Raw genomic sequence first — 57392 nt, 5'->3', positions numbered from 1 at the left:
GGCTGGATGGTGATGTTCGGGTGCAGCTTCTGGAACGCGTCGATGATTTTCTTGGTGTTGGCGAGCCGGGTGTCATTTCCCCACCAGGTCATGGTCAGGGTGATCTTCTCGTTCGGGTCCAGCGTCGTGCTGGGCTTCGAGCCGGAACAGGCGGAGCCGGTCGCCAGGACGGCGGCGAAGGCGACGGCGGCGATGATGGTGCGGTGCAGTCCTCGGGTCATGGGGGTGTCTTTCGTTGGCGGGGACAAATGGTGACCGGGGCTACTTGCCGCCGGTGGTGGCGATTCCCCGCACGAGGAACCGCTGGCTGAACAGGAAAACCAGGAAGACCGGGAGGAGCGAGACCACGCTCATCGCGAACAGCGGCCCCCAGTTCGTTCCCGACGTCACGTCCATGAAGCCGCGCAGGGCGAGCGGGACGGTGTACTTGTCGGGCTTGGTGAGGAAGATCAGCTGGCTGAAGAAGTCGTTCCACACCCAGATGAAGGTGAATATCGAGGTGGTGGCGAGCGCCGGCACCATCAACGGGAGGATGACCCGCAGGAAGATCCGCGGGTGCCCACACCCGTCCAGTCGGGCGGCCTCGTCCAGCTGACGCGGGATGCCCCGGATGAACTGCACCATCAGGAAGATGAAGAACGCGTCGGTGCCGAGCATCTTGGGCAGGATCAGCGGGATGAACGTGTTCACCAAGCCCAGGTTCGAGTAGATGACGTACTGCGGCACGATCACCACGTGGATGGGCAGCATGATCGAGGCGAGCATGATGGCGAACCACAGCCGCTTTCCGGCGAAGTCGAGCCGGGCGAACGCGTACGCGGCGACCGAGCAGGAGACCAGGTTGCCGACGATGCAGCCGACCACCACCACGGCGGAGTTGAACAGGTACAGGCTGAACGGGCTGGACAGGGCGCTCCACCCGTCCGTGTAGTTGGAGAAGTCGAGGTGCGTGAGATCCAGGCCCGGCTTGCGGAAGATCTCGTCGGTCGGGCGCAGGGACGAAACGACCAGCCACAGCACCGGATAGAGCATCACCGCCGCGGCGGCGATGAGCACCACGTGCCGCAGCAGGCTGCGCAGGCGGTTAATCGTCATAGAACACCCAGTACTTGGCCAGGAAGAAGTTGACGGCGGTGAACACGGCGACGATGACCAGCAGCAGCCAGGCCAGCGCCGAGGCGTAGCCCATCTGCAGGTTCCCGAACCCCTGCAGATACAGGTAGAGCGTGTAGAACAGGGTGGAGTCGGCCGGCCCGCCGGTGCCGCCGGAGACGATGAACGCCTGCGTGAACGACTGAAACGCGTGGATGATCTGCAGCACGAAGTTGAAGAAGATCATCGGAGTGAGCAGCGGGACGATGATGCTCCAGAACCTGCGGACGCTGCCCGCGCCGTCCACCTTCGCCGCCTCCAGATACTCGGCGGGAATCTGCCGGAGCCCGGCGAGGAAAATGACCATCGGCGCGCCGAAGGTCCAGACGTTCAGCGTGACCAACGTGGACAGTGCGGTGCTGGGATTGGCCACCCAGCTCTGGCCCTGGATGCCGAAGAACTCGAGGGCGTAGTTGACCAGTCCGTCCGACCCGAAGACCTGCTTCCACAGGATGGCGATCGCTGGGCCGCCGCCGATGAGCGACGGCAGGTAGTACACCGATCGGTAGATGGCCAGCCCGCGGACGCCCTTGTCCAGCACTACGGCGAGGACGAGCGCCAGCGCGAGCTGGATCGGGACCGAGACGAAGACGTACTCGAACGTGACGGCGAGCGACTTCCACAGCCGGTCGTCGCCGAGTATCCGGGCGAAGTTGGCCGTCCCGGTGAACTCCGGCGGCTGCAGGAGGTTGAACCGGGTGAAGGAGAGATAGAGCGAGGCCACCATCGGGACGGCGGTGATCAGGAGCAGGCCGGCGAACCAGGGCAGCAGGAAGAGGTAGCCGGCCCGGTTGTCGCGGTGTTTGACCCGGCCGCGCCCCGGGCGTTTGGTCAGCGTGCGCAGCTCACCCAGCACGCTCATCGCGGATCATCCATCTGAGCCTCCGTATTCCACGACGGCGGCATCGTGCGATACCACACACGCGCCGCATTCGACGTCTGCTTGCATCGTGGTATCGCACGATACTACGATCTCAGGCATGGCGTCCATGGCAGAGGCGGGGATGGACCGGCACAACGCGGCCCCGCTGTCTATAGAGCGAGCGATCTCGCGCGGCGACCGGGTGCGGGACGCGCTGCAGGAGGCGATCCTCAACGGGTCCCTCCCGCAGGGCGCTGCGCTGGTCGAGCGCGACCTTTCCACCCGCCTCGGCGTATCCAAGACCCCGATCCGGGAAGCGCTCAAGCAGCTGCAGTCGAGCGGGCTCGTGGTGGCCAACGCGTACCAGGGCATGAGCGTGCGCACGCTGGACGCGGCGACCGTGCGCGAGGTGTCCACGGCGCGGATCGTGGTCGAACCGGAGGCGGTCCGGCTCGCCATCGCGCGGCGCAGGGCCGGCCCGCACCCAGCCGCCCGCCAGGCGCTGGCCGAGGCGGACGCGCTGCTGCACGCGGACCAGCCGGCCCAGCTCGGCCTGGCCAACCGGAAGTTCCACCGCGAGCTGTATGCCATCTGCGAGAACCACCTGCTCGTCGACTTCCTGGACAAGCTGCAGACGCTGAGCACCTTCATCGCGACCGCGGGCTGGCGCGCGGAGGCCACCTACGACGTCGAGGGGCGCGAGCACGCGGCCATCCTGGAGGCATTCGAGCGGGGCGAGGCCGACCGGGCCGCGGAGCTGCTGCGCGAGCACGTCACCCGCAACTCCGCCGGGCTGCTGCGCAACCTGGATGAGCGGCCGCGGCCATGACGACGATCACCGGAGTACGGCTCACCCCGGTCAACATCCCGCGCACGACCGGATTCGTCTGCGGTCACGTGGTGGTGGAGCTGCTCACCGGCTCGGCCGACCTGGTCGGCGTCGGCGAGATGTCCGACTTCCAGCACCTGCCCAAGTACCACGTGGACGTCGCCGGGCTCGAGCGGACCCTGACCGACCTGCTGCGCGGACTTGACGTACACGCCGCGAACGAGCTCGATCGCCGGTTGCAGGAGTCGTTCCCACAGGCCGGCAACCTGTACGACAAAGGCAGCGTGATCAAGTGCGGCGTGGACATCGCGCTGTGGGATCTGCGCGGCAAGCTGGCCGGCCGCAGCGTCAGCAGTCTGCTCGGCGGAGCGGTGCGGCCGTCGCTGCCGGTGGCGTACCCGATCTTCCGCCAGCGGTCGGCGGCGGACGTGGCCGCGAACCTGGAGGTGGTCGAGTCCCGGCTGGCGCAGGGTTTCTCGACGTTCCGGGTGTACGTGGGCGGCGTGCTCGACCTCGACGAGCAGTTTCTGCGCCGGGCGCGGGACCGGTTCGGCGACCGTATCCAGATCAAGTCGCTCGACTTCTCGAACCTGCTCGACGCCCGGGACGCCGCCCGCTTCATCGAGCGGACCCGGGACCTGGAGTACGAGCTGGTCGAGGCGCCCGCCCGGGAACGGGACGCCGCGGGCCTGGCCTTCGTGCGGGACCGCACGCTGATGCCGGTCAGCGAGCACGTCTACGACGGCGGCTGGGCGATCCGGCTGGCCGCCACCCGCGCGGTGGACGTGCTGAACATCGGTCTCTTCGCGCTCGGCGGGATCACGCCGGCCCGCCGGGTGATCGCGGTGGCCGAGGCGGCCGGCCTGCGCTGCCTGATCGGAACGACCCAGGAGCTGTCCATCGGCACCGCGGCCGCCGCGCACCTCGGCGTGGCCACCTCGGCGGTCTCGGTGGCGAGTGACCCGGTCGGACCGCTGCTCTACACCCGGGACATCGTGCGGGAGCCGGTGCGGTACCGCGACGGACAGCTGCTCGCGCCCGACGGCCCCGGACTGGGCGTCAGCATCGACCATGACCGCCTGGCCGCGGAACGCGCACCGCTGACCTGGCCGGCGGGAGAGGTGGCCTCGGTCGTGGATCGGGTGGGAGCACCCACCCGATGAACCCGCCGGTGGTACCCGGCAGGTTCGCCGGCAAGCGCGTACTCGTCACCGGGGGCACGAGGAACATCGGCCTGTCCATCGTCACCCGCTTCGCCGAGGAGGGCGCGCGCCTGGCCGTCAACGGCATCGTTCCCGGCGAGGCGGACGCGGTCGCCGGGCGGCTGACCGGCGAGGGACACGAGGCGCTCGCGGTGGAGGCGGACGTATCCGACGCCTCCGCCGTCACCGGCATGGTGGACCGGATCGTGGACGCCTTCGGCGGCATCGACGTGCTGGTCAACAACGCCGCCCTGCCGATGGCCGGCCGGGTGCCGTTCTTCGAGCTCACCATCGAGGACTGGGATCGCAGTTTCGCGGTGAACGCCCGCGGGGTCTTCCTGTGCAGCCGCGCCGCTGCCCGCGGCATGCTCGCCGGATCGTCCATTGTGAACATATCCTCGATCGGCGCCAGCAAAGCGCACCGCAACGCGCTCGCGTACGACGCGACCAAAGGCGCGGTGGAGGCGTTCACCCGGGCCGCGGCGCTGGAGCTGGCGCCGTACGGCATCCGGGTGAACGCGGTCGCACCGGGCGCGATCTCCAACGACCGCTACCAGGGCCTGCCCGGCGACGTGCAACGCACCGAGGCGATCCCGATCCCGCTCGGCCGGGTCGGCACCGGCGCGGAGGTCGCGGCCGCGGTCGCCTACCTCGCCTCGGCCGAGGCCGCATACGTCACCGGCCAGGTCCTGACCATCGACGGCGGCCTGATCGCACAGGCCCGCCAGGCATCCGCCGAGATAGACACCGCCAGCCCAGGCAAAGGGAGCCGATGAACCTGCGCGCTTTGCACGGCGTGACCGCCGTCCTCGTCACGCCGTACCGGGACGGAGCCACCGGCATCAACGAGGACGTCGCCGGCGCGATCGCGCGGCGGGCCGACGCCGCCGGCATCCACGTGCTGACCGCCCTGGGCAACACCGCGGAGATGCACCAGCTCGACCCGTCCGAGCGCCGGTGCATGCTGCGTGCGGTCGCCGCGGGCCGCAGCCGCGCCCTCCTGCTCGCCGGAGTGGCCGGAAGTATCGGCCAGCTGGTCACCGACGCGGAGTACGCCCGCGACCTCGGCTACGACGCCGCTATGCTGCACGAGCCGCCGGATCCGTTCGGGGACGGCGCCGGCATCGTGCGCTACTACGAGCAGGTCGCCGACCGATGCCCGCTGCCCGTCGTGCTGTACCTGCGCTCGGCCCGGGTCAAGGGCCACGACCTGCAGAAGCTGGCCCGGCACCCGAACATCGTCGCGGTGAAGTACGCCCGCGACGACTTCCACACCCTGTCCACCCTGGTCCATGACGAGTCGGCCGGTCCGTGCGTATGGATCAACGGCCTTGCCGAGTCGATGGTACCGATGCACGCCGGACTCGGCGTGCACGCGTTCACCTCCGGCCTCGCCAATGTGTACCCGGAGGCGGCACTCGCCATGCACACCGCGAGCATGGCGGGTGACCTGAACCGGCTCCGCGAGCTGCTCGGCCTCATCCGGCCGATCGAGGCGCTGCGCAACGAAGGGAACGCCCGCTTCAACGTGTCGGTACTCAAGGAAATGCTGCGGTGGAACGGCATCGAGGCCGGCGGCGTACGGCCGCCCAACTCGCAGCTCACCGAGCCCGCTCGCGCCCGGCTGCACGACCTCCTCCGCAACTGGGACGAGACGTTCGCCAGCCTCGCCACCCCCCACTGAAACGACAAGGTCAGGTGAGCCGAATGACGCAACCATCCGAGTTCGACCCCCGGGAGTTCGGCGCGAAGGGCGACGGCGTGGCACTGGACACCGCGGCGCTGCAGGCCACCATCGACGCCGCGGGCAAGGCCGGCGGCCGGGTGGTGGTGCCGGCCGGGACGTTCCTGACCGGGGCCCTGTTCCTCACGTCCGGCATGGAGTTCCATCTCGGTCCCGGCGCGGTGCTCGCGGCGGCCACCGCGGATGAGCACTACCCGACCGTGTTCTCGCGGGTGGCGGGCATCGAGATGGACGGGCCGGCAGCCCTGCTCAACGCCTTCGAGGCACACCATCTGCGGATCACCGGCCCGGGGTCGATCGACGGTCGGGGCCAGTTCTGGTGGGACCGGTACTGGGGCCCGGACGGCAAGGGCGGACTGCGTGCCGAGTACGACACGCGCAGGCTGCGGTGGGCCGCGGACTACGACGTCCGCCGGCCGCGGATCCTGCTTGTGCACGAGTCCACCGACGTGCTCATCGAGGGTCTCACCATCCGGCGCTCTCCATTCTGGACGGTGCACCTGTGCTACTCACGGGACGTTCGGGTGGACGGTGTGACCATTGTGGACAGCTACGGTCCGTCCACCGACGGCATCGACATCGACTCGTGCGAACGGGTCCTGGTGGAGAACTGCACCATCGCCTGCGGCGACGACAACATCGTGCTCAAGTCCGGGCGGGACGCGGACGGACTGCGGGTGGGCCGGGTCTGCGCGGACGTCGAGATACGCAACTGCCGGATCCTCGCCGGACTCGGCCTCGCCTTCGGCAGTGACCTCTCGGGCGGCATCCGCAACGTCCGCATCCACGACTGCGAGTTCGCCGGTACGGACTACGGCTTCCGGATCAAGTCCTCGCGCGCTCGCAGCGGCTTCGTGCGCGACGTCACCTTCACCGACATCACCATGCGCGACGTGGCCTTCCCGTTCAGCTGGGCACTCAACTGGTACCCCTGGTTCAACACCATCCAGCTTCCCGAGGACCACAACGGTGAGATTCCGCCTTCGTGGCGCGTGCTCGCCCAGCCCACTCCTCCGGACGCACCGTTGACCGCGGTCGAAGACATCGTGGTCAGGAACGTCCGCGCGGAGCTGACCCCGCGGTACGACGGTCCGTCCCGGGCCTTCGACCTTGACGGCTACCCCGAGAACCCGATGCGGAACATCCGGTTCGACCATGTCTCGGTCTCGGCCCGCGAGTTCGGCAAGATTGTCGCGGTCTCCGGCCTGCGGTTCGACGACGTGACGCTCTCCGTCGAGCGGGACGTCGACCCGGACAACGACCTGTACGACCACCGTACGCACCACCAGTGGAGGACGGGCCTGCCCGGATGACCCCGGCCCGTCGCCCGGGCGGGCGTTGTTCCGTTCGCGCGCCGACGAGCCGGACGTCCTGAGCCTGAATCCGTGGGTGGAGATCGGTCCCTCGTGACCAGAAGCGACGTGGAGATGTGACGAGAGTGCCCTGCCAGCTGGGATGATCGGGTTTGTCTCGTAGGCCGGGTGGCCGGCGGGGGTCGCACCCGCCGGCTCCCACAGATTCCGGACGTGACCGTCTCCGGTCATCCGGCTCGTGTCATCCTGATCGTCGAGCGTGGGGACCCATGCCCACTCCGCGCCGCCGGCACGCTCACCGGCACCACCCGCTACGCCAAAGCCCGAGGCGCCACCCTGCGCACCCACCTGATCAACATCCCAGCCCGGCTCGCCCGCCCCCAACGCCGCCCCACGCCCCGCACCCGAGCCTGGCTCACCCTCTGGAACGCCGTCTTCGCCACCTGAGGCAGACCACCCCCTTGCCGCACGCACCACCACGCACCACCCCAACCCGCCATCAATCCCTACAGCAGGAACCGAGCGCGCTGGACCGAGGGCCAGCAGCACCGCCACGCCCTCAACCCAACAACATCAACTCGACCCCGTCCGAACGCCCACGCCAGCGCCGACAGGGGTGCGGGTGGACCGTTGGGTCTCGACGAGTTGCTCGCTGGATACGAGATCGGCGGTGGAGCGCGGCAGTCTCTGGCGTTGCTGCCGGATCGGCCGCGGCGGCGGTGGTTCGCGAATCGACGCTGCCGGGTGGCGTGTCAGTTCTGGGTCACCTTGACCGTGTCGCCAGCCGTCCGGCGCCACTCCTCGGCGGTGACGCGGTCGACCCGGCGCACAGTTACCCGACCGTGGAACACGACCGGATACTGGCCCGGACGACGCGACCCGAGTACGCCGCTCAGCACAGCGGCGCCCAGAGCCAGCGGCAGGAAACCCGGCCCGCGGCTGGCGACGAGCAGCATGACGGCCAGGTTCGCGGCGGCCAGAACGATGGCCAGGCATGCAAGTGCGAACCCCCATGCCCGGACGCGCTCGTAGCGGCGGAAGACCGCCCCCTGGGCCGGCGTCAGGGGAATGGCCACCAGCCGACGGCCCCACGGCAGGGCGGCGTCGACCGGCGTCGGAACGGCGGACGGGTCACCGTCCACCACAGACCGTCCCGGCAGCGGAAGATCGACGACGCTCGCATCCCAGGAAACCTTCACGCAAACATGATGCGGCAGCCGCCCGCGCGACGCTGACCCCGGTGCAACCGCGCGGCTTCCGCTGGCGGCCACCGCGTCGGCGCCACCCAACATCGCCGCAGCAAACTGCCACCACGCCCTACTGGGCCCGACGTTGCCAGGGCCCTGCTACAGAGTAGGTGTTCACCCCGGACGCCGAGCGGGCCAAGCGAGGCGCCGATCTGGCGTTCGTGAATCTCGCTCACACTGACACCGTCGAGTTGCGGCCGTGGGGGCCGCCGGCGAGAGCGCGGACGGTGTGAAGGAACGGCTTGTTGGCCCACCGATGCCGGAAAACGATTTCGCTCTTCACTACGAAGATTTGGAGCCTTGACAGTGGGCGACGCGGCGTGGAAGATGAACTGAACGTTCGGTTCATATGCATGAATACATAGCGCCGTGGCGACCGAGGTGGACCGCCCCGAGTAGGAAGAAGCGCGAGTGTCGGAGGCTGACGAACAAGGTATCGGCGGGGTTGCACGGCGAACGAAGCCGCGGGAGTGGTGATGAGTTCATCTGTTTTGGCCCTGGTCGGTGCCGAGATCTTTGTTGGCGGGTCGATGAGCCGTGGTGACGTCGTCATCATTGACGGCCGGATCGACAGCTGCGGCGCGGGTATACCGCTACCGGTGGGGGCGGAGGCCATTGATGTCACCGGAATGACAATCCTCCCCGGGCTGATTGATGCGCACACACATCTGAGTTTGGGCGCGGCGGGTCACGGCCACAGTGAGGCGCGACTCGCGTACGAGTCTGTCCGAAGGGCCGAGGCCTTTCTCCGGTCAGGAGTTACTTCGGTTCGCGATGTCGGCGGGACCCACAACATCGACATCGAGCTGCGGAATGCAATTGCCGGTGGCATCGTGAATGGGCCGACGATGCAGTGTTCGGGGCAGGCAATCGTCACGACGGGCGGCCATGGTCACATGTTTCACCGGGTTGCCGACGGTGTCGATGAGGTGCTGAAGGCCACCCGCCAGCAACTCCAGGCGGGCGCCGATCTGATCAAGGTCATGTGCAGTGGCGGCGTCTTCGAGCCGTCGGAATCGGAGAAGTGGCTCCAGTTCACCGACGATGAACTCAGCGTGGCGATTGATGAGGCCAGGAAGCGCGCCCGCCCGGTGGCCGCTCACGCTCATCCCGCGGAGGCGATCAAGCGAGCGGTGCGCCTCGGTGTCTCGACCATCGAGCACGGTTCCTACGTGGACGACGAGGCTGCCGACCTGATGGCGGAGCGCGGCGTGCCGCTCATTCCGACGTTCGTTGTGTACAAGGTGCTTTCGGAGCATCCTGAGTTCCCCGGCCTCCACGCGAGGGCACGGCAGGTCTATGAGTCGAAGTTCGACCACTTTGTCAGGGCTATCGCCCGTGGAATGCCGTGGGGCGTAGGAAGCGACTACGCGGCGATGTTCTCTGAGCCGAGCAACCTCGTGGACGAGGTCGAGATCCTCGTCAAGGTGGCCGGACTCTCGTCCGGTGACGTGTTGACCGCAGCCACTGAAGGCAACGCGAAGCTCATGGGCGTCGACGACAGGACTGGCGCTATCGCGCCGGGCTACGTCGCGGATCTGATCGTGCTGGATGGAAACCCGGTTGAGGACATCACCGCCCTACGGAAGATTTCCGCCACCGTAAAGGGCGGCGTTGTGCACAAGTGGAAAGAGCTGACGGCCGAAAGTCGTTGATTTCGCCGGCCTGCGCGCGGCGACCTTGACATTGCGGGGATGACGTCGACCGCGTGTCGAACTGCGTCGGCCTTTGCCGTCGGACACCTCCCGGGCGAGGCGAGAGTTCAAACAGACGCGGTCTCGTGGATAGACGCGTGATTCACCGAATAGGGCGTACTCAAGGAGGTTGACATGGGCAAGCTGGACGGGAAGGTGGCCCTCGTTACCGGGGCGGCGCGCGGGCAGGGACGCGCGCACGCCACGACTCTCGCCAGGGAGGGCGCGGATGTCGTCGCCGTCGACATTGCTGCGCAGATCGCGACCGTCGACTACCCGATGGCTTCGCAGGACGATCTCGCTGAGACGGTCAAACTGGTCGAGGGCATCGGCCGCCGCGCGATCGGCATCCAGGCGGACGTCAGATCGCAGGCCCAGCTCGATGACGCGGTCGCGCGTGCCATCGCCGAACTCGGACACGTCGACATTCTGATCGCGAACGCCGGGATCCACAGCCTCGCGCCATTCTGGGAGATGTCGGAGGAGATGTGGGACGACATGATCGACGTCAATCTGACGGGCGTCTGGAAGTCGGCAAAGGCCGTGGCGCCCCACATGATCGAGCGCGGGAGCGGCTCGATCGTCATGACGGCGTCGGTCAAGGCGTTTGAGCCCGGGGCGAACTACGCGCACTACGTCGCGGCGAAGCGGGGCCTGGTTGGTCTGATGGGGACCGTTGCGCTCGAGCTGGCTCCCTACGGAATCCGGTGCAACGCCGTGTGCCCGGGCGCAATCGACACCGGAATGACGGACTGGCAGGGCATGTACGACATGATGGCCGGCCGAGCGGGGGGAACCCGTGAGGATCGGGAGCGGGGTGGCCGTCGTTTCCACGCCCTGAAGGGACACGGATTCATGCCGCCGGAGATGGTCGCGAATGCGGCGCTGTGGCTGGTCTCTGACGAAGCAAGCGCAATCACTGGCGTTTCGGTCCCGGTCGACGGGGGCCATCTGCTGCTTCCCGGCTTCAATCACAACCCGGTCGAATAGCAGGCGCGCGGGCGCCTGAGCGACGGGCGGGAAGCAGCGAGTCTGGCGGCTGCTTTTTTCGGGCGATATCGGATGGCTCGGAACGAGAAGAGGTTGTTGCGGGCTCCTGGATCGAGCGCCGTGCTTCGTCTGCCCATGCGGGGGTCGACTCAATAAGGATGGGAAATGTTCAAGTTAGGCGCGATCCGGCTCGGGGCCTCGGCAACATCGCCGAGACGCACGGCGAAGGCGGCTGGGGCGGCTTGTCTTGTCGCCCTGTGCTTCGTCATTGCGTCGTGCAAGAACGGTGCATCGGGATCCGATAGTGAAACGGTGCCCAGCGTTGCCAAGAATCAGACCCTGACTGTCGGGGTGGCTTCGCTTCTGCAACAGTACGTAGATCCCATCCTCGCGAACGAGGGTGGTGGCAACTACGCCATGAAATGGGCGATCGGCGAGCCGTTGATTCGGCAGGACCTGAATCTGAAGCCCATCCCGGCTCTTGCCACCTCATGGGACATCAGCCCCGACAAGAAGACGTGGACCTTCCACCTGCGCAAGGGCGTAAAGATGCAGGATGGTTCGGAGTTCACCGCCAACGACGTCGCGACATCGATCAAGCGTGTGCAACAGAACTCGGACATGACGTCGTACGCCACGTATGCGTCAAAGGTCGCGTCTGTTCAGGTTGTCGACGACCTCACGATTCAGATCGCCAGCAAAGCACCGTATGCAACCCTCGGTCTCGACACGCCACCGCCGGTAGCCACCGCGTACTACAACAAGGTGGGCGAGCAAGATTTTCGGAAGCGGCCGGTTGCCGCCGGCCAATTCAAGCTCGTTTCGCAGAAGTATAACGACTCGGTCACGCTCGAGAGGTTCGACGACTTCTGGGATTCCGACCGCAAGCCAAACTTCAAGACGTTGGTCGTCAAAATTGTTCCGGAGGAGTCGAGCCGCATCGCGGGCCTGATTTCCGGGCAGTTGGATATGATCACCGGTCTCACGCCGAACGGCATCGCGCAGCTTCAGGGTAACGGGACCGCAAAACTGATTCGATCGAAGGAGGCCCAGACCGCAACGGTCAACCTCGTCGACGGATACAACCACCCGGATTCGAAGCTCACTGACGTGCGTGTTCGCAAGGCGCTCCTGATGGGGCTGGACCGCGAGGCGCTTGCCAAGGGGCTCTACAAGGGGATGGGTTCGGTCCCGAACAATCTCACCTACTCCGTGACTCTGGGCAACGATCCCAGCCTGAAAGCGGTGCCGTACGACCCCAACGGTGCGCGGGCGCTGCTGAAGGAAGCGGGCGCCGGCGATCTTCGCTTCACGGTGAACTCGTACAGCACGACGTCGTCGTATCCAGACGTTCAGAAGTTCGCCGAGGCGGTTGTGGGTCAGTGGAAGGACCTCGGGGTCAATGTGGACCTCAACATCATGGACCCGGCCAACTATGTCGACAAGATGACCAAGCACCAGCTGGACGGTGCGACAGTCCAAGGCGCGCCGTCGGTGCTCTTCTCGGCTGATCCGTCGAAGACGTACATCTGGTACGGAGCGAACGGTCCGTACTCGGCCACGAAGGACCCGAAGTGGCAACAGCTCTTCGCCGATCTGGACGCCTCCGTCGATGAGGGGGAGCGGACGCGTATCGCTACCGAGATGAGCCAATATGCATATGAGTCCCTCTACGTTCTTCCGGTCGTACGTCTTGACGCGGTGAGCGCCATCGGACCGAAGGTCGCCGAGTGGACGCAGATGGAGGGCAATCCTTACGCGGGACCGTTCTGGTATCTGCGCGCCAAGTGACCGTAGGCCGCTCGCGGTGGGTGCCCAGGTCGACCCTGGGCACCCGCCGCCGGCTACGGCGACCGACCGATCTCGGTTCGGCGAGCCGCAGTTGGTGATCGGTCGAGCCGGGACGATCCGGCGTTCTCTGCAAGAAACAGCGATGACCGCAGGACAACCAAGATGCGCGAGGGAGCATGCTTAGATACACGGGATCTCGCCTGGCCCAGGGGCTCGTGGCACTCTGGGTCGTCGTCACGTTGGTGTTCTTCCTTGCTCGCCTCGGCGGAGATCCGGCTGCGCTACTCGCCCCTGTGGACGCAACACCGGCTCAGATCGACCAAGTGAGAAGAGATCTGGGCCTTGACCAGCCGGTGTTCATCCAGTACGCGGACTACTTGCGCGGTCTCGTGACCGGTGATCTCGGCATGTCTACGAGCTTTCGCACGGACGTGCTCGAGATTGTCGGGCCCGCGATGGTCAATACGGCGGAACTCGCCCTCGTCGGTTTCGTCATCGCGCTGGTCGGCGGTCTCGTTCTCGGCACGCTGGCGGGTACGCGTGTGAACAGTCGCTTTGACAAGGGGGTGCGACTGGTCGCCGTCGCCGGGCAATCTGTTCCGGCATTCTTCCTGGGCATGCTGCTCGTCCTGCTCTTTACCGTGAATCTGGGCCTCCTGCCGGCTTTTGGTTCGGGTGACCTCAAGAGCATCATCTTGCCGGCCGTCGCCCTGGCGGCCTTCCCGCTGTCCGCGATCACTCGGCTCACTCGCTCTGCTGTGCTCGAGGTGGCGGGACGGGACCAGACGATGTTCGAGCGCTCGAAGGGTGTTTCCCCGGTAGTGCTGCTCGCTCACATTGTGCGCAATGCCTCGCTTCCCGTCGTGACGCTGTCCGGTGTCCAGCTTGGCGCCATGTTCTCCAGCACCATTGTGGTGGAAAGCCTGTTCGCCTGGCCCGGAGTGGGACAACTGGCGATTCAAGCAATCAATTCGCGGGACTTCGCCCTGATCCAAGGCATCGTCATCGTGAATACCTTGGTCTACGTGGGTCTTCTGTTCCTCGTGGATCTGTCATATGGCTGGCTCGACCCCCGCGTCCGGCAGTCAAACAGCCGCAATTCGTCAAGCAAGGTGACGGCGTAAGTGGGTAGCGAAATGAAAGCCCAGCCTCGAGAGCGCAGCGAAGGGTCTCGGCCAAGGCTCAGGCTGCGCCGGCGGCGGCGCGGGACACCGATCGTTTCGATCGTGATCTTGGCGGGATTCGCACTGTTTGGCTTGTTCGGACCGATGCTCGCGCCCCGTGACCCGACGAAGCAGAGTCTGACCGATACGCTGCTGCCGCCCGCGTTCATGGACGGCGGGCGCTCGCAGTATCTCTTGGGAACGGACCAGCTCGGCCGAGATGTACTGAGCCGTCTGCTCGCCGGGACGCAGGTCTCGTTCTTCGTCGCGGTGGGCGCGGTCCTGGTGGCTGGCAGTATCGGGCTCTTTGTCGCCTTGGTCGGCGGATTCCTGGGAGGCCGAGTCGACGCCATTCTGACCCGAGTCGCCGATGCTTCGATGGCCTTTCCTGTGCTGCTGCTCGCAATCGTGGTGGTCGCCGTATTCGGCAAGGGCATCGTCATCGTCATTCTGGTGCTCGTCCTGGCGGTCTGGCCGCAGTATGCCCGTGTTTTGCGAAGCGAAGTGGTGACCGTTCGCAACCAGGATTTCGTGACGATGTCGAGGATCATGGGCGGGAGTTCGTGGTGGTCCATCACCCGTCACGTTCTACCGAATCTTGTTCCGACCTTTCTCGTACTGGCGACGCTGCAACTCGGTCTTGCGATCATCGCTGAGGGGTCGCTGAGTTTCCTCGGAATCGGCGTTCAACCACCCGCCGCGTCTTGGGGAAACATGCTCGCGGACGGACGCAATTACCTGGCCACCGCATGGTGGATCCCTGTCATTCCCGGGATGTGTCTGAGCGCGACGGTCCTGGCGGCCAACCTCACGGGCGACTGGCTTCGCCAGGCCCTCGATCCCGCGACAAGGCGGCGGTAGTGCTTCAGATCAAGAATCTCAGCACAAGCTACTTTCAGGGTGGGGCCACCGTGCCGGCGGTGCGGGACGTGTCCATGACGATCGAGAAGGGGCGCGCCACCGCTCTGGTCGGAGAGTCGGGTAGCGGCAAGAGCACCGTGGCTCTCAGCGTCATGCGGATGATTCGCCCGCCGATCGGCGACATTGTCGATGGAGAGATCCACGTCAACGGGCGGGACGTGACCCGCATGTCGGAGAAGCAGATGAGAAGTGTGCTTCGAAGCGAGATCGGGCTCGTTCCTCAGGATCCGACGACTGCGCTCGATCCCCTCTTCACCATCAGGTCGCAGATCGTCGAGGCCATGCCGCACACCGACAAGGGAGATCGGGATGACGTGATCGTGCGACTGCTCGAGTCCCTCGGCATCGTCAACGCGCGCGATCGGCTCAACGAGCATCCGCATCAGTTCAGCGGCGGCATGCGTCAGCGCGTGGCGATGGCCATCGCGCTCGCGAAGCAACCGAGCGTTCTGATAGCTGACGAACCGACCACAGCACTTGACGTCACGACGCAGATCGGCATCCTGAGGTTGCTCGACCAGCTTCGCAAGGAGCGGGATCTTGCGACGCTGTTCATTACGCATGATGTGCGGGTGGCGCGGCTGCTGTGCCAAAGCGTCGTCGTCATGTATGCCGGCGTCGTGGTCGAGAGCGGACCGACGGGAACCGTGTTCAGCAATCCGCACCACCCCTATACGCGTGCCCTCCTGGAAGCAACGTCGCTCGACGTCGGGCCGCGAAGGAAGCTGCTTGCGATTCCTGGAAGCCCGCCTTCCCTCGCATCCCTACCAGCCGGCTGCCCGTTCGCACCTCGATGCCCGAGCGCGATAGATAGATGCCGCGCCGAGATGCCACCGACGGTACAGGCGAAGCACGGATCGTCCTTTGCCTGCTGGAGCCCGGTGGTGGCGGCATGACCGACTTCATCATCGAAGCGCGATCCGTTACGAAGACCTACTCGCCCAAGGGGCGTGACGAGGTCCACGCGTTGGCGGACGTCAGTTTCGGGGTCCGTCCCGGCGAGATGGTCGGCCTTGTCGGCGAGTCGGGCAGCGGCAAGACAACCCTGATGCGCTTGCTGCTGGGCATCGAGGAGCCAACTTCCGGATCGGTCTTCTTCAAAGGGACTGATCGTTCGAAGTTCAATGATGCTGTTCGCCGGGACTATTTCAATTCCGTGTCCGCGGTCTTCCAGAATCCGTACAGTTCGCTCAATCCACGTCGTCGGCTGTGGGACATCATCACCGAGCGCCGGGCGATCGAACGCCGTGCGTCGAGAGCGAACCGACGTGAACGTGCCGCTGAGCTGCTTGATCAGGTTGCCCTCCCGCAGGATTTTGCCGACCGTTTTCCGCACCAGCTTTCCGGCGGCCAGCGACAGCGTGTGGCCATCGCGCGGGCCCTCTGCGAGGACCCGGACGTCATCGTGCTCGACGAGCCGATGTCCGCCCTCGATGTCTCCGTGAGTGCTCAGATCTCGAACCTGCTGCTCGATCTTCAGCATGAACTCGGCGTGAGTTACATCTTTGTCGCGCACGACATGCACATGGTTCGTCACATGTGCCACCGCACTGCCGTGCTGCTGAAGGGCAAGATCGTGGAAGAGGGGCCGGTCGAGGCGGTACTCGGGGCGCCGCAGCATCAGTACACACGTAGCCTCATCGATGCCTCGGAGCTGAGGTCGCTGGAGCCGGCCGTCGAGGGGTGACCTGGGATGGGAACCCCGAACGAAGGGCGCCGGCCATGCGCACCACGCAACCAGGCCGTTCCTGGCCGTTGGCAAAACCTCGGTCCCCCTGCAAGCCGGATCGACGAGCCGGGTAGCGCCCTCCCTGCGGCGATGTCACCCGTGCTCTGGTCATCTCGGCGACGGCGACCGGTGCCCCTCGCCGTCGAACCGGTGCACAACGCCGATCGGCAAGGAGAGCAGCGCCTCGGCGGCCTGCCTGGCGTTGAGGGGCGCGAAGTGTCCGGGTGTGCCTCCGTCGGCTTACGGCGGAGGGCGGCGACCCGCTCGCGGTGGTCCTGGGTCATGGCGCGACGTAGACGTGCCACGCGATCAGTGCTCGCCTCCGACCCATGGACCATCGACGACATCAGCGCTGGCCGACCAGTGCGTGGGCCTTGATCACGTCGCTGCCGCGGCGTACGCCACCGTCGAGCAGGACCTCTCTGGTCGCCGACGGTCGCGGCGATCGACGGCAGGACGCGGATCGTCGCGGGTGTGGCGTCGACCGCCCGTTTGGGGTCGTCGACGCGGGTGACGCCGTTGAGCATGGGCCAGCCAGCTGGCCGGCGGGGACTGACTCCATGCGAAGTATGCGCCGAAGAAGGTCGTCGGCTGCTTGCCGGGCTCGATGAGATGATGACCGGGAGGGAGCTGGGCTGGCCCATCACGGTGGTGGCGAGGTCGCGCTTCGCGGGCGGGCCGGCCACGTGGGGTGCGGGGCCCAGCGCGTCGAACGCGGCCATCGAGGGTCAGCCCCTTCTCGGAGCCGGCGATCAGCGCGCCGCGGACCGACTTGGGCCGGCACTTGCGGGCCGCTGCTGGGCGATCGCCACGGTTTCGAACCAGCCGCTGCCCACATGGTGTACGCGCGCCGCAGCGCGGAGCTGTCAGCGGTCGAAGGCGGTCAGCCTGCGGGTCACCGGCTGTCTCAATAGCCTCCATGGTCATCGTTGCCTCAGCAACGTCGATCATGGAGGCTATTGTCTGTCTCCGCACTCCCGCCCTCGTGTCACTCATCCAGTGCTCCGTTCCTCTTTGTCCACCAAGAGGGTCGTTCAGCTGAAGATTGCAAAGCGGAGCGTGTGAGGGCCGGCTCGTCGCAGACGGCCTCGGGTGATCGGGGATCGTGTTGACAACTCGATGAAGCTGGCCGAAAATGAACTTAACGTTTAGGTCAGTTCTGAAGGGATCCTCATGGCTCATCAGGTGGAGATCTACGACTCCTTCCTCCTCGACTCTGGGCAGATTCCCGACCGAAACCCACGCTCTCCCGAGGAGATGGCGGTCCGCCGAGATCTCGCTGCGGCGTATCAATTGTGTGCCATGTTCGGGTGGGACGATCTGATTTATACCCACATCTCGGCCAGGGTGCCAGGCACCGACCACCATTTCCTGGTGAATCCACTGGGCTTGTCGTTCGACGAGATCACTGCTTCGAACTTGATCAAGATCGACCTCGACGGAAACATCATCGGTGAGGTGCCGGACGGATACCGCCCCAACTCCGCAGGATTTGTCATCCATGGAGGCATACACTCTGCCCGCGACGACGCGGGATGCGTCATGCATCTTCATACCGAGGCGCAGATGGCGGTTGCCTGTCTGGCCGAGGGGTTGCTACCTCTGACGCAGCACGCGATGCGGTTTCACGGTCGTATCGGATACCACGACTACGAGGGCATTGCCCTCGCAACTGGGGAGCGTGCGCGCATCGTCGCCGATCTCGAGGGCAAGGCGGTCCTGATGATGCGTAATCACGGCTCGATCACGGTTGGTGAATCGGTCGCTCAAGCCTTCGTCGAGATGTACTACTTGGAGAAGTCGGCCCGCGCGCAGTTGCTCGCGCAGGCAACCGGCGGTCCGCTCGTCCTTCCCTCGGAGGAGGTGCTGGACCTGACGGCCCGTCAGTGGCAGGGGTCATTCACGCAGAATCTGGAGTGGCCGTCCCTGCTGCGACGCCTCGAGCGTGCCGGCTCCAACTACGCGGCCTGACTGTGACTGATTCAGATTCGCCGGCGACCTTCGCGGATGTCTGGCAAACGACTGTTGCCAATTACGGAGAAGCGGAGTTCCTCGTATTCCGCAACAGTGCGGGGGGCGTCACAACCTGGACCTATTCAGAATTCGACGAATGCGTTGTTCGCGTGGCCGGCGCGTTGGCCCATGCGGGTGTGGGCAGAGGCGGCGCGGTTCACCTGGCGCTGCGCAATTGCCCCGCCTTTGTGGCTGTCTGGCTCGCCGCAGCACGGCTTGGTGCCTACATAGTGCCGGTCGATCCGGAGTCCGGCCCTCGCGACTTGGTGCAGCAGGTGAGGCGAACTTCGCCGACGATCGGCTTCTGCGCCTCGTCTCGTGCGGCCGCATACGTCGAGAACGCCGGCTTGCGTGTGGTTGTCGCCTTGGCCGAAGACGAGACCGACCTGGTCGAGGGTTCGCCGCTGCTCGGCGGGTCCTCCGCAAGCCGCCTCACGGGCCGGCCTTCGCCGAGTGATCGTCTGGCGGTGATGTTCACTTCCGGTACGACCGCAGAGCCCAAGGGTGTTGTGCTGACCCAGCGCAACTACGTGAGGGTCGCGCAGACCATGGCCGCGCTGGCGGAGTCGCGCCCGGATTCGCGCTGGTACGTCACGCTGCCACTCTTTCACGCCAACGCCCAGTACTACTGTTTTGCCCCCGCGATCGCGACAGGCGCGTCTGTCGCCCTGACGTCGTCTTTCTCGGCGTCCCAGTGGGTGCAGGTGGCCCACGAACTCGAAGTTACCCACGCAAGCCTATTTGCCGCCCCCATTCGAATGATCCTGGCACGCACGGCAGATGACGCGAGGCCCTTGAGACTGCAACATGTCTGGTTTGCTCAAAGCCTCGCGGCGGGCCACTTCGAGTCCTTTGCGCGTCTTGCCGGCGTCCATCCCCGGCAACTTTACGGAATGACGGAAACGATCGCGGCGGTGACCACGGTCGCACTGGAAGCCGCATCGCCGGATCGCATCGGCACACCTGTGCCCGGACGAGAGGTTCGCGTCGTCGGAGCGGATGGTGTGCAGGTCTCAGGCACTGTGCCGGGTGAACTGTGGGTGTGTGGTGAACCCGGGGACGACCTCTTCGCTGGTTACTTGCGCGACCCGATCGCGACGACAGCCGCCTTCCATGACGACCACGGGATCACTTGGTTCGCCACCGGCGATCTCGTCGCGTGGGATGCCGAGGGGACCGCCCTGCAATTCGTCGGCCGTGTCGACGACGTGATCAAAGTGGCCGGAGAGAACGTATCCCTCACCCAGCTCGAAGCCATGCTCGCCGAGGCGCCCGGAGTTCTTGAGGCGGCCGCCGTCGCGGAACCGGACCCCATGAGAGACCAGGTGCCTGTCGCCTACGTGGTCCCACATGACCCAGCATTTCCGCCCGACCTCGACGCGCTTGCCGAATGGGCAGCCAGCCAACTCACGCCCGCAGCGCGACCTCGTCGCTGGCACATCGTCGATGCACTACCACGCACCAGTGTCGGCAAGGTCCGACGTTTCCGGCTCACTGGGCCGAAGGAAGGTTCCGATGCCTGAGGGATACGTGGTTGTCACAGGCGCGGCCGGAGGTATCGGAGCGTCCATCGCCGCGGAGTTGCGTATCCTGGGGAGGCCGGTAGTCGCTACGGACATCCGGGAAACCAGCGACACGATCGCCCTTGACGTGACTAGCGACCATAGCGTTCTGGCGCTCGCAGAGCGGCTCGGCGGCGAGCCGGTCGCCGGACTCGTCAATGCGGCTGGAGTACTGCAGGATGTCACCAGTCTCCTGGATCCCGACCCGGATCAGGCTGAGTTGGTGTGGAAGGTCAATTACCATGGCGCGATGCGGTGCATCCGCCATCTGACACCCCTGATGCGCCCGGGTGCGGCCGTCGTCAACATCACCTCAGTAAACGCTCACCGTCCCCTGCCGCTCCACGCATACGCACCGGCCAAGGTTGCGCTCGAGGCTTCTACCCGATTGGCGGCCGGCGAGCTTGGAAGTCGCGGGATCCGGGTCAATGCGGTTGCCCCTGGCTTCACGAGGACGCCCGAACTTGTCCGGCGGATCGAGGCGGGGGAGAGAGATGTCGCCAGCATCGAGCGGGCCACTGCGCTGGGCCGATTGGTTGATCCTCACGAGGTTGCAGCAGTCACGGCGTTCCTCTTAGGGGATTCCTCCACTGCAGTGACCGGCGTGAGTATTCCCGTCGACTGTGGCTGGCTGGCCACAGCGCACTGGATGGACTATGGCGAAAGGCTGCGCGCCGGACATCGCAATTGAGCCGTCCAAGGCGGTTTCGCGTGCGGCGCGCCGGGGTGCGTGGAGCCGAAACATCGATGGTCCGGTGTGCGGGATGCCGTTGGGTGCGGGGATGGCCGGGCGCACCGGGACCTCGCCCCGGCCCGCTGGCCCGTGGACGCGGTCGGGGTGCTGCTGGCCGATCTGGCGGTCGCTCGGCTTCTGACCGAGGATGCCGTGATCAGGGTGTCATCGACGACATTCTGTTCCGGCGCGGTGATCGAAAAGGACATGGCGAAGTCGGGCCCGCCGCGGGGTGTGGTTCGGCGTTCACCAGCGCCCCCATGCGCGGTGGCACGCTCCTGTTGCCATCTTCGCGGCGAGTGCGCGTTCGCAGGCGGCCCGCCATGAGTGCGGGGTCGGGTCGGCTCGGTGAGGGCCGCTTCGAGCGCCAGCGGCGTGCGCAGCTCATTTCACCCGACCGGCTCATTCTGGATCAACCAGGTCGAACGCTGGTTCGGCTACCTCGGCGAACAGAAGACCCGTCGCGGCGCCCACAGGAGCGTCCAAGCCCCGGAACACGAGCCGGGCGAGTCCGCGCGGGGGGCCGTTTCCGCCAGGCTATGGCAGAGCGGGGATCCCTCACTCAGGTTCCTCAACGGAGGCCGAGTCGGCGGCGAGCGCCCGCCAAACGAGTTTCGCATGGTTTTCGACGAAGTCGGAGGTCAATGGCCCATGCCCTACGAGGAGTCGGAAGTAGAGTGGCGCGTACATGAGATCGAGAGCGATGTCCGGGTCCACGTCGCGTAGGACGCCGGCGTCGATCGCGCTACGGATCAGTCGGATGCCCTCTTGACGTTTCGCCTTCACATACCCATCGCGAAACGCTGTCCGGACGTCATCGTCATACTGGGCCTCCGCCATCAGTTCGGCGACTACTCGTCCGGTGCTACCTTTGAACTCCTGCGCCATTCGGCCGAGTTGACGCTGAACTTGTGCGGCAGTCATCGGGCTCGGATACGGAAGGACACTCGACCCGTAGTCCATGAAGGCATCCATCACGAGCGCCGCTCGGTTGGGCCACCACTTGTACAGGGTGACTTTGCTCACTCCGGCGCGCTGGGCGATAGCCTCCATTGAAGCACGCCGAAGCCCACCCTCGATTACGAGTTCGTATGCAACGCGAAGAATCGTGTCTTCCGCGCGGGGGCCGGCAGCGGAGCGTCGTCGGCTTGCACTTGAGGGGCTTGAGGTCACGCCTTCACCTTAGTGGTCCAGACTGCCGTTCGTGGCGTGGGGTGCTTGGGCCAACTCACCCAAGGGCACCAGCGTCAGGTGGGTGGACCAGCCACCATTCCGGCAACGTGGCCAGCACTACTTCCTACCGCCTGCGACTCTTGCCCAGCGAGGACCTGTCAGCCGGGCAACACAAAGGCATCCTTGATTCGCAACTGCCGCGAGAGCCGTACGCAACCCATCATCAAGATTCCGCGGCACGTAGACGAGGAGATCGCCCGCAGTCCATGGCGGGCTGCCAGCACCGCGACCCGACCCTGACATTGATCGTGGCGGGAGCCTCGACCAAGCGCGACTCCCTCGACGAACTGATCCCGTCCGCGTGGCACCACGTCGAGCAGTACACCAACTGAGACCTACGAACGGACCAAGCGATCTGACCAGGCGACCCGATCAGGGTTCAACGCGTCCGACGATCCACAACGCAACGGCGCCCCGCTCGCCGCAGGACGAGCCGGCCCCTGGTGTGCGCGTGCGCGCGACGGCCACGCCCGTCGGGTCGAGGATGTCGGCGGTGACGTCGGTACGAATGACGTATATGCTGCCGAGGGCTGTTTCAGCGTCGATACGGGCCTGGTTGAATCCGGGCAGTACACCTCATTCCGGTTCACCACCCGTCCCGCCGCCGCTGGGCGCCACTGACCGCTGCCAGCCGCGGCTGCTACCTACGTCTGGAACGTAGGTAGCGGTCTAGGTGATTCTCCCGTGTTGGGGTCGGTTCGTGGCGGGGACGCTGGTCATGTTGGTTCGACCGGCAAACCGCTGTACTTGCACCACCAGCGAGGTGTGCGATGCGTCAACACGAATCCATGTGCCCATCGGCGACCGGGCCCGGCCGTGCGGCAGCTCGGATCGTCGCATTCCATCCCGAACACGGGAGCCGAGGCCTTGCCGACGCCCTTGGCGAGAAGGCGCCAGTGCCCGCGACAGGTGCTGCGCGACCCCAACCGCGACTGACTCCACGGGAGGAGCAAGTCGCCGTCCTCGTCGCAAAGGGTCTGTCCAGCAACGACATCGCCGAGCGACTTGTCATCGGAAGGCGTACAGCTGAAGCCTACATTGAGGACATCCTGGTGAAGCTCGGCTTCATCTCTCGAACACAGGTCGCCGCATGGGTCACCCAACAGCGGGTGTCCCTCGCCGAGATTGATGTCCGCAGGGCGTGAAGACGGGCTCTGGCACAGCCTCGGCCATGACCGCCTCCGCGGCCTTGTTCTGCTCGGTAGCAGCCCTCCAAACAATGTCCCCTTTTATCCGAATTGCCCGCATTTCATCAGGTACCGTGAACTCTATCGACAACTGACTACTTCAGCCATTGATGGACTACGTCGTCCTTGCCGCTGGTCAGGGCCGACGTAGGCTTGCTGGCAGTGGTGGTTCCAGTGGTCAGTGTTTCGAGTCGGAGCGCAGGCAGCCTTCCCGGGGAAGCAACGAGTTTTGTCGGCCGGCGCCAGGCTGTGGCGCAGGTGAAGCGATCGCTGTCGGTGTCGCGGCTGGTGACGTTGACCGGTGTGGGCGGGGCGGGAAAGTCCCGGCTGGCGTTGCGAGTGGCGCGGGAGTTGCAGCGGGCCTTTCCCGATGGGGCGTGGCTGGTCGAGCTGGCGAAGGTGCAGGAACCGTCGTTGCTGCCGCACGCCGTGTTCGAGGCATTGGAGCTGCGTAACCAGTCCACCCGTCCGTTGGACGTCGTGCTGCTGGAGCATCTGGCGGACAAGCAGTTGCTTCTGGTGCTGGACAACTGCGAGCACCTGCTGGATGCCAGCATTGATCTGGTCGGTCGGGTCATGTCTGCTGCTCCCGGGGTGCGCATCCTGGTGACCAGCCGGCAGTCGCTGGGGATCGCCGGTGAGCAGGTTTGGCCGGTGCCGCCGTTGTCCCTGCCACCGACGGACGATGAGGACAGCGCAGATAGGCGGCCACGGACGCGGTCGTTGCGGGGTGGGCAGTACGAGGCGCTCGCCCTGTTCGAGCAGCGGGCGGCGGCAGTGCTGCCCGGTTTCGCCGTGAATCAGGACAACGAGGTCGCTGTGACCCTGCTTTGCCAGCGGGTGGACGGGTTGCCGCTGGCCATTGAGCTGGCGGCGGTGCGGATGCGGGTGTTGTCGGTGGAGGAGATCCTCGCGCGACTGGAGGACCGCTACCGGCTGCTGACGGTGGGGAATCGCAGCGCATTGCCTCGCCATCAGACGCTGCGGGCTGCCGTGGAGTGGAGCTTCGACCTGTGTTCGGAGCAGGAACGGGAGTTGTGGGCGAGGCTGTCGGTCTTTGCCGGCGGGTTTGATCTCTGGACTTTCGCAGTTTTTGATGAGGGGTCGGCGGTGGGTGTGACACGCCGGGTGGCCTGGGAGTGCGTGATCTTGGGGTGAGATGACGGAAGCATCGACGGTCCTTGTACCACTGTCGTTGCCGAAAGTGATCCGTCGATGCTTCCAGGAGTCAGCCTACCGATCTCGTTGCGTCGGTTGTTGGACGCCTTCGGTGGGTGTTTCACGGCGCCGACGTTCGGGGTCTTCTCCGCGATGGTCGTCGGGTTGGTCGCGCAGACCGGGCAACGTACGGTCTGCGGGATGCTCACCGGGGCCGGGATGGCCACGTCCTGGTCGCATGATCGGGCGCACCGGTTCTTCTCGACCACGCGTTGGACCATCGACCAGATCGGCCTGACGGTGTTCGATCTGGTCCTGACCCACCTCGTCGCCGACGGCGCCGATCTGCACCTGGCGGTCGATGACACCGCGCATCGCCGTCGGGGTAAGAAGGTCCACGGCGTCGGATGGATCCACGACGGCTCGGCGCCCGCCCGGAACAAGCTGGCGTTCGGTCACCGCTGGGTGGTCGTCGGGGTGATCGTGCGGCCCTCGTTCCTGTCCCGGCCGTTGTGCCTGCCGGTGTTGTGCCGGCGCTGGCAGGGCAAGGGCACCGCCTCTACCGTGGAGTTGGCCGCCTACATGATCACCGTCATCGCCGCCCGGACGCCGGGCCGGCGGGTCCACGTGGTCGCCGACGCCGCGTACCACGGCCATGGCCTGCGGGACCTGCCCGCCACCGTGACATGGACGACCCGGCTGCCCCGCAACGCGGTGGTGTATCACCGCGCACCGGCCCGCAGCGGTAAACGGGGCCGGCCACGATTGAAAGGCGCCCGGATCGGTACCCCCAGCGAGGCCGCCGCCACCGCGGTGTGGCAGACGGTGTCCGTGACGCGTTACGGGCGGGTCGACACCGTGCGTATCGCGGTCCTCGACTGCCTCTGGTACGGGGTGTTCGGGCCCCACCCGGTACGGATGACCCTCGTGCGTGACCGAGAAACCGGGCCGATGCTGGCCCTGATCACCACTGACCTGAGCGTCACCGCCGCCGATCTGGTGGCCCGCTACGCCGCCCGGTGGGCGATCGAGGTCACGTTCTTCGACACCCGCCAGACCCTCGGCGTCGGACAGGCCCGTAACCGCACCGCGGAAGCCGTGAACCGCACCTGGGCGTTCGGGATGTACGTCTACACCCTCGTCGTGCTCTGGTATGCGCTGTACGGTCACCGATCCGGGATCGTCGCCGACCGCCGCATCCACGCACCCTGGTACCTGTCGAAAACCGACCCGTCGTTCACCGACATGCTCACCGCGCTACGACGCACCCTCATTGCCGCTCGATTTATGGGCTCCCGCCCAGCTCAACCCACCAACGCAGAAATCCGGCAGGTCCAGCGAGCATGGGCACTCGCAGCTGCATAGACCGCGAAAGCCGAGTGATCTGGAAGCGGCCGAGAGCGTGTGCGCGCACGAGGGAATCAGCGCGGATGACGTGTTCACCGGGGTGGCAGGCTTGCTGGACAAGTCGGTCCTGGCCCGAGAGGTCGGACACGGCCGACGGACGCGGTATCAGATGTTGGAAACCATCCGGCAGTACGGCCGGGAAAAGCTCGCCGACGGCGGTAAGGAACTGGCGGTGCTCCGCCGCCACCGAGACTACTACCTGTATCTTGCCGGGCAGTTGGCGGACAACTGTTTCGGCCCCGATCAGAGGGAATGGTCCATCCGCCTGCAGTTGGACAAAGCCAACGTGTGGGAGGCGTTGGACTTCTGCCTGACCCAGCCGGGTGAAACCCGCGCCGGGATGCGCATGGCCTCCACGCTCTGGTACTACTGGATCGCCTGTGGCTTCATGCGGGATGGTCGTTTCTGGCTCGACCGCGCACTGGCGCTGGACAAGCAGCCAAGTCGTGAGCGGGCCTGGGCACTGTGTATCAACGGTTACATTGCCACGCTGCAGGGTGACATTCCCTCGAGCTTGATGCTCGAGGACGAGAGCTGCGCCGTGGCAAGCCAGTGCGGTGACGAGCGGGTGCCGGCCTATGCGAAGCAGTACCTGGGAATGGCTCGCCTGTTCGCAGGTGACCTGCACGCTGCGGCGAGGCTGCAGGATGACGCGATTGCCCGGCATCTCGTATCCGGGGAGATGAACGGTCTCATCGCTCTTGCCTACCCGCAACGGTCGTTGACAGCGTCCTGTCTGGGGAACGTCAACCAAGCCGTCGACCTCGTCGATGAGTGTGAGTCGATCTGCGTAGCCCACGGCGACCGGTTGGTGAGAGGTTGGGCGGCGTGGGTCCTTGCTTTCGGCCGGGTGATCACCGGGGATCTGCGGGAAGCGCGAACTCGCGTCCGTGAGCTCCTCCATGTCAAGCTGGACTTTCTTGACGACCTGCTGACGATCCCATGCTGTTTGGACCTGATGGCCGTGATCAGTGCTGCCGAAGGCGATGCCCTACGCGCCGCCCGGCTGCTCGGGGCCAGCCATGCGCTCTGGCTCGTAGTCGGCAACCCCCGGATGGGCTTCGACGCATACGCCGAGCTTTGCACACAATGCGAAGCGCGGGTCCGGCACACTCTCGGCGACAGGACATACGACGCCGCCTATCAGCAGGGCACGCAACTCACTGTCGCCGAGGCCGTGGCCGACGCCCTCGGCGAGAAGGCAAAGGCACCCGCGGCAAGTCTCGCACGACCCCAACCGCAGCTGACCCGACGGGAGGAACAAGTCGCCGTCCTCGTCGCAAAGGGTCTGTCCAACAAGGACATCGCCGAGCGACTCGTCATCGCACGACGTACAGCTGAAGCCCATGTCGAGCACATCCTGGTGAAGCTCGGCTTCACCTCTCGAACACAGATCGCCGCATGGGTCACCGAACAGCCGGAGTCCCTCATCGAGATCGATGTCCACCGGGCGTGAAGGCGGGCTCTGGCGCAAGGTCCAGGAGCCCGGCCCGGACGCGCCCGGGCTCCCGACGAACGAAACCATGTCCTCGGGCGCGGCTGACTGCGCAGCGGGGTTGGTGGCTGGGGATTTGACGGCGACGAGCACGGTGAGCAGGGCGAGGACGGCGATGCCGGTGCTGGTCAGGAACCCGCTGCGCGTGCCGGTCCGCGTCCGGGTCACTGATCGTGCCAGGACCGGATCCCTGGTGCATCGGGCCGCGCCGGCCGACACCACGACCGACGGCGACAAGGAACGCGAAGCGCTGTTCGCCAGGGTCGGACCCGCGATGCTGATGTACAACTGCATCAGCGGGCAGGACGCAGGATGACGCGCCGACAGGTTCGGCCCGCGACCGCTCCACAAGAGCGCGTCGCGGGCCGTGGGGAACGCCTGGGTCAGCCGAGGGAGGGGTCGCTGACGCTGGCGCAGCCGTTTTCCAGGTGTCCGGCGAAGACGCGGACGACACTGCCGGCGGTGACGGTGATGTCGTACCAGCCACCGGCGTCGCGGGTGTCCAGGTCGGCGTACTTGCCGTTGCCGTGCAGTCGGACCGGCCCGGAGTAGACGTCGGTGACGGTGACGTTGATGGCGGTGTGAGGAGCGTCGATCTCCACTCGGAGCTTGCCCGAGTCGCCCAGCGGCCGCAGGGTGACGGCGACCCTGTCGCTGTGGGTGTCGCCGGCCAGTTTGCGGAAGAAGCCGTTGGGGCCGTGCAGGTGCACCTCGTACGCGCCGGAGACCGGCAGCTGGGCGGCGAGCTGGTGGCCCGCGCCCACGGTGTAGCTGTGCGGTTGCCCGGCCGGGGTGATCAGCCGGGCCTGGAAATGCGCACCCAGGGTTCCGTTGTTCACGATCGTGAGATCCAGCGGGTTGCCGGGCTTCTCGACGACGTTCAGGTCGTATCCGAGCGGCCGGGCCGGGCGGGTGCCGGGCTCCTGGGCCGGCATCTTCGAGCTGGCCGGGCGGGGCGGGAAGTAGGTCTTGTGCCGCAACCGGTCCTGCGGCTTCATCGCCGAGGTGTCCGGCAGGGCTGCGAGTCCGGTGACGCCGCGGGAGAAGTTGAAGGCCGAGGTCAGGTCGCCGGCGACGGTGCGCCGCCAGGGGGTGATCTGGGGTTCGGCGATGCCGAAGCGCTGTTCCAGGAAACGGATCACCGAGGTGTGGTCGAAGGTCTCGGAGCAGACGTAGCCGCCGGTGGACCAGGGCGAGACCACGAACATCGGTACCCGTGGGCCCATGCCGTAGGGGCCGGGCTTGGCGCGGCTGCTGCCGGGGTAGAACTCGTGCTCGGTGGAGACTGTGGAGGCGCCGGGGACGACCGGGGTGTTCGGGTGCGGTGGCACCAGGTGGTCGAAGAAGCCGTCGTTCTCGTCGTAGGTGATGAACAGCGCGGTCTTGGCCCACACGTCGGGGTTGCTGGTCAGGGTGTCCAGGACCTTGGAGATGTACCAGGCACCGTAGTTGGTGGGCCAGTTGGAGTGCTCGGTGAACGCCTCGGGGGCGGAGATCCAGGAGACCTGGGGCAGCCGGTCGGCTTTCACATCGGCGGCGAGGATCTCGAAGTAGTCCTGGCCCTTTTTGTTCTCGGTGCCGGTGCGGGCCTTCTCGTACAGCGGGTTGCCGGGCTGGGCGTTGCGGTAGGAGTTGAAGTACAGCAGCGAGGTGTCGCCGTAGTTGCCGATGTAGGCGTCGTTGTCCCAGCCCCAGGAGCCGGCGGCGTTCAGGCCACTGCCGATGTCCTGATAGATCTTCCACGAGATCCCGGCCGCTTCCAGGCGTTCGGGGTAGGTGGGCCAGTCGTAGCCGAGTTCGTCGTTGTAGAGCACCGGGCCGCCGCCCTTGCCGTCGTTGCCGGTCCAGCCGGTCCACAGGTAGTACCGGTTGGGGTCGGTGTTGCCGACGAACGAGCAGTAGTACGCATCGCAGATGGTGAACGCGTCGGCGAGCGCATAGTGGAACGCGGCGTCCTGGCGCAGCAGGTAGGCCATGGTGGTGGGCGTCTTGGCGGGGATCCACTGGTCGTAGTGGCCGTTGTTGACCGCCTTCTGGCCGCCCGGCCAGGCGTGGTCGAGGCCTTGCAGGAATGCGCCGCCCAGGTCGTCGACCTGCGGGTGGAAGGGGAGCACCTCACCCTTGCTGTCCGCCTGGTGCCAGACGGACTTGCCGGAGGGAAGCTGCACCGGGTGCGGGTCGCCGAAGCCGCGGACTCCGCGCAGCGAGGCGAGGTAGTGGTCGAAGGAACGGTTCTCCTGCATCAGGATCACCACGTGCTCGACGTCCATGATCGTTCCGGTGCTGCCCTGCGGGGCGATGGCCGCGGCCCGCTGGACGCTACCGAGCAGGCTGTAGGCCAGGCCCGCGGCGGAGGCCGCACCGGTCAACTTCAGAAATCGCCTGCGATCGATGTCCACCACGGTGATGCCCTCTCGTTCGATGACGTTTGTGCGGGGCACGACGTTCCTCGCCGGAGGTCAAGTCCGGGTTGCCGGTTCGTAGCGGGTCGTGGAACACGGGGGTAGCCGTGCGTGACCACAGCGATGACAGATAGCCGAACGCCGTATGTCATGCCGGACGTCGAACGCGGCGTTGTCAGACAGGCATCGTCGAGGCCCCGGAGCGTGGAAACGCAGCCCGGTTCAACCGCGTAGGAGGCCTGCTTGCTGAAGCCCGGTGCCCGGCCGGTCGCCGCGACGAGGATCCCGTCCGCGACCCGTGTCGCACCGGCCTTGACAGGTTCCGCGTCGGCCGTCGAAAGACCGCGCGGATACCGCCGTTGACGCTTCAGGACGCCGGGGAGAAGGGGCCATGCCCCGCGCTGACCGCAGTCGGCACGCTCTTCCAAACGACGGTGTTCAGACCGCGCTCGTCGGCAAGCCTGGCGACAAATCACCGTCGGCGGGCAGAGAGTCGGGCGGCCCATGGAACGTGCCCTGAACGTAGGTCAGGTGTGCCCGACGACTCGGGCCGCTGCGCGGTTAAGGCCACGCCGTCGTCGGTAGGCGGAGGCGTTGTCGCGAGCCCACTGACGCCGTATCGCCCGGGACCCGTACAACTCGACGACGGCGACCGGCAACTGCTCGCTCGCCACCGGATGGTCAGCCACCAACGCACCACCCGAACCCTGCTCTGGCTCTCGGTCGTCCCCGCCCACCTCGAGGAGGCCGGAGTCGCATTGGCAGAGCATCGCGAGATCGCGTTCGCCGCCGCCACGACCGGCCCTACCAACCTCGAGACGGCACCCGTTATCAGAACCGTGAAACGAGCCGCCAACGAGACGCCCGGGCAAACCAAAAGCCCGCAGGTTCGACCTGTGCCTTGTCCTTTCAGGACTTTGGCGAGTCGTTGGACACGAACGCGATCGCCCGGCCGGGTGCCCCGCTGCCGCCGCGCAGCTTCAGCGGCATGAAGACGAAGAAGGCGCCGGCCTCCGGAAGCTGATCGAGGTTGGCCAGGCCTTCCACGAATACGATCCCCTTGCCCAGCCCGCAGACGTGGACCGGCTCGCCGTCGTGCGCGGCGCCCATACTCGGAGCGTCGATGCCGACGCACCTGACCCCGCGGGTATGCAGGGCATCCATTGTCTCGGCCGACGGTGCCGGCCAGCCGGCCGTCGTCTTGGTGATCACCACATCGTGTGTGTACTGAGCCCGGGTCGCACGCGTGTACCGCTGATCCCACTGCGAGGAGAACAGCACCACTGTCCCGGCCGCGATGCGTCCGTTGCGCCGCTCCCAGGCCTCGACGATCTCGGGCGTGATGGTCGGGCTCTCGCCCGGGACCTGGGGCAGGTCGTCCATGGAAACCCGGATCACGGCGGCGGGCCCGACGAACTTGCTCAGGTCGACCTGTTCAGCGGTCTCCGGGCGGAAGCCGGAGGAGGCGTCCGGTGGGAGGAAATGGCTCGCCGCGTCGAAATGCGTGCCCGTGTGCTCGTCGATCACAAGCCAGCGCGTGAAGTAGGAACCGCACCCCGAGTCGAGCGGAAGCAGGTCGTCGGGCCGGTCGTGGAACCAGCTCCACGGCTTGGCCTGGAACGGCATATGGGTGGGCCATGCGCCGGGTAGGTCCTCGGCGAGCGTCAGGCTGAGGTCGACGACCCGAACGCCGGCCAGCAGCCGGGCAAGGTCGGATAAGGCGTTGACAGCTGTCATTGAGCGCTCCGTGCGGAGATCGGGGCCATGTGGAGGCCGTCGAGGGAGGCGGGTCGATGCCGAGAGTCAGGCGGTGTAGGCGGCCAGGCCCAGTTTGGCCGAGACGTCCTGGGCGCCCTTGATGACGAGCGTGCGCAGTTCCTCGGCGTGTACGTCGTTCCAGCGGTGCACGGGCACCGAGATGCTCATACCCGCGACGACGCGGCCGGATGCGTCGCGAATGGGGGCGGCGACACAGTACACGTCCGGGTTGGACTCGCAGTTGTCCCAGGCCACGCCGTCGGCGCGTACTTGCTCGAGGGCGCTGTGCAAGGCGTCGGTCGTGGCGAGGCTGGCCGGAGTCATCGTCTGCAGCGGGCGGCCGGGCGGGTACAGCTCCTGCAGCACAGGACCGGGCTGGAACGCGAGGCTGGCTTTGCCGACCCCGGTCAAGTGCGCGGGCAGACGTCCGCCGAGGCGTGAGACCAGCTGCACGGCATGGATGCTGCTGACCTGTACGACATATACCACATCGGTCTGGTCCAACAATGCGATTTGCACGGTCTCGCCGCACTCGGCCGCAACCGCCTCAGCGCCGCGCTTGCCGATCTCGACCAGGTCCAGATCGCGCTCGAACGAGCGGCCGAGCTCGAAAATCCGCATGCCCAAGCGGTAGCTGGAACCCCCGGCATCGTCGATGAACCCGCGCGCCTCAAGGGTCTTCAGCAACTCGTGGACGGTTGTCCGGGGGAGATCGAGCGCGGCCGCGATCGCCGGTGCCGCGAGCGGAGACTGCCGCCCGAGCAGGGTCAAGATGTCGAGGCCTCGAGTGAGTGCCGGGACGAGCCGCGTCGCCATGTGCTGCCAACTCCTTACCCATTTTGCGGTCTCGGGCTGTTGACAGCCCATTTCAGCGCGCTACATACTGTTCGACATCCCGGATGGCGTCCGGTATCTCGGATACTAGCCCGGATGACCTCAGTAGTGCAAGCCGCCTTCCAGATCGAGAGCAAACGATCGGCCAGGTGCGCGCGATCAGCAAGGGAAAGGTCATGGTGATTGCTTTGACGACCGCTCCTGCCGCGACGACGGGACGGACGCCGCGATGATGCGCTTCGACGGCAAGGTCGCCGTGGTCACGGGCGCCGCCTCGGGCCTCGGTGCGGCGACCGCGAAGCGGCTGTCGGCTGAAGGCGCCAAGGTCGTGGCCGTCGACCGTAGCGAGGCCGGGCTGGCTGAGCTGTCGCTGAACCAGCCGAGCCTGCGGATCGTCGCCGATGTCGCCGACGAGGCGGCGATCGACGACATGGTCCGGCAGGTGGTCGCGAAGTTCGAGGCGGTCGACCTGCTGGTGGCCAACGCCGGCATCTGGCGCGAGCGGAACTTCCTCGACATGGCTCTCGCGGAATGGGACGAGACCCTGAACATCAACCTCCGGGGGACGTTCCTCGTCAGCCAGCGCGTCGCACGTGCCATGGTGGCCGGCGGCCGCCGGGGCGCGATCGTGGCGACCTCATCGACCAACGGCTTCATGGCCGAGCCTGACACCGCGCACTACAACGCGTCCAAGGGCGGAGTCCTGATGCTGGTGAAGTCGATGGCGGTCGACCTGGCCGAGCACGGCATCCGGGTGAACGCGGTCGCGCCGGGCGTGATCCGCACCCCGTTGAATTCGGCGGCGATCGATGCTGCGGCCGACCACTTCTCGTTCCCGCCCGCCCGGCGGTGGGGCCGGGCCGAGGACGTCGCGGGGGCCATCTGCTACCTGCTGTCCGACGACGCGGACTACGTCACGGGGTCGGCGCTGGTGATCGACGGTGGTCAGACGACGCTCAACGGATCGGTCCGGGTGTCATGAACGTGCTCACCGACGGCGCCCATACCGATCTGGGGGAGTACGTCGGGCAGTCGTTGCGCGCCGGATCGGTGCCCTTGCCGGTCATGGCCGTACGGCTGACGGCGCTCGAGGACAACGTGGCCCGGCTCGCCTCCTACTGCCGCGACCACGAGTTGCTCCTGGCTCCGCACGCGAAGACTCACCTGACCGCGCAGATCGCGCAGCGGCAACTCGCCGGCGCCTGGGGTCTGACCGCGGCGAACGTGCAGCAGGCCGAGGTGGAGCTGGGGTTCGGCGCGCGCCGCGTCTTGATCGCCAACGAGGTGACCGGGCGAGCCAGCATTGACCGGCTCCGGCGGCTGCTCGACGCCGACCCGGGGGCGCGGGTGCACTGCCTGGTTGACAGCGCCGTCGGCGTCGACCTGCTCGACGCCGGGTTCGCGTCCGCCGCGGCGCCGCTCGGCGTGCTGGTCGAGTTCGGCCACCTGGGCAGACGCGCCGGCGCGCGCGATGCGGCGGCCGCGCTGGCGGTGGCCGAACGGGTCGTCGCCGCCGACCATCTCGAGCTCGTCGGCGTGGGCATGTTCGAGGGCGCGGTCGCCGCCGATCGCAGCCCGGCGGCTCTGGAGCGGATCGACGCCGCGGTTGGGGGCATGGTCGACTTCGCGCTGGACGTCGACCGGCGCGGGCTGTTCAGCGCGGGGGGCAAGCCGATCGTCACCGCCGGCGGCACGCTCTTCTTCGACCACGTGGTCGAGGCTTTCGCCCGGTTGCCGCGCGGTCGCTACGACGTGATCCTGCGCTCCGGCGCCTACGTCGTCCATGACGACCGGCACTACCGGGAGCTGTCCCCGCTGCCGTTCACCCCGGCGCTGGAGGTGTGGGCCGACGTCCTGTCCGTGCCTGAGCGCCACCTGGCGATCATCGGCGCGGGCAAGCGCGACGTTCCCTGGGACCAGGGGCTCCCGGTCGTCAAGGGCTGGGTGCGCAACGGCGAGCGCCGGCCGGCTCCACCCGACTGGGTGGTGACGGACACGAACGATCAGCACGCGTTCGTGCGTATCGGCGAGGACGCGCCGGTTCCGGGCGACATCGTGGTCCTCGGCATTTCGCACCCCTGCACGGCCTTCGACCGGTGGCGTTCGGTCCTCGCGGTCACCGACGAGGACGTCGTCACGGCCTGCTGGCCCACCTACTTCTCCTGACTGCCGAAACTCCCGGAGCCCGCGCGGCCGCGTCGCCCGCGCCATCCGGAGCGCGAAAGGACCACAAGCTCGTGATCAAGCAGACTGCTCGCCACGACCCGGTCGTCACCGACCGGGCACCAGCGCCGTCCGGTGCCTATTCACAGGGCATTGTCGCCGGAGATCTCCTGTTCACCTCGGGCGTCGGTGGCCACCACCCGATCTCCGGCCGGCTGGGCGCGACGGTCGAGGAACAGACCCGTCAGGCGCTGCACAACATCGAAGCGGTGCTGGGCGCTCGCGGCCTCGGCCTGGCCGATGTCGTCAAGGCCACGGTGCACCTGCAGGACGTCCAGCGGGACTTCGCCGCCTTCAACGACGTGTACCGATCGATGTTCGACCCGCCGTACCCGGTGCGGACCACCGTGGGCAGCACCCTGCTGGGGATGCTGGTCGAGATCGACGTCGTCGCCCGCTTCCCACCCACCTCGTCGACACACTAGCCCGCCGACCCCGGCGCGTGGATGCGTAACCAATGACCGAAGACCATTCGTGCGCTGTCCGCGCCGTGGCGCGAACACTCTGCGCACAGTCACACAGGTGAGGCGTGACGTACATGATCGACCAGGCAACCACAGCGGTGGACTACGACGTCGTCGTGGTCGGAGGAGGCATTGCCGGCCTCGTCGCGGCCTGGCAGTTGCGCGATTACCGCGTACTGCTGCTCGAGGCCGACAACCGTGTCGGCGGGCGGATCAAGTCGGTACAGCACAACGGCTACTGGGCGAATGTCGGCGCACAGTTGTTTCCGCACGCCGAAACCGAGATCGGGCGCCTCGCGGCCGAGTTCGGCGTCGAGGTGCGGAAGGTTCCCGGTTCGGTCACCGCCATCGGACTCGGCAACCGGATTGTGAGCCCGCCCCGGGTGGAGCTGCTGCCCTTCGTCCTGAAGCTGTCCCCGCTCGAACGCCTGTCGTTCATGTGGGCCGGGCTCAAGGTCGCGCTCGGCGTGCGCGGGGCCAACAAGGTCGAGGCGATGCCCGCGACGACCGAGGCCGATGAGCATCGGCGCCGGGTCGCGTTGGCCGGCTTCAAAAGCGACCAGACGTTCGCCGAGTACGTGAGCAGCGCACGGGGACGAGCCCGCCAGGTGCTCGAGTGCATCGCCCACCGGTCGGCCGCCGACGCCGATGACGTGTCCGCGGGCAGCGCGCTGCTCTGCTGCGCCCACGTCATGGGACCGAGGGACGCCGTCGCAGCGACCGCCTCCGTGGTCGTCGGCGGCACCGAGCAGGTCGTCCTGGCGCTGCGCGACCGGCTGGGCGGGCGCATCGTCACCGGCGCCGAGGTCACCGAGGTCGCCGACCGCGGCGATCATGTCGTCGTCAGCTACGCCCACGGTGGCGCGGCCCGGCAGGTGACCGCGCTGACGACCGTCGTGGCAACCACGACCGACGTCACCCGGCAGATCGTGGCCGACCTGCCGCCCGAGCTGGACAAGGCGCTGGATGCGGTGAAGAACGGTGCCTTCTTGAGCATGGCCATCTTCACCGACGAGGAGACGCCGTTGCCGATCGACGACATCTACGCGATCACCACGCCCGGCCACGAGATCGACTTCCTGTTCAATCACGCGAACGTCCTGCGGACCGGTGCCCGCAAGCCCGGTGGCAGCCTGATGTGCTACCGGGGCGGTCGCCGGGCCGCGGAGCTGGCCAAGGAGACCGACGAGGTCATCCGCGACACCTACCTGCGTTCGGTGTACGACCTGGTCCCCGCATTGCGCGGGCACGTGGTCAAGACCGTTGTCCAGCGCTGGCCGGTGGGCACCATCTGGGGCGCACCCGGCCCGGACCGCGCCCTCGCCCAGCCGGCCCTCGATCGCGGGTTCGACCATGACCGCATCGTCCTGGCCGGCGACTACTTCGAACCGATGAGCGGTATGGAACCCGCCGCCAAGTCCGGCGTCCGCGCTGCCCAGCGCGTGCGCCGAGCGCTTCCCCAACTGGTCGGCTGACACCCCCGGCCCACCCCCGTTCGCCCACCCCCCGCCCCGACACCCCATCCCGAGGAGACGTCGTGAACCATACATTGAAATTCGTAGCCCCCCTTGTCGCTTCGGCAACGCTCGTGCTGGCCCTGTCCGCCTGTGGCTCGTCGGGCGACTCGTCCACAGGCGCCGCACCACAGGGCGGCGTCGACACGTCGGCGCCGCTCTACAACCAGGTGCCGGCGCAGTACCGCAAGGGCATCAAGGTCGCCGTCCAGCTCAACTCGGCCCCGCTGTCGATGCAGAACGAGAACGGCACCCAGACCGGTGAGGACCCGGAGCTGTTCGCGGCCCTGTCCAAGCAGCTCGGCATCCCGATCACGGTCGAGCAGACCTCGTTCGAGAATGAGCTCCTCGGGCTGGAGCAGAAGAAGTACGACTTCGTCGGGCAGACGAACATCACGGCCGAGCGCGAGCAGAAGTACACGCAGCTGGCGCAGTTCAAGGACGGCTACCGCTTCGCCGCGCTGTCCACGACCAGGGACATCGGCAACACCGTCATGGACCTCTGCGGCCGCAAGATCGCCTCGCAGGTCGGCGACCAGGCCACCGACTACCTCAACCAGAAGTCGAAGGAGTGCACCAGCGCAGGCAAGGGCGCCATCACGATCATCCAGATGCCCTCGCAGGCCGAGGAGTACGTGGCCGTCGCGAGTGGCCGCGCCGAGGCCGCCGTGCAGCCGCTGTCCCTGCTGGCGTACTTCTTCAGCCAGAAGGACCAGCAGCTGGGCAAGTCGTGGAAGGAGACCGGGCCGTCGATCCTGCCCATCCTCGTCGGCTACACGTTCCTGAAGGACTCGCCCCTGGTGCCCGTCGTGCAGCAGGGCATCCAGGCGCTGATCGACAACGGCACCTACGGCTCGATCCTCAAGAAGTGGGGCCTCAGCGAGAACGCCGTCCAGAAGGCCGAGGTCAACCCGGCGCCCCTCGCGGTCGGCTAGGCGAGCCGTTGTCCCGCCAGCTGCAACCCATCCCGGAGGTGAACATGCAGGCCGACCGAAACGCACCGGCCATAGAAGCCGTGCGCCGCGCGGCGACCGAGGCTCCGGCGCGCCGCACGACGGACGCGACGGCACGGGTCCATGAGGCGAATCTGGCCGTCCGGCAGCACCGCCCCTGGGGCGGAGTGGCCGTCGCTGTCGTCGTGCTGCTGCTGCTCGCCGGCCTCGTCCAGAGCGTGGTGCGCGCGCCCGCGATGGAGTGGGACGTCGTCGGACACTACCTGTTCAACCGCCGGATCCTGTCGGGCGTTTGGACCACGATCAGCCTCACCGCGATCTCGATGGTGCTCGCGCTCGTGCTGGCCGTGGTGCTGGCGATCATGCGGCTGGCCGACACCTGGGCGCTGCGCCGCATGGCGGAGCTCTACGTGTGGTTCTTCCGCTCGACACCCGTCCTCGTGCTGCTGATCATCACGTTCAACCTGGCGCTGATCTTCCCGGAGCTCAAGGTCGGCATACCCGGCACCAGCTTCAATGTGTCGTCGGGCCCGACCAACGAGCTGATCTCGCCATTCTGGGCCGCCATTCTCGCGTTCGCGCTCAACGAGGCCGCCTATGCTGCGGAGATCCTGCGAACGGCGATCCTGGCCGTCTCGAAGGGCCAGGTCGAGGCCGGCATCGCGCTCGGCATGACCAATGGGCGGATCTACCGCCGGGTGATCCTGCCGCAGGCCGTGCGGATCGCCATACCGCCGTTGAGCAACGACGTGATCAACCTGCTCAAGGGCACCTCGCTGGTCGCCTTCATCTCCGTGTTCGACCTCATGTACACGGCCGAGGCGATCTACCAGATCAACTTCAAGGTGTTTCCGCTGCTGATGGTCGTCACCATCTGGTACATCGTGATGGTCACCGTCCTGTCGGTGTTCCAGTCGCTGCTCGAGCGCAAGCTGCGTGGCCGTGGCCGCGGCCGCGGCCGCGGCCGTCGTCCGTCGAAGCGGCCCCGGGCCGACGAAACCAGCCGGCGAGGTGTGCAGTGAGCGACTACGTGCTGGAAGCGATCAACATCTCCAAGCGATTCGGCGACGACCTGGTCATCGACGATGCCACGCTGCGGGTCGAACGCGGACAGACGGTCTGCCTGATGGGGCCGTCCGGTGCGGGCAAGACGAGCCTGCTGCGCTGTCTGAACCACCTCGAGAAGCCCAGCGCCGGCGCGGTCTACATCGACGGCGAACTGCTGGGCTACCGGCGGCGCGGCGATCACCTGGTCGAACTGCACAAGCGGGAGATCGCCCGGCAGCGCCGGGAGATCGGCATGGTGTTCCAGTCGTTCAATCTGTTCGCGCACATGTCGGTGATCCAGAACATCGTCGAATCGCCGATCGGCGTCCTGGGCCTGGACCGCAAGGAGGCGCGGCAACGCGCCATGGAACTGCTGGAGACCGTCGGGCTCGCCCACAAGGCGAACGCCATGCCCGACGAGCTTTCCGGTGGCCAGCAGCAGCGCGTCGCCATCGCTCGCGCCCTGGCCATGCGGCCCAAAGTGATGCTGTTCGACGAGCCGACCTCAGCCCTCGACCCCGAGCTGGTCAAGGAGGTCCTCGACGCCATGCGCACGCTCAGCGAACTCGGAATGACGATGGTCGTGGTCACTCACGAAATCGGGTTCGCCCGGGAGGCCGCGGCCCGCGCCGTGTTCATGGAGCGTGGCCGAGTCGTCGAAGACGGCCCGGTCGAGCAGGTCTTCACCAACTCCAGCAACGCGCGGGTGAAGGACTTCCTCGGAACGGTCCTGAAGTAGTCCCTGTACGTGTCGAAGCGCCCGCTGCCCGCGGGACCTTGTGATCGAAGGATGCCATGTCACTACCCGCAGGTCTCGATCTGCTCGTTCGCTCCTGGAACAACCCGACGCCATCCGGTCAGCGTTTCCCGGACGGCGGCGAGTACCGGATCGAAATCCCCAGCGTGGAGAGTCCCGAAGCGTTCTCCGCGGTCGTTGAGCAATGCGCGAAGTACGACGTACCCCTGCACCGCGTCTCGCAAGGCAGTGGCATCACCGTGCTGACCGACGCGCAACTGCGCGAGTACGTCGCCATCGGCGCCGACGCCAACGTCGAGGTCTGCCTGTTCATCGGGCCGCGCGCCCGGTGGGACGGCAACTCGGCCTCCGCGCTCACCGCTGACGGCAACATTTTCGGCGCACGGCACTTCGGCGTGAACGGACTGCGGGCCGCGTGGGAGGACGTCGATCGCGCCGTCGAAGCAGGCCTGCGCAGTGTGCTTGTCGCCGACGAAGGACTGTTGCGGTTGATCGGTGACGCCAAGCGGGCGGGATCGCTGCCGAGCGACCTCGTCGTCAAGGCGTCGGCACTCATGGGCATCGCCAACCCGCTGGGTGGCAAGGAACTGGCTGACGGCGGCGCGACCACGCTCAACATCGCCAGCGACACGACGATCGGCGACGTCAGCGCGTTCCGTGCGGTGACCGACGCCGTGCTGGACATCTACATCGAGGGCCAGGACAACCTCGGCGGGTTCATGCGCTACCACGACATCGGCGACATCGTCCGGGTGGGCGCGCCGGTCCACCTGAAGTTCGGCCTGCGAAACGCACCGAACTTCTATCCGGCCGGCGAGCACATGGCCGGTATCGTTCGATCGTCGGCCGTGGCTCGTGTCCAGCGTGCCGTCACTGGACTCGAGCATCTGCACCGTGCCTATCCCGACGCGATCGCCTCACCGGCCGGCGGCCGGCGCGACGGCGTCCCGGTGCGATCGTGACCGGATCGGCCGTGCGGGACGACGTCGCGCTCGTCGCCGACGCCGGCCGGCGGGCCCGCGACGCCCAGCGGGTGTTCGACTCGATCGCAGTGGCCGAGCGAGCCCGCCTGCTGACGGCACTGGCCGACGCGGTCGAGCGAGCCCGGCCCGAGTTGGTCGAGCTCGCGATCGGGGAGTCACGGCTACCGAAGGCGCGCCTGGACGGCGAGGTGGCGAGGGCGGCGGGGCAGTTCCGGCTCATGGCGGACCTGGTAGCCGATGGCGGATTCCTGGACGCCACGATCGACCCGGCCGATTCGACGGCTGTACCACCGCGCCCGGATCTGCGCCGCAGCCACACCGCGATCGGCCCGGTCGCGGTGTACGCCGCGTCGAACTTCCCGTTCGCCTTCGGGGCGGCCGGGACCGACACATCGTCCGCGCTGGCCGCCGGCTGTGCGGTGGTCGTCAAGGCGCACCCGCTGCAGCCGCGCACGGCTGACGCGAGCATCGCGGTGCTGCGCCAGAGCCTCCACGCCCAGGGGGCCCCGGCCGACCTGGTTCAGGTTGTGCACGGCATGGACGCCGGGCGGGAGCTGATCCGCTGCGCGGAGATCCGCGCCGGTGCGTTCACCGGATCCACCGCAGGCGGCCGGGCACTGTTCGATCTGGCCGGCGGGCGGCCGGACCCGATTCCGTTCTACGGCGAGTTGGGCAGCGTGAACCCGGTCCTGTTCACCCCGGCCGCGGTTGCGGAGCACCCGGAGCGACTGGCCGAGGAGTTCGCCGGCTCGATCACGTTCAGCTCGGGCCAGCTGTGCACGCGGCCGAGCCTGCTGCTCGTGCCGGCGGGCCCCGACGGCGAGCGCTTCGAGCAACTGCTGGCATCGGCACTGGCCGCTGCCGCGCCCGCGCCGATGCTCAGCTCGGTCATGGCCGAGAACTTCACCGCGGCCACCGATGCGCTCGTCGGACATGCGGGGGTCCGGGCACTGGTGCGCGGCGCCGACGCCGGCGGTGCTCCCGGTGCCGTGCTCGGGACGGTACAAGCCGCCACAGTGCTCGCCGACCCGATGCCCTACCTGCACGAGCTGTTCGGTCCGTTCGCGCTGGTGGTCCGTTACCTCGATGTCGCACAGCTGGGCGCGCTGATGGACATCCTCCCGGGCTCGCTCACCTTCACGCTCCGCGGCACGGCCGACGACCCCGATCTCACCAGCGAAATCGTCGCCGCCGCGCGCCGCCGGGCCGGTCGCCTGCTCTGCGGTGGCGTGCCGACCGGCGTCAGCGTGACGCGGGCGCAGATGCACGGCGGCACCTGGCCGGCCGCGACCTCGTCAACGCACTCCTCAGTCGGCGAACTGGCGATCCGCCGGTTCCTGCGACCCGTGGCCTACCAGGACATGCCGCAGCGGCTCCTGCCACCCGAGCTTCGCGACCACAACCCGGGCGGCGTTGCCCGGCGGGTCAACGGCGTCCGATCGACCGGCTCATTGACGTCAGCGGTGACGGCCTGACCCCGACCCGCGCGGCCGTCCCGATCCGGTCGGCCGCTTCATCATCCCTACTGCGAGGAGGTTACTTCGTGTCTGAGGTCCCCAACTTCGAAGGCATCATCCCGGCGATCGTGACGCCGTTCACGGCGGACGGCACGGCGGTGAACGACGACGTGCTGCGCCAGGTGGTGCGCTTCCAGCTTGACGCCGGCGTCGGTGGCCTGATCCCGTGCGGCAGCACGGGCGAGTTCTTCAGCCTGACGCACGACGAACGCAAGCACGTCGTCGAGACGGTCGTGGCGGAGACCAACGGGGCGGTCCCGGTGCTCCCGCACACCGGTGCCCTCACCACCAAGGAAACGGTCGAGCTCAGCCGGCACGCCGAGCAGGCCGGCGCCGCCGCGGTCATGGTGATCCCGCCGTTCTACGAGCCGAACACCTTTCCCGAGCTGCTGGCGCACTATCGGGCGATCTCCGACGCGATCAGCATCCCGATCGTGTACTACCACATGCCGTCGGCGAGCGGGCACCCGCTGAGCCGCGAGCAGTTCGAGCAACTGGCCGAGATCGAGAACGTCCGGTTCACGAAGGACAGCAGCGCCGAGCCGCTGCCGTTCGCCGAGATCAGCCTGGAGATGGCCGGCCGGCTCACGCCGATCAACGGCGAGGACAAGCTGGTGTTCGCCGCGTTCGCGGAGGGCGCCCGGGCGACGGTCTGGGGATCGGCCACGTTCTTCCCCGGCCTGGCGGTCGAGCTGTACGACACGCTGGTCGTCAAGCAGTCGCTCGGCGACGCCCGGGCCGTCTGGCGCCGTATCTGGTCCGTACTGCAGGCGCTGCGAGGCGTCTCGTACCAGAGCGCGGTCAAGGCCGGCTGCGAGCTGGTCGGGCTCCCCGTCGGCTCCCCGCGGCTCCCGATCGCGCCGGCGCCGAAGGAGTACTACAGCCAGCTCGCCGCCGTTCTGCGCGCGGCGGGCGTCGAGGTCGTCACCGAGGCGTGACGCGAACCGGGGGTGTCGTGCCGGACGGCGCGAACACCCCCGGACCGTCCGGCAGCCGCTACGCATCGAGCATCCGCAGGGCGTCACAGTCTGCCTCCCCACTCCGATCCCCCCGGACATCGCCTGCACGTGCGGGCAAATCAAAGCCAGGAAGGTGACCTGACATGGCTACGATCGAGCGTATCCACGTCACCGGTGTCGGGCCGGACATCCCGCGCACCACGTGGGCCAGTATGCCGCCCCAGTTCATGCTCATGACGATTGTGCAGGTCTTCGACTCCGACGGGGGCGTCGGCGTCGGCTGCACCCAGAGCTACGGCGCCGGCCAGTACGACTTCGCGACCTTCGAATCGATCCGCCCGCTCGGGCAGTACATCCTCGGCAAAGACCCCGCCAACATCGAGGCCCGCTGGCGCGACCTGCACACCTACATCACGCCGACAGCGCCCGGCGCGATCGCAGCCGTCGACATCGCCCTCTGGGACCTCGCGGCCAAGCGGGCCAACCTCCCGCTGTACAAGATGCTCGGCGGCTTCCGCGACTCGATGCCCGCCTACGCCTCGACGGCCGAGCTCGAGACGACCAACGACTACCTGCAGCACGTCGAGGAGATGATGGCGGACGGTTTCAAGGCGATCAAGTTCCACGCCTGGAACCAGCCCGACAAAGACCTGGAGATGCTCACCACCGTCAACAAGAGGTTCGGCGGCCAGGTGACGTTCATGCACGACGCGGAGAACCGCTACGACTTCAACGGCGCCGTCAAGGTCGGGCGGGCGCTGGAAGACATGGGCTTCCGCTGGTTCGAAGCGCCGTTCCGCGACTACGACCTGACCAGCTACTTCCGCCTGCGAGAGCGGGTCAAGATCCCGATCGTCCCGCACGGCCTGTGGCTGATGGACCTCCAGGAGATCTACCACCACGTGGCCCGCCTGCCGTGGGACGCCGTCCGCTTCGACGCCTCAATGAGCGGCGGTATCACCCAGGCTCGCAAAATGGTGGCGCTGGCCGAGGCCCTCGGACTGCCGGCCGAGCAGCAGAGCTGGGGCTACTCGCTCATCCAGGGAGCGGCGATTCACGTCGGGCTGGCCTCGCCGGTCAGCAGCTACTTCGAGCTGCCGATCCCGTACGACGCCTATGAGTACGGCATCACCAACCCCATCCGGTGCGACGCGGAAGGCAACGTCCGTGCGCCGGAAGGGCCGGGCATCGGCCTGGAAATCGACTGGGCCGCGATGAAGCGCGCGACCCTGGCCGAGTACGACTGCAAGAGCGTGGACGAGGTCTGGGCCGGCGTATGAGCGAGCACGTGCAACCCGCAGCCGCCGGGCAGACGGTCGTCGTCACCGGGGCCGGCAGTGGCATCGGTGAGGCGACCGCGCTGCTCGCCGTACACGCCGGATATACGGTCGCCGCGATCGGGCTGGAGGCGCCGCGCCGGCCCGCTCCGGAGTGGACCGAGGCGGAGCAAGCCGGCCGCCTGCGCTTCCTCGCCTGCGACGTCCGCAGCGAGGACGACGTCGTCGGCGTCTTCGCCCGGCTGGCGGACGCCGACCTCGCCGGGGTGGTGTGCAGCGCCGGAATCGACGCCGGCGCACCCACGCACGAGCTGACACTGCAGATGTGGAACGACGTCATTTCCACGAATCTGACTGGTACCTTCCTCACGTGTCGCGAAGCGATCAAGGTGTTCCGCCGAGCGAAGCGACCCGGGTCGATCGTCTGCATCTCCTCACCGTGGAGCTTCGTCGCACCCCGAGGGGGCGCCGCAGCCGCTTACGCCTCGTCCAAGGGCGGCATCAGCTCGTTCGTGCGCGCACTGGCCGTGGAATACGCGGGCGTCGGCATCCGGGTCAACGCCGTCACGCCGGGGGCGACCGAGACACCGTTGATGTGGGCCAACGTCACGGGCGATCAGATCGACGCGGTGCGCACGCAGATCGAACGCGAGGTGCCCGTCGGGCGCCTCGCCGCGGCCGCCGAACCGGCCGCCGCCATCCTGTGGCTGCTCAGCTCCGCCGCAGGCTATGTCACCGGCGCCAATCTGACCTGTGACGGCGGGGCGCTCGCCGCCGGAGTGCTGACCGTTTGAGCACGCGCGACACCGATCTCGCCAACCAGGCGCCGGCCGAGCGGGTTGCTCGGGTCCGCGAAATCATGGTCGAGGCCGGCGCCGAAGCGCTGCTCGCGACCGACCACGCCACCGTGCACTGGCTGCTCGGGCAGGAGACGGCCCCGGGCGTCAGCGCACTGGTGACTCGGGAGCGGGTCGTCGGTATCGGCGGGCCGGCTCGCGAGGACCGGCCGGAGTCCGCCCTCGACCGAATACCAGCCCATGCGCCGGTGGCAGTAGAGACCTCGGCCTTGCCCACCACGCTCCGCCCGCTGCTGAGCGGACGACCGTTGCTCGACGCATCTACGCGGCTGGCATCCTTGCGGTTGGTACACGATGAGGCCGATCTGCGGGGCATCCGCGCGGCAGCCCGGTTCGCGAGCCGCGGACAGCAGCTACTGCGCGGACATCTCGAACCCGGCATCGCCGAGGACGAACTGTTCGCCTGGCTGGACAGCCGGCTGCGGGCCGATGGCGCAGCGACGACGGCCATCGTCGATCTGATGTTCGGCCCGCGCTGTGCCTCGATCGGGCTTCCACCGTCCGGGCGTCGGCTGGCCCCGGCCGATACGGTGATATTCGACTTCGCACCGCTGCTCGGCGGTCTGTGGGCGGACTCGTGTTCGACATCCGTGGTGGGCGCGGTCCGGCCGGAGGTGCGCCGCGCCCACGACTGTGCGCGGCGCGCGCTCGACGTGGGGATCGCCATGGCGCGACCGGGCGTGGTGGTCGGCGCCCTCGACCGGGCGGTCCGCACCGTGCTCACCGACGCCGGCTATCCCGAGTGCCCCCACATGATCGGCCACGGCATCGGCTACAAGCAGCAGGACTACCCGTTGTTCGACCCGCGCTCCGAGGCCGTCCTCGCGGCGGGTGCCGTCGTCGCGATCGAGCCCGGCATGTACCTGGACGACTTCGGTGTCCGGGTCGAGCATCTGATGCTCGTCGAAGAGCACGGGGCGACGCTGCTGACCGATCACGACCTCGCACTCACGCCGTCCTGAAAGGCGGCCTCGCCCGCATGCCGCACACGGTGGCGCGCCGTGAGGCAGCCGCCGGCGTATCTCGCGTTCGGTCGCTCACCGTGGACCGGGCGAGCGAGCGGTTCGAGTAGCCGCGCCCAGTGCCTCGACCTGGGCGAACGCCGGGATCGAGGGCTGGGAGCCGAGGCGGGTCGTGGTGAGGGCCGCGGCGGCGCTTGCTGTGGTCATGGCGGTGGGCAGGTCGGTGCCTCTGCTGAGCTCTGCCGCAAGTACGCCACAGTAGGTGTCTCCCGCACCGGTGGTGTCCACGGCGGTGACCTCGAACGAGGGCACGTGCAACCGGGCGCCGTCGCGCCGCTGGAGCAGGCTGCCTCGCGGGCCCAGCGTGACCACGACCGTGGGCACGCGGTCGAGCAGGGGCCCGTAGATCTCGGCCTCGTGCTGATTGACCACCAGCACGTCGACGCACGCCCACAGCTCGCCCGGCAGGTCGATCGCCGGGGCGGCGTTGAGCACGAACAGCGCGCCTTCGCGCCGGGCGGCCGCGGCGTCGAGCACGCGGGCCGGCGGTGTTTCGAGCTGGCAGAGCAGCACGTCGGCCGAGCGGATCGCCGCGCGGTCGGCCTCGCTGAGGGGCGCGTCCGTGACGTTCGCTCCGGGCGTGACCACGATCGAGTTCTCCCCGCGGCCGTCGACCATCACCACGGCGCTTCCGGTGCCGGCACCGGTGGCGGCCGTCACGCGTACGTCGAGCAGGGGGTCGGTGAGCAGGGTGGTGACCTGTTCACCGGCGTGGTCCGCGCCGATCGAGCCGACGAACGTGGTCGCCGCGCCGCCCGCCCGGGCCGCCGCCAGCGCCTGATTGGCGCCCTTGCCGCCGCAACAGACGGTGGCGGCCGACGCCAGCACCGTCTCGCCGGGCCGGGGCAGCTCGGCCACCCGCAGCATCGTGTCGAGGTTGACGCTGCCGACCACAACCACGTGTCCCTGAGCCACCCGAACCTCGTCTCGGTCGTGTAAACGTTTCCATGGAGACCGCATGGCGTCCGTGTTGGACACGGTAGAGTGCGTGAATCGCGATGTAAAGGATTACATCAAGGGCTTGCGGGCGCGGATGGCGGTGTGTCAGAGTCTCCGGCATCCCCAGAGGAGCCGTCCGGATGGCAGGGCCGTAGCCCCACGGATGTGACGAGGCGAGAGAAGACCCATGACACGACATGCAGAGATCGTCGGCGGCGGCATCGGCGGCCTGGGCCTGGCGAACTGCCTGGCCCAGCGCGGATGGACGGTGCAGCTCCACGAGCGGGGCGCCGAGATCCGCGAGGTCGGCGCCGGGCTCTACCTGCGGAACAACCCATTGTCGGTGCTGGAGAAGCTCGGATTGTTCAGCGCGGTCGCCAAGACCGGCCTGCCGCTGGACATCGAGCGCCGTTGCGACCGCCACGGCCGCACCCGGCATCAGCAGCGCAGCGTCGGCGACCAGCGGATGTGGGCGCTGCGGCGGGAAGACCTCATCCGCGCCCTCGAGAAGGGCGCCCGCGACGCCGGAGTCGTCATCCGCACGAACTCGAAGATCGTCAAGGCGACCGACGCCGGCACGATCGTGGCCGAGGACGGCAGCACCTTCTCGGGCGACCTCGTGGTCGGGGCGGACGGTTACCACTCCGCCGTCCGCAAGAGCCTGAACCTGACCAAGACCTACCAGCAACTGCCGAGCGTGGCGACCCGCTACATCATCGCGGGCCGCGAGTTCGAGCCGATCGCGCGTACGACCATGCACTGGTCGGGCCGGCGGCGCGTCGGCGTCACGCCGACCAGCAGCGACGCCACGTACATCTTCCTGATCTCACCCGAGGACGACGCCGAGGGAGTGTCGTACCCGATCGACGTGGTGAGCTGGAGCTCGAGCTTCCCGGCACTGACCGGGCTCTTCCAGAAGATCGCCGAGACGCCGAGCGAGCCGCTCCAGCATCACTACATGGTGGTGGAGGCCACGAAGTGGTCCTCCGGCTCCGCCGCCATCCTCGGCGACGCCGCGCACGGGCTGCCCCCGCTGCTCGGGCAGGGCGCCGGACTCGCGCTGTCCAACGCCTGGGCGCTCGCGCACACCCTCGACCAGGTGCCGGCCGTGCCCGACGCGCTGGCCCGCTGGGAGCGGACCTACCGGCACTATGCCGACCTGACCCAGAAGTGGTCAGTGCGGCTGGACACCCTGACCTGGAAGTGGCCCACCCAGCTGCTCGCCGTGCGCGAGCCGGTGCTGCACGCGATCCAGACCCTGCCCAGGTGGGAGCGCGAGATGCACATCGCCGACCGCTTCCCGATCGCCGCCTGAAGGGACATTCGTCATGGCTGGTAACGCCGTGCCGCAAGTGGGGCAAGAGACGGAATCGACGGGCTTCCAGTGCCGGGGCGCCAGCGCGAGCTACGGCGGCGGCAGCGGCGCGCCGATCTTCCAGGGCGTCGACTTCGACGTCCACCCAGGGGAGTTCGTCTCCCTGCTCGGCGGCTCCGGCGTGGGCAAGACCACGCTCCTGCGCGTGCTCGGCGGGCTGCACCCGGCCAGCAAGGGCTCGGAGGTCCGCTTCGCCGGGCGGCCGGTGACGGGGCCACCCGACCAGGTCGTCATGGTCTTCCAGAACTACGCCGCCTCGCTGCTGCCGTGGCGCACCGTCGAGAGCAACGTACGGCTCGGGCTCGAGCGCAAGGTCGACAAGGCGGAGCAGCACCGCCGGGCCGAGCAGGCGCTCGAGATGGTCGGCCTGGCGAAGAACGCGCACTACTACCCCAGACAGCTGTCGGGCGGCATGCAGCAACGCGTGCAGATCGCGCGTGCGTTGGTGATGAATCCGGCTGCGCTGCTGATGGACGAGCCGTTCGGCGCGCTCGACGCGATCACCAAGGCCACGCTGCAGGACGCCCTGCTGGCAATCCAGCGGCAGACCGGCATGACCGTCGTCTTCGTCACGCACGACCTCGATGAGGCCATCTATCTGAGCGACCGCATCATCGTGCTGTCCGGCTCGCCCGCCGGCGTGGCCCGCAACCTGCGGGTCGACCTGCCGCGCGACCGCGACCAGGTGAGCACCAAGGCCGAGCCGCGCTACCTGCAGCTGCGGCAGGAGATCTACAACGTCATGCACAGCTCCAGCGGCAAGGCTGCCGGATCGTGACCGCGCCGACCACCCGCGCCGCGCTGCTGGTGCCCAGGGTGAACACGCCGGGCCTGGTCACCGCGGCCGGACTGCTGGCGGCCTGGCAGGCGCTGGTCAGCACCGGCGTGATCACCTTCGTGTTCCTGCCCGGGCCGCTGGCCATCGCTGCTCGGATGCCGGCGCTGCTCGGCTCCGCGACGTTCTGGCAGGACTACGGCCACACGCTGACCTACAGCCTGTCCGGCTGGGGGATGGGCGCCGCCGTCGGCATCGTGGTGGGCAGCGCCCTGGGCATCAGCAAGGCGCTGCGGCAGTGGACCACCACCAGCCTGACGGTCCTGCGCCTGATCCCGGCCATCGCGCTGCTGCCCATCGCCGCGCTGATCTTCGGGCTCTCCGCCGACCTCGAGCTCGCCCTGGTCACGTACGTCGCCACCTGGCCCGTGCTGGTCAGCACGGCCGGCGGCATCGAGAAGGTCGACCCGCTGCTGCGCGACGTGGCTCGTACGCTGCGGATCAGCCGGCTGCGTGAGCTCACCCAGGTCGTCGTGCCCTCGGCGATCGGGCCGATCCTGGTCGGACTGCGGCTGTCGCTCAGCTCGGCGCTGGTCCTCGCGATCGTCAGCGAGATGATCGGCAACCCGGCCGGGCTCGGCAACGCGATCAACATGGCCCGCAACGCCCTCAAACCCGAGCTCACGTTCTGTTACATCATCGTCGTCGGCGTGACCGCGATCGGGCTCAACGGCATCTTCAACGCCCTCAGCCGCGTGCTCGTGCCCGGGGGAGGTCAGCGATGACCGCACTCAAATGGGCCCGCGGGCTCGTCCCGCTCGCGGCCGGCCTGCTGCTGTGGCAGGTGTTCGGCCACGACGACTCGCTCTACTTCCCCCGTCCCTCCACCTGGTGGACGGCCATCACGCGGCAGTGGGCGGACGGCTCGCTGCTGGGCGACACCGCCGCGACGACCGGCCGGTTCCTGCTCGCCCTGATCATCGCCACCGTGGTCGGCTCGCTGATCGGCTTCGCGATGGCCGAGAACCGCGGCGTCGACCGGTCGCTCAACCCGACCTTCGAGTTCCTGCGGGTGCTCCCGGCCGCGGTGACCGTCCCGATCTTCGTGCTGATGCTCGGCTACACCAACCAGATGGCCATCACGGCGATCGTCTTCGCCTCGATGTGGCCGATGATCCTGGCGACCCGCCGGGCCGCCGCCGACATCCCCGAGCTGCTGCGCGACGTCGGCGCCACGCTCCAACTCACCCGTTCGCAGGTGATCCGCAAGATCCTGCTGCCGTCCCTGTTCCCCGCCGTGTTCCTCGCGCTTCGCGTGGCCGGCCCGATCACCTTCGTGGTCACGATCCTGGTCGAGATGCTCACCGGCATCTCCGGCACCGGAACGGCCATGTTCCTGGCCCAGCAGAGCTACCAGTCCGCCACCGTCTACGGCCTGATCTGCGTCGTCGCGGTCATGGCTCTGCTGGTCGACGCCGGGGCCGGCGGGCTCGAACGACTCGCCACCGCCTCCGGTGGCACCCGGCCGCGCCGCCGCGCGGCCTGAGACACCCCCCCGAATTCCATTCCGGACAAAGGAATCGATGATGCGTGCTCGCAAACTGGTGACGGCCCTGACCGCCGTCTCCCTCGTCTTAGGACTCGCCACCGGCTGTGGCTCGGACTCGGACAAGACCGGCGCGGCCGGCGCGGACGGCGCGACGAAGATTCGCCTCGTCACGACCAGTCCGACCGTCACGCTGCTGGCCATCTACGCCGCCGAGCAGCAGGGCTTCTTCAAGAACCACGGGCTCGACGTGGCGGTGACCTCGGTCAACGACGCGACGACCATCCCCGCGGCCATCGGCAAGCAGTTCGACGTCGGCTGGACCGTGCAGCCGATCGGTATCAACGCGGCGGCCTCGGGTGTCCCGCTGACCATCGTCGGCGGCGGCGAGCGCAACCAGCCCCACAACCAGCAGCTGTTCCTGCTGTCCGCCAAGGGCTCGAAGTACAAGACGGTCGCCGACCTGGCCGGCGCCAAGATCGGCACGGCCACGCTGGCCGGCGCGAACACCATGCTGGTCAAGGCCACGCTCGACAAGGCCGGCGTCGACCTCAAGTCGGTCCAGTTCGTCCAGGTCGGGTTCTCCGACATGCCCGACCAGCTCGCCGCCGGTGCGGTCGACGTCATCGCGGTGTCCCCGCCCAACTCGCAGATCGCGCTGGACGCCGGCGCCCAGAACCTCGGCGCGTCGCCGTACAACATCATCAGCGAAACCGCCCTGACCACCTTCCTGATGGCCAACACCAGCTGGGCCAAGGAGCACACCGAGGCGCTGGCGAGCATGCGGGCCGCGCTCGACGAGGGCGGCAAGTGGATCAACGACCACCCGGCCGAGGCCAAGACCCTGCTCAGCAAGCGCACGGGCCTGGACGCCGCCAAGGTCGACAAGCTGGCACTGCAGCTGCCTCGGTACACGTACCAGGACTACAACGCGCAGGACTTCGTGCCGTGGGTCGAGCTCATGAAGAACTACGGAACGCTCAGCAAGAGCACCGACGCGAACCAACTCATCACCAAGATGCTGGGAAAGTGACATGCCGATCTGGGACCGATTCCTCACCGACACTGACAAGGCCGTGCTCGCGCAGAGCGGCCACGGCATCAATCTGGAGATGGGCACCCGGCCGGCACTGCTGGTGATCGACGTCAGCTACGCGTTCACCGGCCACGTCGACGAACCGATCACCGAGTCCGTCAAGACCTGGCACAACTCGTGCGGCAGCTACGGCTGGGCCGCGATCCCCTACATCCAGCGGTTGCTGGCCGCGGCCCGCTCGCGCAACCTGCCGATCTTCTACTCGACCGGCTTCGAACCACGGCCCGACGGCTTCGGCGAGGGCCTGTGGCGCACCGCCCGCCAGGGCGAGCCGCCGTCCGTGCCCGGTTACGGACCGCAGGAGATCGTGCGCGAGATCGCGCCCCAGGGGCGGGACATCGTGCTCCACAAGCGCTCGCCGAGCGTCCTGTTCGACACCCCGCTCAAGACCTACCTGCGCGACGCCGGCGTGGACACGCTCATCGTCTGCGGCACGACGACCTGCGGATGTGTACGAGCCACGGTCGTCGACGCCTTCTCGCACGGCATCAACACCGTGGTAGCCGAGGAAGCCTGCTTCGACCGGTTCGAGGCCTCGCACGCCATGGCGCTGTTCGACCTGAACTCCAAGTACGCCGACGTGCTGCCCACGCAGACCATCGTCGAGCACATCGCGACGCTTCCCGCCGACCAGTTCGCCGGCACGATCGCCCCGGCCTCGTGAAGGAGAGCCGTCTCGTGACCCGGTTCATCGTCACCCGGTTCCGCCTGCATGAGCACGACAGCCTGGCCGCCTACCGCGACTGGTCCCTGTCGTACCTGCGGCCCGTCCTGCGCTCGTACCCCTCGGTCGTCTCTTTCATCGACCTCTCGTGGGCCGGTCGGGAGCCGGAGGACAGCGAGGTCTGGCACGGCTGCGAGCTCATCGAGGTCACCGACTTCGAGCAGTTCGCCCACGACGACAGCACCGGCGAAGGGGCGAAACTGTCGGCGGCCTGGCGCGAGCGGGTGGCCGCCTGGAGCATCGACCGCCTCGAAGATCTGGAACATCTGGGCACCGGGCAGACGCTCACGGAGCGTTGAGTGCGCACCGATGCCGCACGGGGGAAGGACATGCGCTTAGATGAGTACCTCAGTTGCAGCAGGACGAGGGAAGATGGCGCGCACCACGATCGAGGACGTCGCACGCCTGGCCGGCGTGTCCACGGCAACCGTGTCGCGGGTGCTCAGCGGCAGCCCGTCGGTCAGCCCGGAGACACGCAGCCGAGTCAACGCGGCGGCCGCGGAGCTCGGCTACCGGGTGAACGCCGCGGCGCGAGCACTGCGGCGCGACCGCACCTCGACGGTGGGCATCGTCGTTCCCGAGCTGGCCAACCCGTTCTTCATCGCACTGGTCGAGCATCTCGAGCAGCAGGTCCAGGGACTCGGCCTGTCGCTGCACCTGAGCAGCTCGCGCAACGACCCGGCGCTGGAGGCGGAGCGGGTCCGCTCGTTCCTGGCAGCCCGCGTCGAGGTTCTCGTCATCACCCCCTGCCACGTGGAACTCAGCACCCCGATCGTGGACGAGGCGCGTGGCCTCGTCCCGGTGATCCAGCTCGACCAGTTCGCGGACGGTATCCAGACCGACTGGGTCGGGATCGCCGAGGACATCGGGATGCGGCTCGTCATGGAGCATCTGGCCGCGCAGGGGGTGAAGAGGGTCGCGTACGTCGGCGCCAGGCCGTCGGACTCGTCGTCCCGGGCGCGTCACCAGGTGGCCCGCAAGGCCGCCCAGGAGCTTGGGATGGAGTTGCCGGACGACGCCGCGCTGCTGGGTACCTTCAGCGCGGAGTGGGGTCGGCGGGCCGCGAGCCAGATCGCCAGCGGCGGCCTTCCGCAGGCCGTGGCCTGCGGTGCGGATGTGGTGGCGCTCGGCGTCCTGGAGGGCTTCGACGCGCTGGGCATCCGGGTCCCGGACGACGTGCTGCTGACCGGCTTCGACGACATCCCGCTCTCCTCGCACCCGCGACTGTCGATCACCACGATCCGGCAACCGATCGACGACATCGCGCAGGCCACGGCGGCGATGATCGGCGACATCGTCAAGCGCGGCGCCGAGCACGTGGCGCAGCAAATCTCGCTGCCACCCGAGCTGGTGGTGCGGGACAGCTCGCGCCGGCGCTAACCACCGAAGCCCTCGGCCAGGGGGATCGACGGGTCGGCCAGGTATGCCTCGAGCTGGTCGAGCCAGGTGAGCGTGTGCTTCGCCTCGGCGAGCCACAACTCGAAGACGGCCCGGCGGCCGCGCCAGACGCGGCCGTCGTGGTCGGCCGGCCACTCCTCCAGCCGCTTCTCGATGGCGAGGACGCGGCGGCGGTACCAGGTGCGCTCGTGCCCGATCAGGATCTGGGCCTGCTCGTCGTCGAGCGCGCCGATGGCGATCAGCTTGAGCAGGCTGTCGTCGCGGACACCGTGGTCCGGCTCGGTGTGCAGCAGCCAGCGGTCGAGCTCCTCCCGGCCGGCGTCGGTGAGCACGTAGTCGCCCTGCGAGCGCCGGGTCGGGGTGGCGCTCTCCACCACCTTGACCAGGCCGGCCTCGGCCATCCGGTTGAGCTCGGCGTAGATCTGGGTCGGCGATGCCTTCCACAGACGTTCGTAGTCGGAAGCGAAGAACTGGACGATCACGTAGGCATTGCGGGGTAACCCGCGCATCAGGTGGGTCATGATTGCGTGCTTCAGCGCCACGCGGCGTACCTGCTTTCCTCGCTGAGCCGGCGGTATGAGCAGCGCGTGCGCCGGACCGATGGCGAGATCAAACCGTAGACGGGCGGCTATGCGCTAGAGGCGCGAGGGTCCCGACCGGTAGCGACACTCAATCTTGATCCGTCCGAAACAATATTGCTAAATGATACTACGGAAATTGAGTATCGACGTGAGATCGGAGGTGGCCATGCTGGCGCGCTACATCGCCCGGAGGACAGTGGAGTCCCTGGTCAGCCTGGCCGGGGCGGCCCTTCTCGTGTTCGTCGTGGTGCGGGCCGCACCCGGCGACCCGACCGGCAATCTGCTGGGGCCGCTGGCGACCGACGAACAGAGGGCCGCCCTGCGCGCGAGCCTCGGCCTCGACAAGCCGCTGCTCACCCAGTTCGGCATCTGGATCCGCAACGTGCTGCACGGCGACTTCGGCACCTCGATCTCGCAGAACCGGCCGGTGCTGCCGGTGCTCGGCGAGGCGCTCGGCACGACGTTGATGCTGGCCGGTCTCGCCACCGTCTTCGCGCTGCTGATCGGCCTGGTGCTCGGCAACCTCAGCCGCCGCGGGCCCAGGGCGCTACGGGGCGCGGCGGACGTGACCGAAGCCGTGCTGCTCTCGGCACCGCAGTACACCGTGGCGCTGATCCTGCTCATCGTCCTGTGCGTCACGATCCCGGCCTTCCCCGCCGGCGGCCTGATCACCGACGCCGGTCCGTCCGTCCTGCTCAGCCACCTCACGCTTCCCGCGATCGCCCTGGCCCTGCCGTCCGGCGCGATGATCGGCCGGTCGCTCAAGACCGCCCTAGCCGACCCGGGCGTTGCCGAGCTCGTGCCGGCGCTGCAGGCCCGCGGCGTGGCTCCGGCCGCCGTTGCCGCCCACCTGCACCGCAACGCCCTGCCGGCGGTGCTCCCGGTGACCGGCCTGCAGATCGGCACCATGTTCGGCGCCGCCGTCTTCATCGAGACGATCTTCTCGTTGCCGGGGCTGGGCAGCCTCGCGCTGCAGGCCATCGGCCCGCGTGACTACCCCCTGCTGCAGGGCGTGGTGCTGCTCGTGGCCGTCATGTTCATCGGGGTCATGTTCGTGGCCGACGTGATCGTGGCTGCCGTCGACCCACGCATCCGGAAGGCGGCGGCCCGATGACGGTCACCCAGCCCGCGCAGGTCGCATCCACACCCGTGCGGCCCGACCGGTTCCGCCGGCGCAGCCTCTTCGCTCGACTCACCCCGGGCGGCCGGGTGGCGCTGATCCTCATTCTCGCGTTCGCGGCCGTGGCGGTCATCGGCCCGCTCGTCTCGCGCGTCGACCCCTATGCGGCCGAGGCCGGTCGTCGCCTGCTGCCGATCGGCTCGGACGGGCACCCGCTCGGCACCGACGCCGAGGGCCGCGACATGCTCACCCGGCTGATGTACGGCACGCGTACCTCGCTGATCGCCGCGGTCACCCCCGTGCTGCTGTCGCTGGCGATCGGCGTCGCGGTCGGCCTGCTGGCCGGGCTCGGCGGCCGCATCGTCAACGCGATCGTGATGCGCCTGCTGGACGTTACCTTCGCCTTTCCCGCCGTGCTGCTCGCACTGTTCCTGGCCACCGCGCTCGGCCAAGGCCTGCGCACCACGATCATCGCGCTGACCGCCGTCTGGATCCCGCCCACCGCGCGCATCGCGGCCGGCGAGATCGCCCGCATCCGCGAGCTCGACTTTGTGACCGTGGCCCGGGTCAGCGGCGCCGGTCCGGTCAGCATCGCCCTGCGCCAGATCACGCCGGCGATCCTGCCCGGCGTACTGGCCTGGTCCACCTCGCTGGTGGGCGGGTCGATCGCCATCGTCGGCGGGCTCGGCTTCGTCGGGCTCGGCGCGCCCTCACCGCAGGCCGAGCTCGGCTCGATGATCAAGGACATGCAGTCGGCGGTCTACACCGATCCGGTGCTGGCCCTGCTCCCCGCCCTCGTCACGCTGCTGCTGGCGATTCTCTTCCCGCTCTTCGGCGACGCGCTCGGACGCGCGCTCGCGGGACGGAGGCCCGCATGACCGCGCTGCTGCAAGCCCGGAATCTCGGCGTCTCGTTCCGCTACGGCTCGCGCACGTCGCAGGTCGTCCGCGACGTCTCCCTGGACATCCCGGAGCGGTCCGTCTTTGCCGTGCTCGGCGAGAGCGGCAGCGGCAAGACCGTCCTCGCCCGCACGCTCATCGGCCTCGAACCGGCCGGCGCCGAGGTGCGCGGGAGCGTCGAGTTCTCCGGCCGGCCGACCCGCCCGGCCCGGCCGGCCGCGCGCCGCAAGCTCCTGGGCCGCGAGATCGGCCTGGTGTCGCAGGACCCCGCGGCGTCGCTGGACGCGATGCGCACGGTCGGCGCGCAACTCGCCGAGGTGCTGCGCCGCCACGAACGTCTCGACCGCCGCGCCCGGCGCGACGAGGCCGTGCGGCGCCTGGAACAGGTGCACATCCGCCAGCCCGAGCAAGTCGTCCGCAAATACCCGTCCGAGCTGTCCGGCGGGATGCGCCAGCGTGTCTCGATCGCCCTCGCGCTCTGCGGCCGCCCCCGCCTGCTCGTCGCCGACGAGCCGTCCAGCGCCCTGGACGCGATCGTCGGCGCCCGGGTCGTCGACCTGCTCGACGAGCTGCGCTGCACCACCGGCACCTCGATCGTGTTCGTCACCCACGACATCGGCGTGGCCGCCCGGATCGCACATGAGCCGCAGGACCGGGTCGCGGTGATGCTGCACGGCCGGTTCGTGGAGCACGGTCCGGCGGCCGAGGTGCTCACCCGCCCCCGGCACGCCTACACGGCATGCCTCCTCGCCGGCGAGCCCTCCGCGGCAATCCCGCGCGGCGAGCTGGCGACCGTCCCGCGCGAGCTGCGCGACGCCGACTGGGGCCCGCCGCGGCAGGTCGCCGACGGCCACTGGGTCTGCGAGGAGGCGGCATGACGGTCATCGAGGTCGCGCACCTCACCCAGCGGTTCGGCGCCACCCTGGCGCTCGATGACGTGTCGCTGA

The 57392-nt window shown here is 67.8% G+C and carries 56 protein-coding genes and 1 pseudogene (2 of these 57 only partly in view); 47 read left to right on the top strand and 10 right to left on the bottom strand.

Annotation, left to right across the window (positions count from 1 at the left end):
- The 3 genes in view from ACQPY0_RS43240 to ACQPY0_RS43230 are tightly spaced (at most 40 nt apart) and all read right to left on the bottom strand, a layout consistent with a single transcriptional unit that may run on beyond the window.
- Window positions 1–221, bottom strand: the 5' end (the start) of a protein-coding gene (locus ACQPY0_RS43240) for an ABC transporter substrate-binding protein (RefSeq protein WP_432974529.1). It extends 1069 nt beyond the left edge of the window; only the first 221 of its 1290 coding nucleotides appear in the window; it begins with the start codon at window positions 219–221; its stop codon lies off the left edge, out of view.
- 40 nt (window positions 222–261) lie between these two features.
- On the bottom strand, window positions 262–1095 hold the full coding sequence (locus ACQPY0_RS43235; RefSeq protein WP_432974527.1) for a carbohydrate ABC transporter permease: 834 nt from the start codon (window positions 1093–1095) through the stop codon (window positions 262–264).
- On the bottom strand, window positions 1085–2014 hold the full coding sequence (locus ACQPY0_RS43230) for a carbohydrate ABC transporter permease (RefSeq protein WP_432974525.1): 930 nt from the start codon (window positions 2012–2014) through the stop codon (window positions 1085–1087). The genes ACQPY0_RS43235 and ACQPY0_RS43230 overlap by 11 nt, the downstream gene beginning before the upstream one ends.
- Window positions 2015–2216: 202 nt before the next feature.
- Between ACQPY0_RS43230 and ACQPY0_RS43225 the strand changes: the two genes are divergently transcribed.
- From ACQPY0_RS43225 to ACQPY0_RS43200, 6 genes and pseudogenes are all read left to right on the top strand, one after another.
- Window positions 2217–2843, top strand: a complete 627-nt coding sequence (locus ACQPY0_RS43225; protein ID WP_432974522.1) for a GntR family transcriptional regulator — start codon at window positions 2217–2219, stop codon at window positions 2841–2843.
- Window positions 2840–4006, top strand: coding sequence for a mandelate racemase/muconate lactonizing enzyme family protein (locus ACQPY0_RS43220; RefSeq protein WP_432974520.1), 1167 nt, complete (start codon window positions 2840–2842; stop codon window positions 4004–4006). Before ACQPY0_RS43225 ends, ACQPY0_RS43220 begins: the two co-directional genes overlap by 4 nt.
- Window positions 4003–4821, top strand: a complete 819-nt coding sequence (locus ACQPY0_RS43215; protein WP_432974518.1) for an SDR family NAD(P)-dependent oxidoreductase — start codon at window positions 4003–4005, stop codon at window positions 4819–4821. The genes ACQPY0_RS43220 and ACQPY0_RS43215 overlap by 4 nt, the downstream gene beginning before the upstream one ends.
- Window positions 4818–5729 (top strand): dihydrodipicolinate synthase family protein, encoded by a 912-nt coding sequence (locus ACQPY0_RS43210; RefSeq protein ID WP_432974516.1) that lies wholly within the window; start codon window positions 4818–4820, stop codon window positions 5727–5729. The genes ACQPY0_RS43215 and ACQPY0_RS43210 overlap by 4 nt, the downstream gene beginning before the upstream one ends.
- A gap of 23 nt (window positions 5730–5752) precedes the next feature.
- A complete protein-coding gene (locus tag ACQPY0_RS43205) occupies window positions 5753–7102 on the top strand; it encodes a glycoside hydrolase family 28 protein (RefSeq protein ID WP_432974513.1) in 1350 nt (449 codons plus the stop codon).
- A 276-nt stretch (window positions 7103–7378) separates the two neighbouring features.
- Window positions 7379–7549: pseudogene (locus ACQPY0_RS43200) on the top strand (IS1380-like element ISGosp1 family transposase); the annotation flags it as partial.
- A 305-nt stretch (window positions 7550–7854) separates the two neighbouring features.
- Here the strand turns inward: ACQPY0_RS43200 and ACQPY0_RS43195 are convergent.
- A complete protein-coding gene (locus tag ACQPY0_RS43195) occupies window positions 7855–8301 on the bottom strand; it encodes a hypothetical protein (RefSeq protein ID WP_432974511.1) in 447 nt (148 codons plus the stop codon).
- 524 nt (window positions 8302–8825) lie between these two features.
- On the opposite strand from ACQPY0_RS43195, the gene ACQPY0_RS43190 reads away from it, so the two are divergent.
- The 10 genes from ACQPY0_RS43190 (at window position 8826) to ACQPY0_RS43145 (ending at window position 20903) form a co-directional block, all read left to right on the top strand.
- Window positions 8826–10004 (top strand): amidohydrolase family protein, encoded by a 1179-nt coding sequence (locus ACQPY0_RS43190; RefSeq protein ID WP_432974509.1) that lies wholly within the window; start codon window positions 8826–8828, stop codon window positions 10002–10004.
- 174 nt (window positions 10005–10178) lie between these two features.
- Window positions 10179–11033, top strand: coding sequence for a mycofactocin-coupled SDR family oxidoreductase (locus tag ACQPY0_RS43185; RefSeq protein ID WP_432974507.1), 855 nt, complete (start codon window positions 10179–10181; stop codon window positions 11031–11033).
- Window positions 11034–11198: 165 nt separating this feature from the next.
- On the top strand, window positions 11199–12824 hold the full coding sequence (locus tag ACQPY0_RS43180; protein WP_432974505.1) for an ABC transporter substrate-binding protein: 1626 nt from the start codon (window positions 11199–11201) through the stop codon (window positions 12822–12824).
- Window positions 12825–13039: 215 nt separating this feature from the next.
- Window positions 13040–13948, top strand: coding sequence for an ABC transporter permease (locus ACQPY0_RS43175; protein ID WP_432974503.1), 909 nt, complete (start codon window positions 13040–13042; stop codon window positions 13946–13948).
- Window positions 13949–14050: 102 nt separating this feature from the next.
- Window positions 14051–14848 carry an ABC transporter permease gene (locus ACQPY0_RS43170; RefSeq protein ID WP_432974501.1) on the top strand — a complete coding sequence of 266 codons (798 nt, stop codon included), beginning with the start codon at window positions 14051–14053 and terminating at the stop codon, window positions 14846–14848.
- Complete coding sequence (locus ACQPY0_RS43165; protein WP_432974499.1) at window positions 14848–15804, top strand: ABC transporter ATP-binding protein; 957 nt, start codon at window positions 14848–14850, stop codon at window positions 15802–15804. Before ACQPY0_RS43170 ends, ACQPY0_RS43165 begins: the two co-directional genes overlap by 1 nt.
- Window positions 15801–16595 carry an ABC transporter ATP-binding protein gene (locus tag ACQPY0_RS43160; protein ID WP_432974497.1) on the top strand — a complete coding sequence of 265 codons (795 nt, stop codon included), beginning with the start codon at window positions 15801–15803 and terminating at the stop codon, window positions 16593–16595. The genes ACQPY0_RS43165 and ACQPY0_RS43160 overlap by 4 nt, the downstream gene beginning before the upstream one ends.
- A gap of 1227 nt (window positions 16596–17822) precedes the next feature.
- Window positions 17823–18608, top strand: a complete 786-nt coding sequence (locus ACQPY0_RS43155) for a class II aldolase/adducin family protein (RefSeq protein ID WP_432974495.1) — start codon at window positions 17823–17825, stop codon at window positions 18606–18608.
- A 2-nt stretch (window positions 18609–18610) separates the two neighbouring features.
- Entirely contained in the window at window positions 18611–20173 is a 1563-nt protein-coding gene (locus ACQPY0_RS43150) for a class I adenylate-forming enzyme family protein (protein ID WP_432974493.1), read from the top strand.
- The gene (locus ACQPY0_RS43145) at window positions 20166–20903 is read left to right on the top strand and encodes an SDR family NAD(P)-dependent oxidoreductase (protein ID WP_432974491.1); all 738 of its coding nucleotides are present in this window, start codon (window positions 20166–20168) and stop codon (window positions 20901–20903) included. The genes ACQPY0_RS43150 and ACQPY0_RS43145 overlap by 8 nt, the downstream gene beginning before the upstream one ends.
- Window positions 20904–21503: 600 nt before the next feature.
- Here ACQPY0_RS43145 and ACQPY0_RS43140 read toward each other — a convergent pair.
- Window positions 21504–21998: a TetR/AcrR family transcriptional regulator C-terminal ligand-binding domain-containing protein gene (locus tag ACQPY0_RS43140; RefSeq protein WP_432974489.1), complete on the bottom strand. Its 495-nt coding sequence runs from the start codon at window positions 21996–21998 to the stop codon at window positions 21504–21506.
- Between the two features lie 386 nt (window positions 21999–22384).
- Here ACQPY0_RS43140 and ACQPY0_RS43135 point away from each other — a divergent pair, with 386 nt between their 5' ends.
- From ACQPY0_RS43135 to ACQPY0_RS43110, 6 genes are all read left to right on the top strand, one after another.
- The gene (locus tag ACQPY0_RS43135) at window positions 22385–22510 is read left to right on the top strand and encodes a hypothetical protein (RefSeq protein ID WP_432974487.1); all 126 of its coding nucleotides are present in this window, start codon (window positions 22385–22387) and stop codon (window positions 22508–22510) included.
- A gap of 438 nt (window positions 22511–22948) precedes the next feature.
- Window positions 22949–23323: a DUF5999 family protein gene (locus tag ACQPY0_RS43130; RefSeq protein ID WP_432974485.1), complete on the top strand. Its 375-nt coding sequence runs from the start codon at window positions 22949–22951 to the stop codon at window positions 23321–23323.
- Between the two features lie 300 nt (window positions 23324–23623).
- The gene (locus ACQPY0_RS43125) at window positions 23624–24523 is read left to right on the top strand and encodes an ATP-binding protein (RefSeq protein ID WP_432974483.1); all 900 of its coding nucleotides are present in this window, start codon (window positions 23624–23626) and stop codon (window positions 24521–24523) included.
- Window positions 24524–24610: 87 nt separating this feature from the next.
- Window positions 24611–25888 (top strand): IS701 family transposase, encoded by a 1278-nt coding sequence (locus ACQPY0_RS43120; protein WP_432974238.1) that lies wholly within the window; start codon window positions 24611–24613, stop codon window positions 25886–25888.
- A 151-nt stretch (window positions 25889–26039) separates the two neighbouring features.
- A complete protein-coding gene (locus ACQPY0_RS43115) occupies window positions 26040–27386 on the top strand; it encodes a LuxR C-terminal-related transcriptional regulator (RefSeq protein ID WP_432974481.1) in 1347 nt (448 codons plus the stop codon).
- Between the two features lie 154 nt (window positions 27387–27540).
- Entirely contained in the window at window positions 27541–27741 is a 201-nt protein-coding gene (locus ACQPY0_RS43110; protein ID WP_432974479.1) for a hypothetical protein, read from the top strand.
- Between the two features lie 67 nt (window positions 27742–27808).
- Here the strand turns inward: ACQPY0_RS43110 and ACQPY0_RS43105 are convergent, their stop codons facing one another.
- The 3 genes from ACQPY0_RS43105 to ACQPY0_RS43095 form a co-directional block, all read right to left on the bottom strand.
- Window positions 27809–29866 carry a phosphocholine-specific phospholipase C gene (locus ACQPY0_RS43105; RefSeq protein WP_432974477.1) on the bottom strand — a complete coding sequence of 686 codons (2058 nt, stop codon included), beginning with the start codon at window positions 29864–29866 and terminating at the stop codon, window positions 27809–27811.
- Window positions 29867–30736: 870 nt separating this feature from the next.
- Window positions 30737–31564, bottom strand: coding sequence for a cyclase family protein (locus tag ACQPY0_RS43100; protein ID WP_432974475.1), 828 nt, complete (start codon window positions 31562–31564; stop codon window positions 30737–30739).
- Window positions 31565–31630: 66 nt separating this feature from the next.
- Complete coding sequence (locus ACQPY0_RS43095) at window positions 31631–32356, bottom strand: IclR family transcriptional regulator (RefSeq protein ID WP_432974473.1); 726 nt, start codon at window positions 32354–32356, stop codon at window positions 31631–31633.
- Window positions 32357–32648: 292 nt separating this feature from the next.
- Between ACQPY0_RS43095 and ACQPY0_RS43090 the strand changes: the two genes are divergently transcribed.
- The 13 genes from ACQPY0_RS43090 (at window position 32649) to ACQPY0_RS43030 (ending at window position 45932) form a co-directional block, all read left to right on the top strand.
- Window positions 32649–33401 (top strand): SDR family NAD(P)-dependent oxidoreductase, encoded by a 753-nt coding sequence (locus tag ACQPY0_RS43090; protein ID WP_432974471.1) that lies wholly within the window; start codon window positions 32649–32651, stop codon window positions 33399–33401.
- Complete coding sequence (locus ACQPY0_RS43085) at window positions 33398–34585, top strand: alanine racemase (protein ID WP_432974469.1); 1188 nt, start codon at window positions 33398–33400, stop codon at window positions 34583–34585. Before ACQPY0_RS43090 ends, ACQPY0_RS43085 begins: the two co-directional genes overlap by 4 nt.
- Before the next feature lie 71 nt (window positions 34586–34656).
- Window positions 34657–35067 (top strand): RidA family protein, encoded by a 411-nt coding sequence (locus ACQPY0_RS43080; RefSeq protein WP_432974467.1) that lies wholly within the window; start codon window positions 34657–34659, stop codon window positions 35065–35067.
- A 113-nt stretch (window positions 35068–35180) separates the two neighbouring features.
- Window positions 35181–36581 carry a flavin monoamine oxidase family protein gene (locus ACQPY0_RS43075; protein ID WP_432995597.1) on the top strand — a complete coding sequence of 467 codons (1401 nt, stop codon included), beginning with the start codon at window positions 35181–35183 and terminating at the stop codon, window positions 36579–36581.
- A gap of 62 nt (window positions 36582–36643) precedes the next feature.
- Complete coding sequence (locus ACQPY0_RS43070) at window positions 36644–37555, top strand: transporter substrate-binding domain-containing protein (protein WP_432974465.1); 912 nt, start codon at window positions 36644–36646, stop codon at window positions 37553–37555.
- Between the two features lie 44 nt (window positions 37556–37599).
- Window positions 37600–38595 (top strand): amino acid ABC transporter permease, encoded by a 996-nt coding sequence (locus ACQPY0_RS43065; protein ID WP_432974463.1) that lies wholly within the window; start codon window positions 37600–37602, stop codon window positions 38593–38595.
- Window positions 38592–39359 carry an amino acid ABC transporter ATP-binding protein gene (locus ACQPY0_RS43060; RefSeq protein ID WP_432974461.1) on the top strand — a complete coding sequence of 256 codons (768 nt, stop codon included), beginning with the start codon at window positions 38592–38594 and terminating at the stop codon, window positions 39357–39359. The genes ACQPY0_RS43065 and ACQPY0_RS43060 overlap by 4 nt, the downstream gene beginning before the upstream one ends.
- Window positions 39360–39415: 56 nt before the next feature.
- Complete coding sequence (locus ACQPY0_RS43055) at window positions 39416–40339, top strand: hypothetical protein (RefSeq protein WP_432974459.1); 924 nt, start codon at window positions 39416–39418, stop codon at window positions 40337–40339.
- Window positions 40336–41835 carry an aldehyde dehydrogenase family protein gene (locus ACQPY0_RS43050; RefSeq protein WP_432974457.1) on the top strand — a complete coding sequence of 500 codons (1500 nt, stop codon included), beginning with the start codon at window positions 40336–40338 and terminating at the stop codon, window positions 41833–41835. The genes ACQPY0_RS43055 and ACQPY0_RS43050 overlap by 4 nt, the downstream gene beginning before the upstream one ends.
- A 68-nt stretch (window positions 41836–41903) precedes the next feature.
- Window positions 41904–42815: a dihydrodipicolinate synthase family protein gene (locus ACQPY0_RS43045; RefSeq protein WP_432974455.1), complete on the top strand. Its 912-nt coding sequence runs from the start codon at window positions 41904–41906 to the stop codon at window positions 42813–42815.
- A 164-nt stretch (window positions 42816–42979) separates the two neighbouring features.
- A complete protein-coding gene (locus tag ACQPY0_RS43040) occupies window positions 42980–44116 on the top strand; it encodes a mandelate racemase/muconate lactonizing enzyme family protein (RefSeq protein ID WP_432974453.1) in 1137 nt (378 codons plus the stop codon).
- On the top strand, window positions 44113–44907 hold the full coding sequence (locus ACQPY0_RS43035) for an SDR family NAD(P)-dependent oxidoreductase (RefSeq protein ID WP_432974451.1): 795 nt from the start codon (window positions 44113–44115) through the stop codon (window positions 44905–44907). Before ACQPY0_RS43040 ends, ACQPY0_RS43035 begins: the two co-directional genes overlap by 4 nt.
- Window positions 44904–45932, top strand: coding sequence for a M24 family metallopeptidase (locus ACQPY0_RS43030; RefSeq protein WP_432974449.1), 1029 nt, complete (start codon window positions 44904–44906; stop codon window positions 45930–45932). Before ACQPY0_RS43035 ends, ACQPY0_RS43030 begins: the two co-directional genes overlap by 4 nt.
- A gap of 75 nt (window positions 45933–46007) precedes the next feature.
- On the opposite strand, the gene ACQPY0_RS43025 is transcribed toward ACQPY0_RS43030, so the two are convergent.
- A complete protein-coding gene (locus ACQPY0_RS43025; protein WP_432974447.1) occupies window positions 46008–46907 on the bottom strand; it encodes a ribokinase in 900 nt (299 codons plus the stop codon).
- Between the two features lie 211 nt (window positions 46908–47118).
- On the opposite strand from ACQPY0_RS43025, the gene ACQPY0_RS43020 reads away from it, so the two are divergent.
- The 8 genes from ACQPY0_RS43020 (at window position 47119) to ACQPY0_RS42985 (ending at window position 53827) form a co-directional block, all read left to right on the top strand.
- Window positions 47119–48246: an FAD-dependent oxidoreductase gene (locus ACQPY0_RS43020; protein WP_432974445.1), complete on the top strand. Its 1128-nt coding sequence runs from the start codon at window positions 47119–47121 to the stop codon at window positions 48244–48246.
- Between the two features lie 13 nt (window positions 48247–48259).
- Window positions 48260–49084 carry an ABC transporter ATP-binding protein gene (locus ACQPY0_RS43015; protein ID WP_432974443.1) on the top strand — a complete coding sequence of 275 codons (825 nt, stop codon included), beginning with the start codon at window positions 48260–48262 and terminating at the stop codon, window positions 49082–49084.
- The gene (locus ACQPY0_RS43010) at window positions 49081–49866 is read left to right on the top strand and encodes an ABC transporter permease (RefSeq protein WP_432974441.1); all 786 of its coding nucleotides are present in this window, start codon (window positions 49081–49083) and stop codon (window positions 49864–49866) included. Before ACQPY0_RS43015 ends, ACQPY0_RS43010 begins: the two co-directional genes overlap by 4 nt.
- Window positions 49863–50627: an ABC transporter permease gene (locus ACQPY0_RS43005; RefSeq protein ID WP_432974439.1), complete on the top strand. Its 765-nt coding sequence runs from the start codon at window positions 49863–49865 to the stop codon at window positions 50625–50627. The genes ACQPY0_RS43010 and ACQPY0_RS43005 overlap by 4 nt, the downstream gene beginning before the upstream one ends.
- 40 nt (window positions 50628–50667) lie before the next feature.
- Window positions 50668–51660: an ABC transporter substrate-binding protein gene (locus tag ACQPY0_RS43000; protein ID WP_432974437.1), complete on the top strand. Its 993-nt coding sequence runs from the start codon at window positions 50668–50670 to the stop codon at window positions 51658–51660.
- A gap of 1 nt (window position 51661) precedes the next feature.
- On the top strand, window positions 51662–52387 hold the full coding sequence (locus ACQPY0_RS42995) for an isochorismatase family protein (protein WP_432974435.1): 726 nt from the start codon (window positions 51662–51664) through the stop codon (window positions 52385–52387).
- Window positions 52388–52401: 14 nt separating this feature from the next.
- Complete coding sequence (locus tag ACQPY0_RS42990; RefSeq protein ID WP_432974433.1) at window positions 52402–52746, top strand: hypothetical protein; 345 nt, start codon at window positions 52402–52404, stop codon at window positions 52744–52746.
- 73 nt (window positions 52747–52819) lie between these two features.
- Window positions 52820–53827, top strand: a complete 1008-nt coding sequence (locus ACQPY0_RS42985; protein ID WP_432974431.1) for a LacI family DNA-binding transcriptional regulator — start codon at window positions 52820–52822, stop codon at window positions 53825–53827.
- On the opposite strand, the gene ACQPY0_RS42980 is transcribed toward ACQPY0_RS42985, so the two are convergent.
- Window positions 53824–54387: a helix-turn-helix transcriptional regulator gene (locus ACQPY0_RS42980; protein WP_432974429.1), complete on the bottom strand. Its 564-nt coding sequence runs from the start codon at window positions 54385–54387 to the stop codon at window positions 53824–53826. The two genes, ACQPY0_RS42985 and ACQPY0_RS42980, sit on opposite strands and share 4 nt — an antisense overlap.
- A gap of 187 nt (window positions 54388–54574) precedes the next feature.
- Here ACQPY0_RS42980 and ACQPY0_RS42975 point away from each other — a divergent pair, with 187 nt between their 5' ends.
- The 4 genes in view from ACQPY0_RS42975 to ACQPY0_RS42960 are tightly spaced (each overlapping or abutting the next) and all read left to right on the top strand, a layout consistent with a single transcriptional unit that may run on beyond the window.
- Window positions 54575–55540: an ABC transporter permease gene (locus ACQPY0_RS42975; protein WP_432974427.1), complete on the top strand. Its 966-nt coding sequence runs from the start codon at window positions 54575–54577 to the stop codon at window positions 55538–55540.
- Entirely contained in the window at window positions 55537–56424 is an 888-nt protein-coding gene (locus ACQPY0_RS42970; RefSeq protein ID WP_432974425.1) for an ABC transporter permease, read from the top strand. The genes ACQPY0_RS42975 and ACQPY0_RS42970 overlap by 4 nt, the downstream gene beginning before the upstream one ends.
- Entirely contained in the window at window positions 56421–57323 is a 903-nt protein-coding gene (locus tag ACQPY0_RS42965) for an ABC transporter ATP-binding protein (protein ID WP_432974423.1), read from the top strand. Before ACQPY0_RS42970 ends, ACQPY0_RS42965 begins: the two co-directional genes overlap by 4 nt.
- A protein-coding gene (locus ACQPY0_RS42960) for an ABC transporter ATP-binding protein (RefSeq protein ID WP_432974421.1) crosses the window boundary here: on the top strand, window positions 57320–57392 show its beginning. Its footprint extends 680 nt past the window's final position; 73 of the gene's 753 nt are visible here — the first part of the coding sequence; its start codon is at window positions 57320–57322; its stop codon lies off the right edge, out of view. The genes ACQPY0_RS42965 and ACQPY0_RS42960 overlap by 4 nt, the downstream gene beginning before the upstream one ends.

The sequence above is a fragment of the Dactylosporangium sp. CA-233914 genome (assembly GCF_050942935.1).
GTDB lineage: Bacteria > Actinomycetota > Actinomycetes > Mycobacteriales > Micromonosporaceae > Dactylosporangium.
This window is presented reverse-complemented; position numbering and strand designations above follow the sequence as displayed.

Coding starts and splice junctions, on each gene's coding strand:
- ACQPY0_RS43145 (WP_432974491.1), top strand. CDS start 20,166: ATGCCTGAGGGATACGTGGTTGTCACAGGCGCGGCCGGAGGTATCGGA.
- ACQPY0_RS43185 (WP_432974507.1), top strand. CDS start 10,179: ATGGGCAAGCTGGACGGGAAGGTGGCCCTCGTTACCGGGGCGGCGCGC.
- ACQPY0_RS43205 (WP_432974513.1), top strand. CDS start 5,753: ATGACGCAACCATCCGAGTTCGACCCCCGGGAGTTCGGCGCGAAGGGC.
- ACQPY0_RS43215 (WP_432974518.1), top strand. CDS start 4,003: ATGAACCCGCCGGTGGTACCCGGCAGGTTCGCCGGCAAGCGCGTACTC.
- ACQPY0_RS43035 (WP_432974451.1), top strand. CDS start 44,113: ATGAGCGAGCACGTGCAACCCGCAGCCGCCGGGCAGACGGTCGTCGTC.
- ACQPY0_RS43115 (WP_432974481.1), top strand. CDS start 26,040: ATGTTGGAAACCATCCGGCAGTACGGCCGGGAAAAGCTCGCCGACGGC.
- ACQPY0_RS43140 (WP_432974489.1), bottom strand. CDS start 21,998: ATGGAGGCTATCGCCCAGCGCGCCGGAGTGAGCAAAGTCACCCTGTAC.
- ACQPY0_RS43210 (WP_432974516.1), top strand. CDS start 4,818: ATGAACCTGCGCGCTTTGCACGGCGTGACCGCCGTCCTCGTCACGCCG.
- ACQPY0_RS43135 (WP_432974487.1), top strand. CDS start 22,385: ATGGCGGGCTGCCAGCACCGCGACCCGACCCTGACATTGATCGTGGCG.
- ACQPY0_RS42995 (WP_432974435.1), top strand. CDS start 51,662: ATGCCGATCTGGGACCGATTCCTCACCGACACTGACAAGGCCGTGCTC.
- ACQPY0_RS43020 (WP_432974445.1), top strand. CDS start 47,119: ATGACACGACATGCAGAGATCGTCGGCGGCGGCATCGGCGGCCTGGGC.
- ACQPY0_RS43055 (WP_432974459.1), top strand. CDS start 39,416: ATGTCACTACCCGCAGGTCTCGATCTGCTCGTTCGCTCCTGGAACAAC.
- ACQPY0_RS43110 (WP_432974479.1), top strand. CDS start 27,541: ATGCCGGTGCTGGTCAGGAACCCGCTGCGCGTGCCGGTCCGCGTCCGG.
- ACQPY0_RS43130 (WP_432974485.1), top strand. CDS start 22,949: ATGCGTCAACACGAATCCATGTGCCCATCGGCGACCGGGCCCGGCCGT.
- ACQPY0_RS43235 (WP_432974527.1), bottom strand. CDS start 1,095: ATGACGATTAACCGCCTGCGCAGCCTGCTGCGGCACGTGGTGCTCATC.
- ACQPY0_RS43075 (WP_432995597.1), top strand. CDS start 35,181: ATGATCGACCAGGCAACCACAGCGGTGGACTACGACGTCGTCGTGGTC.
- ACQPY0_RS43230 (WP_432974525.1), bottom strand. CDS start 2,014: ATGAGCGTGCTGGGTGAGCTGCGCACGCTGACCAAACGCCCGGGGCGC.
- ACQPY0_RS43000 (WP_432974437.1), top strand. CDS start 50,668: ATGCGTGCTCGCAAACTGGTGACGGCCCTGACCGCCGTCTCCCTCGTC.
- ACQPY0_RS42965 (WP_432974423.1), top strand. CDS start 56,421: ATGACCGCGCTGCTGCAAGCCCGGAATCTCGGCGTCTCGTTCCGCTAC.
- ACQPY0_RS43190 (WP_432974509.1), top strand. CDS start 8,826: ATGAGTTCATCTGTTTTGGCCCTGGTCGGTGCCGAGATCTTTGTTGGC.
- ACQPY0_RS42970 (WP_432974425.1), top strand. CDS start 55,537: ATGACGGTCACCCAGCCCGCGCAGGTCGCATCCACACCCGTGCGGCCC.
- ACQPY0_RS43160 (WP_432974497.1), top strand. CDS start 15,801: ATGACCGACTTCATCATCGAAGCGCGATCCGTTACGAAGACCTACTCG.
- ACQPY0_RS43005 (WP_432974439.1), top strand. CDS start 49,863: ATGACCGCACTCAAATGGGCCCGCGGGCTCGTCCCGCTCGCGGCCGGC.
- ACQPY0_RS43015 (WP_432974443.1), top strand. CDS start 48,260: ATGGCTGGTAACGCCGTGCCGCAAGTGGGGCAAGAGACGGAATCGACG.
- ACQPY0_RS42985 (WP_432974431.1), top strand. CDS start 52,820: ATGGCGCGCACCACGATCGAGGACGTCGCACGCCTGGCCGGCGTGTCC.
- ACQPY0_RS43085 (WP_432974469.1), top strand. CDS start 33,398: ATGAACGTGCTCACCGACGGCGCCCATACCGATCTGGGGGAGTACGTC.
- ACQPY0_RS43090 (WP_432974471.1), top strand. CDS start 32,649: ATGATGCGCTTCGACGGCAAGGTCGCCGTGGTCACGGGCGCCGCCTCG.
- ACQPY0_RS43040 (WP_432974453.1), top strand. CDS start 42,980: ATGGCTACGATCGAGCGTATCCACGTCACCGGTGTCGGGCCGGACATC.
- ACQPY0_RS43100 (WP_432974475.1), bottom strand. CDS start 31,564: ATGACAGCTGTCAACGCCTTATCCGACCTTGCCCGGCTGCTGGCCGGC.
- ACQPY0_RS43065 (WP_432974463.1), top strand. CDS start 37,600: ATGCAGGCCGACCGAAACGCACCGGCCATAGAAGCCGTGCGCCGCGCG.
- ACQPY0_RS43220 (WP_432974520.1), top strand. CDS start 2,840: ATGACGACGATCACCGGAGTACGGCTCACCCCGGTCAACATCCCGCGC.
- ACQPY0_RS43180 (WP_432974505.1), top strand. CDS start 11,199: ATGTTCAAGTTAGGCGCGATCCGGCTCGGGGCCTCGGCAACATCGCCG.